The 43,586-nt window shown below is 57.7% G+C and carries 41 protein-coding genes and 1 tRNA gene; 21 read left to right on the plus strand and 21 right to left on the minus strand.

The window, feature by feature from the left end; genetic code table 11:
* The 4 genes from LUQ43_RS12065 to rpl12p all read left to right on the plus strand — a co-directional run.
* Positions 1 to 366 (plus strand): 50S ribosomal protein L11 (locus LUQ43_RS12065; protein ID WP_299968059.1); only part of this gene is annotated, 366 nt, incomplete at its 5' end.
* A 58-nt stretch (positions 367 to 424) separates the two neighbouring features.
* A complete protein-coding gene (locus LUQ43_RS12070; protein ID WP_299968062.1) occupies positions 425 to 1,069 on the plus strand; it encodes a 50S ribosomal protein L1 in 645 nt (214 codons plus the stop codon).
* Positions 1,069 to 1,917, plus strand: a complete 849-nt coding sequence (locus tag LUQ43_RS12075) for a 50S ribosomal protein L10 (protein ID WP_299968064.1) — start codon at positions 1,069 to 1,071, stop codon at positions 1,915 to 1,917. The genes LUQ43_RS12070 and LUQ43_RS12075 overlap by 1 nt, the downstream gene beginning before the upstream one ends.
* A gap of 30 nt (positions 1,918 to 1,947) precedes the next feature.
* Positions 1,948 to 2,256, plus strand: coding sequence for a 50S ribosomal protein P1 (gene rpl12p / locus LUQ43_RS12080; protein ID WP_299968067.1), 309 nt, complete (start codon positions 1,948 to 1,950; stop codon positions 2,254 to 2,256).
* 573 nt (positions 2,257 to 2,829) lie between these two features.
* Here the strand turns inward: rpl12p and LUQ43_RS12085 are convergent.
* The 5 genes from LUQ43_RS12085 to hypF all read right to left on the minus strand — a co-directional run bounded on the left by LUQ43_RS12085 (position 2,830) and on the right by hypF (position 10,215).
* Positions 2,830 to 5,472: an oligosaccharyl transferase, archaeosortase A system-associated gene (locus LUQ43_RS12085; protein WP_299968069.1), complete on the minus strand. Its 2,643-nt coding sequence runs from the start codon at positions 5,470 to 5,472 to the stop codon at positions 2,830 to 2,832.
* Positions 5,473 to 5,555: 83 nt separating this feature from the next.
* Positions 5,556 to 6,398 (minus strand): DUF2927 domain-containing protein, encoded by an 843-nt coding sequence (locus LUQ43_RS12090; protein WP_299968072.1) that lies wholly within the window; start codon positions 6,396 to 6,398, stop codon positions 5,556 to 5,558.
* 62 nt (positions 6,399 to 6,460) lie between these two features.
* A complete protein-coding gene (locus tag LUQ43_RS12095) occupies positions 6,461 to 7,459 on the minus strand; it encodes a radical SAM protein (protein ID WP_299968075.1) in 999 nt (332 codons plus the stop codon).
* A 24-nt stretch (positions 7,460 to 7,483) separates the two neighbouring features.
* Positions 7,484 to 7,906, minus strand: a complete 423-nt coding sequence (locus tag LUQ43_RS12100) for a hypothetical protein (protein ID WP_299968078.1) — start codon at positions 7,904 to 7,906, stop codon at positions 7,484 to 7,486.
* 80 nt (positions 7,907 to 7,986) lie between these two features.
* Positions 7,987 to 10,215 carry a carbamoyltransferase HypF gene (gene hypF, locus LUQ43_RS12105; RefSeq protein WP_299968081.1) on the minus strand — a complete coding sequence of 743 codons (2,229 nt, stop codon included), beginning with the start codon at positions 10,213 to 10,215 and terminating at the stop codon, positions 7,987 to 7,989.
* 39 nt (positions 10,216 to 10,254) lie between these two features.
* Here hypF and LUQ43_RS12110 point away from each other — a divergent pair, with 39 nt between their 5' ends.
* The 4 genes from LUQ43_RS12110 (at position 10,255) to LUQ43_RS12125 (ending at position 13,982) form a co-directional block, all read left to right on the plus strand.
* Complete coding sequence (locus LUQ43_RS12110; RefSeq protein ID WP_299968084.1) at positions 10,255 to 10,785, plus strand: ArsR family transcriptional regulator; 531 nt, start codon at positions 10,255 to 10,257, stop codon at positions 10,783 to 10,785.
* A complete protein-coding gene (locus tag LUQ43_RS12115; RefSeq protein WP_299968087.1) occupies positions 10,769 to 11,578 on the plus strand; it encodes a MarR family transcriptional regulator in 810 nt (269 codons plus the stop codon). The genes LUQ43_RS12110 and LUQ43_RS12115 overlap by 17 nt, the downstream gene beginning before the upstream one ends.
* 7 nt (positions 11,579 to 11,585) lie before the next feature.
* The gene (locus LUQ43_RS12120) at positions 11,586 to 13,670 is read left to right on the plus strand and encodes a DEAD/DEAH box helicase (protein ID WP_299968089.1); all 2,085 of its coding nucleotides are present in this window, start codon (positions 11,586 to 11,588) and stop codon (positions 13,668 to 13,670) included.
* 105 nt (positions 13,671 to 13,775) lie between these two features.
* Complete coding sequence (locus tag LUQ43_RS12125; RefSeq protein ID WP_299968092.1) at positions 13,776 to 13,982, plus strand: hypothetical protein; 207 nt, start codon at positions 13,776 to 13,778, stop codon at positions 13,980 to 13,982.
* A gap of 62 nt (positions 13,983 to 14,044) precedes the next feature.
* On the opposite strand, the gene LUQ43_RS12130 is transcribed toward LUQ43_RS12125, so the two are convergent.
* From LUQ43_RS12130 to LUQ43_RS12180, 11 genes are all read right to left on the minus strand, one after another.
* Positions 14,045 to 14,881, minus strand: coding sequence for a hypothetical protein (locus tag LUQ43_RS12130; protein ID WP_299968095.1), 837 nt, complete (start codon positions 14,879 to 14,881; stop codon positions 14,045 to 14,047).
* Positions 14,878 to 15,732: a polymer-forming cytoskeletal protein gene (locus LUQ43_RS12135; RefSeq protein WP_299968097.1), complete on the minus strand. Its 855-nt coding sequence runs from the start codon at positions 15,730 to 15,732 to the stop codon at positions 14,878 to 14,880. The genes LUQ43_RS12130 and LUQ43_RS12135 overlap by 4 nt, the downstream gene beginning before the upstream one ends.
* A gap of 20 nt (positions 15,733 to 15,752) precedes the next feature.
* Positions 15,753 to 16,988, minus strand: coding sequence for a 2,3-bisphosphoglycerate-independent phosphoglycerate mutase (locus LUQ43_RS12140; RefSeq protein WP_299968101.1), 1,236 nt, complete (start codon positions 16,986 to 16,988; stop codon positions 15,753 to 15,755).
* A gap of 67 nt (positions 16,989 to 17,055) precedes the next feature.
* Positions 17,056 to 17,184, minus strand: a complete 129-nt coding sequence (locus LUQ43_RS12145; RefSeq protein WP_299968104.1) for a hypothetical protein — start codon at positions 17,182 to 17,184, stop codon at positions 17,056 to 17,058.
* Positions 17,185 to 17,706: 522 nt separating this feature from the next.
* The gene (locus LUQ43_RS12150; RefSeq protein ID WP_299968106.1) at positions 17,707 to 19,128 is read right to left on the minus strand and encodes an MFS transporter; all 1,422 of its coding nucleotides are present in this window, start codon (positions 19,126 to 19,128) and stop codon (positions 17,707 to 17,709) included.
* 87 nt (positions 19,129 to 19,215) lie between these two features.
* Positions 19,216 to 19,821 (minus strand): 30S ribosomal protein S3ae, encoded by a 606-nt coding sequence (locus LUQ43_RS12155; protein ID WP_299968109.1) that lies wholly within the window; start codon positions 19,819 to 19,821, stop codon positions 19,216 to 19,218.
* A 4-nt stretch (positions 19,822 to 19,825) separates the two neighbouring features.
* A complete protein-coding gene (locus LUQ43_RS12160; protein ID WP_299968112.1) occupies positions 19,826 to 20,059 on the minus strand; it encodes a KEOPS complex subunit Pcc1 in 234 nt (77 codons plus the stop codon).
* Complete coding sequence (locus tag LUQ43_RS12165) at positions 20,056 to 21,291, minus strand: DHHA1 domain-containing protein (protein ID WP_299968115.1); 1,236 nt, start codon at positions 21,289 to 21,291, stop codon at positions 20,056 to 20,058. Before LUQ43_RS12165 ends, LUQ43_RS12160 begins: the two co-directional genes overlap by 4 nt.
* A gap of 21 nt (positions 21,292 to 21,312) precedes the next feature.
* Entirely contained in the window at positions 21,313 to 21,771 is a 459-nt protein-coding gene (locus tag LUQ43_RS12170; protein ID WP_299968118.1) for a 30S ribosomal protein S15, read from the minus strand.
* 210 nt (positions 21,772 to 21,981) lie between these two features.
* Positions 21,982 to 23,226: a multidrug effflux MFS transporter gene (locus tag LUQ43_RS12175; RefSeq protein ID WP_299968120.1), complete on the minus strand. Its 1,245-nt coding sequence runs from the start codon at positions 23,224 to 23,226 to the stop codon at positions 21,982 to 21,984.
* Positions 23,227 to 23,331: 105 nt separating this feature from the next.
* Positions 23,332 to 25,800, minus strand: coding sequence for a CHASE4 domain-containing protein (locus tag LUQ43_RS12180; protein WP_299968122.1), 2,469 nt, complete (start codon positions 25,798 to 25,800; stop codon positions 23,332 to 23,334).
* 211 nt (positions 25,801 to 26,011) lie between these two features.
* Between LUQ43_RS12180 and LUQ43_RS12185 the strand changes: the two genes are divergently transcribed.
* Together LUQ43_RS12185 and LUQ43_RS12190 are read left to right on the plus strand one after the other, a co-directional pair.
* A complete protein-coding gene (locus LUQ43_RS12185) occupies positions 26,012 to 26,608 on the plus strand; it encodes a transglutaminase family protein (RefSeq protein ID WP_299968124.1) in 597 nt (198 codons plus the stop codon).
* Positions 26,609 to 26,667: 59 nt separating this feature from the next.
* Positions 26,668 to 27,405, plus strand: a complete 738-nt coding sequence (locus tag LUQ43_RS12190) for a hypothetical protein (RefSeq protein WP_299968127.1) — start codon at positions 26,668 to 26,670, stop codon at positions 27,403 to 27,405.
* 166 nt (positions 27,406 to 27,571) lie between these two features.
* On the opposite strand, the gene LUQ43_RS12195 is transcribed toward LUQ43_RS12190, so the two are convergent.
* Positions 27,572 to 27,973 carry a Zn-ribbon domain-containing protein gene (locus tag LUQ43_RS12195; RefSeq protein ID WP_299968130.1) on the minus strand — a complete coding sequence of 134 codons (402 nt, stop codon included), beginning with the start codon at positions 27,971 to 27,973 and terminating at the stop codon, positions 27,572 to 27,574.
* A gap of 6 nt (positions 27,974 to 27,979) precedes the next feature.
* Positions 27,980 to 28,627 (minus strand): Era-like GTP-binding protein, encoded by a 648-nt coding sequence (locus tag LUQ43_RS12200; RefSeq protein WP_299968171.1) that lies wholly within the window; start codon positions 28,625 to 28,627, stop codon positions 27,980 to 27,982.
* Positions 28,628 to 28,895: 268 nt separating this feature from the next.
* On the opposite strand from LUQ43_RS12200, the gene LUQ43_RS12205 reads away from it, so the two are divergent.
* The 5 genes from LUQ43_RS12205 (at position 28,896) to LUQ43_RS12225 (ending at position 32,865) form a co-directional block, all read left to right on the plus strand.
* The gene (locus LUQ43_RS12205; RefSeq protein ID WP_299968133.1) at positions 28,896 to 29,462 is read left to right on the plus strand and encodes a CBS domain-containing protein; all 567 of its coding nucleotides are present in this window, start codon (positions 28,896 to 28,898) and stop codon (positions 29,460 to 29,462) included.
* The gene (locus LUQ43_RS12210) at positions 29,459 to 30,208 is read left to right on the plus strand and encodes a CBS domain-containing protein (protein WP_299968136.1); all 750 of its coding nucleotides are present in this window, start codon (positions 29,459 to 29,461) and stop codon (positions 30,206 to 30,208) included. The genes LUQ43_RS12205 and LUQ43_RS12210 overlap by 4 nt, the downstream gene beginning before the upstream one ends.
* A 97-nt stretch (positions 30,209 to 30,305) precedes the next feature.
* Positions 30,306 to 31,247, plus strand: a complete 942-nt coding sequence (locus tag LUQ43_RS12215) for a CBS domain-containing protein (RefSeq protein WP_299968139.1) — start codon at positions 30,306 to 30,308, stop codon at positions 31,245 to 31,247.
* Positions 31,248 to 31,252: 5 nt separating this feature from the next.
* On the plus strand, positions 31,253 to 32,092 hold the full coding sequence (locus LUQ43_RS12220; RefSeq protein ID WP_299968142.1) for a CBS domain-containing protein: 840 nt from the start codon (positions 31,253 to 31,255) through the stop codon (positions 32,090 to 32,092).
* Positions 32,089 to 32,865: a CBS domain-containing protein gene (locus LUQ43_RS12225; protein ID WP_299968145.1), complete on the plus strand. Its 777-nt coding sequence runs from the start codon at positions 32,089 to 32,091 to the stop codon at positions 32,863 to 32,865. Before LUQ43_RS12220 ends, LUQ43_RS12225 begins: the two co-directional genes overlap by 4 nt.
* A 132-nt stretch (positions 32,866 to 32,997) precedes the next feature.
* Here the strand turns inward: LUQ43_RS12225 and LUQ43_RS12230 are convergent, their stop codons facing one another.
* Positions 32,998 to 34,668, minus strand: a complete 1,671-nt coding sequence (locus LUQ43_RS12230) for a hypothetical protein (protein WP_299968148.1) — start codon at positions 34,666 to 34,668, stop codon at positions 32,998 to 33,000.
* Positions 34,669 to 34,855: 187 nt separating this feature from the next.
* Between LUQ43_RS12230 and LUQ43_RS12235 the strand changes: the two genes are divergently transcribed.
* The 5 genes from LUQ43_RS12235 (at position 34,856) to LUQ43_RS12255 (ending at position 42,469) form a co-directional block, all read left to right on the plus strand.
* The gene (locus LUQ43_RS12235) at positions 34,856 to 35,704 is read left to right on the plus strand and encodes a GNAT family N-acetyltransferase (protein WP_299968151.1); all 849 of its coding nucleotides are present in this window, start codon (positions 34,856 to 34,858) and stop codon (positions 35,702 to 35,704) included.
* A 226-nt stretch (positions 35,705 to 35,930) separates the two neighbouring features.
* Positions 35,931 to 37,970, plus strand: coding sequence for a CHASE4 domain-containing protein (locus LUQ43_RS12240; RefSeq protein ID WP_299968154.1), 2,040 nt, complete (start codon positions 35,931 to 35,933; stop codon positions 37,968 to 37,970).
* 112 nt (positions 37,971 to 38,082) lie between these two features.
* Positions 38,083 to 41,463 carry a PAS domain S-box protein gene (locus tag LUQ43_RS12245; protein ID WP_299968157.1) on the plus strand — a complete coding sequence of 1,127 codons (3,381 nt, stop codon included), beginning with the start codon at positions 38,083 to 38,085 and terminating at the stop codon, positions 41,461 to 41,463.
* A 389-nt stretch (positions 41,464 to 41,852) separates the two neighbouring features.
* Positions 41,853 to 42,080 (plus strand): antitoxin VapB family protein, encoded by a 228-nt coding sequence (locus LUQ43_RS12250; RefSeq protein ID WP_299968160.1) that lies wholly within the window; start codon positions 41,853 to 41,855, stop codon positions 42,078 to 42,080.
* Positions 42,080 to 42,469 (plus strand): type II toxin-antitoxin system VapC family toxin, encoded by a 390-nt coding sequence (locus LUQ43_RS12255; protein WP_299968163.1) that lies wholly within the window; start codon positions 42,080 to 42,082, stop codon positions 42,467 to 42,469. Before LUQ43_RS12250 ends, LUQ43_RS12255 begins: the two co-directional genes overlap by 1 nt.
* 185 nt (positions 42,470 to 42,654) lie before the next feature.
* Here LUQ43_RS12255 and LUQ43_RS12260 read toward each other — a convergent pair whose 3' ends face one another.
* Both LUQ43_RS12260 and LUQ43_RS12265 read right to left on the minus strand, forming a co-directional pair.
* Positions 42,655 to 42,903 (minus strand): type II toxin-antitoxin system RelE/ParE family toxin, encoded by a 249-nt coding sequence (locus LUQ43_RS12260; protein ID WP_299968166.1) that lies wholly within the window; start codon positions 42,901 to 42,903, stop codon positions 42,655 to 42,657.
* Positions 42,897 to 43,163: an AbrB/MazE/SpoVT family DNA-binding domain-containing protein gene (locus LUQ43_RS12265; RefSeq protein WP_299968168.1), complete on the minus strand. Its 267-nt coding sequence runs from the start codon at positions 43,161 to 43,163 to the stop codon at positions 42,897 to 42,899. The genes LUQ43_RS12260 and LUQ43_RS12265 overlap by 7 nt, the downstream gene beginning before the upstream one ends.
* 317 nt (positions 43,164 to 43,480) lie before the next feature.
* Here LUQ43_RS12265 and LUQ43_RS12270 point away from each other — a divergent pair.
* A tRNA-Ser gene (locus LUQ43_RS12270) sits at positions 43,481 to 43,564 on the plus strand.
* The last annotated feature ends 22 nt before the right edge of the window (positions 43,565 to 43,586 follow it).

Consider the following 43,586-nt stretch of genomic DNA (forward strand, 5'->3'; position numbering starts at 1 on the left):
ATCAACAAGAAGACCGGCACATTCAACGGAATGCAGGTCCCGGTCAAGGTCGTTGTCGACGACAAGAAGCAGTTCACGGTGTCGGTGGGTGTACCGCCCACGTCGGCTCTCATCAAGAAAGAGGCCGGTATCGAGAAAGGATCCGGAGAGCCCAACGTCAAGGTGGCAGGAAACCTGCCATTCGAGGCCGCTGTCAGAATTGCCAACATGAAACTCGAAGGCATGCTCTCCTACGAGCTGAAGACCGCAGTACGCGAAGTCATCGGCACGTGTGTCAGCATGGGAGTTACCGTTGACGGCAAGAAAGCCAAAGAGGTTTTCGCCCTCATCGATGCAGGCAAGTACGACAGCGTTCTCGTGAAATAACATGAGAAAACCATAGGAGATCGGCTATCCGCCGGTCGCAGAACTATGGAGGAATCTGATGGTAGACAGGGCAAAGATTTTAGAAGCCGTGAAAACGGCGATTGAGAAAGCGCCTAAACGTAAATTCTCTGAGAGCATCGATATTACCATCAATCTCAAGAATATCGATATGGCGCAGCCGAAGAATCGTATCGACGAGACGATTCTCCTGCCCCACGGGTCCGGCGAGAATGTCGGCATCTGTGTCATCGGGAAGGGAGATATCGTTACCCAGGCCAAAGAGGCCAAAGTCGACCTTATCATCGGCCCTGAAGAAGTTGAACGGCTCGGCGGTGCACCCCGCGAAGCACGGAAAGTTGCCAGTTCATACCGGTACTTCCTTGCGGAGACGGCGGTCATGCCCGGTGTCGGTCGTTATCTGGGTCCCCGGCTCGGTCCGCGGGGCAGGATGCCGATGCCGATTCCGGCACAACAGGACATCCGCCCGATCGTAGAGCGTCTCCGCAACTCGGTGAAGATCAGGACCAAGGACAAGAAACTCTTCTCCACCAAGGTCGGTTCAACCGCGATGACGCCCGAGCAGGTAGCCGAGAACATCGAGGCTATCATGAAGCGTATCGAAGCTGTTCTCGAACAGGGTCCGCTGAACGTCCGCTCCGTCTTTGTGAAGACAACGATGGGCCCCTCCGTGAGGTTGGAATAATGGCGTTATACACCCACCACCTTCCGGCGTGGAAGAAGGACAAGGTCGCCGACATCAAGAAGAACGCGAAAGCGTACAAGCTCATCGGGCTTGTCGACATGTACGGTATCCCCGCACAGCAGGTGCAGCAGATCCGCAGGAACCTCCGCGGCAAGGCTGTCATCCAGGTGACGAGGAACACCCTCATCGAGCACGCGTTGAACGAGATCGGAGGGGACACCAAGAACCTCTCGAAGTTCATCTCCGGTCACTCGGCGCTCATCTTCACGAACGACAACCCCTTCAGGCTCTTCAAGCAGCTCGAGAAGACCAAGACCAAGATGGCGGCAAAGCCCGGTGAGAAAGCACCGGAGGATATCGTCATCCCGGCCGGTCCGACCAGCTTCAAACCGGGCCCGATTGTCGGTGAACTGCAGCAGGCAGGTATCCCGGCAGCAATTGAAGGCGGCAAGGTCAAGATCAGAGAGACCAAGACGGTTGTCAAGAAGGGCGGAGTCATCTCGGCAAAACTCGCCGCGGTGCTCGTCAAGCTCGACATCAAGCCCATGGACGTGGGGCTTGCCCTCCAGGCAGCCTTCCACGAGGGCAGCATCTATGAGCCGTCCGTGCTCTCAGTCGATGAGACCGTCATCCTCGGACAGATCCAGCTCGCAAGCCGGCAGGCACTCGCCCTGTCGCTCGAAGCAGCTATCCCGACGAAGGACTCGATGGAGCCTCTCCTGACGAAAGCTGTCAGGGATGCCCGCGGTCTTGCGATCGAGGCAGCGATCTACGAGAAAGACGTTGTCGATGCGATTATCGGTAAAGCCGAAAGAGAAAGCCAGGTCCTCAAGACCCTGGTAAAATAATATTTGAGATTAAATCACAGGTGATTAACGATGGAGTATATCTACGCAGCACTTCTCCTCCACAAGGCAGGCAAGAAGGTCGATGAGAACGGCGTCAAGGCAGTCCTTACCGCCGCAGGTGTAGCAGCAAACGAATCAAGGATCAAGGCACTCGTTGCAGCACTCGAGGGCGTCAACATTGAGGACGCAATCAAGGCAGCAGCAGCAGCCCCGGTCGCCGTTGCAGCAGCAGCACCCGCAGCAGCACATGCAGCACCCGCCAAGGCAGAGCACAAGGAAGAAGACAAGAAGGCAGAAGAAGAGAGCGGCATGGCAGGGCTCGGTGCCCTGTTCGGCTAATCCTTTCTTCTTTTCTCTTCTCTAATCAGTGTGTGCGATTCCGTTTTGGTATTCCGGGACGATCTTTTCTGATGGTAATTTCCCCCTTGGAGACCGGGCAGGTTTTTTTGTACTGGGTTGAACAATCCCGGTATTACGCCCGAGCCGGACATCTACCCTCCCGTTGCCTCAAAATAGCAGGAACTATCCGGGCTTGCGGCACGGTACGGCGCATCGCAGATCCGCCTTTTTGGACCGGTTGCCCGTCATCCTGCGGATGAAATGAGCGAAATCGATCTCCTTGTTGAACCTGGACGCACACTCTTTGATCCCGGTGGCCGTTCTTATGACCGTGAGCAGCGTTCTGGGAACCACGTGGATGTCTGTACGGCGAACCTTCTCTGCGATCAGGTAAAAATCAGGTTCTTTCGGAGACGATTTCTCTGTGAGGGACGACCCGCTGCGCTTTTGCGATCTGGCAGGTTGTGGAGGTCGATCCTCTCCGCTGAAGAACGAGATCGAGAGGAGTCTTAAAAAAAAGTGTTATGGCGGTTCTTACTGCTTGAACAGCACACTTATTCGTGCAAGTGCTGTCTATCCCACAACCTTGTTACCATTCAGCACGTTCGCTTCGGTCACGGTGATGTATTTCGTCGTACCAACAATATGGTAGGGCCCGGTTGCCCGGACATCTGACGTGCTCCCTTCTGTTGCATACGGGACGACAAATTCGCCCCCGGTGCTCTCCTGCCGGTACACAAAGTTCCGGCCGGTGTTCGTGACAAGAGTGAGTTCAATGGTGCCCTCACCGGGAATATGGGCGCCGTTGACGTATTCAAAGACCTTCACGAGCCGGATATCCGGAAGGGCGCTGCCTTGTGCGGTCCCGTACAACTGCATGGAAATGTTGGTCGGTGATTCGTGGACGAGCCGGTAGTGGGTCAGTGCCGGCACTTTCTTCACCGGCTGGTAGGGCACGCTGGAATAGAGGTCAGCATACGTTGCTCCGGCCGATAGGGTGGCTCCTTCGGGAGATACAGCGATGGTCTCCTGCGAGACATTCACGGTCTGCGTTCCGGTGATCACCCGTGCCAGCCCGCCAACCCCTGCGGTTGTACCAGTGTCCGGGATACTTCGTATGGTGTATCGGGTGTACTGTGCGGTGTCGGGAAGGACGAACGACCCGTCAAACACCTGGAGCCGGACGATCATGCTCTGGAAATAGTCATCACCAAGCAGGTGGGTTTTTGTCATCCCCGACGAACCCGGGTCCTCAACGAAGAACCACCGGAGGTAGGGAGAAATCTCATCGGTGTTTGTCACCCAGGGGATAAGCGATGGAAAGGTGTCGGTGGCCGTGCCAAGATCGGTGGCAACGTACCGTCCCCCGAGATTCGTGAGGATGGCATTTGCTGCGGACTCGTTCTCGTTCAGGTAGAATGCTGCTGCGCCCTGTGTTCCTGAAAGGTGATCCTGGAACGGGTTGGTGATGGGGAGGCGTTTGGCAAAGAACGTGATCCGGTGTCCCTCCTCCCATGGGGCCAGGATCCCGTACGATCCGTTGGGATAGGTGAACGTCTCTCGGTCATATGTCCCGAAGTAATCAACGTCGGGTAACGCGGTTGAGTTCTCCATCCAGCCCAACGTTTCCGTCCAGTCTCCGGGAATTTCGTTGGCCGGTGTATTTGCCACATAAGCATAATCCTGCACGGCTGATATGGCAAAGACAAGGAGCGCAAGGATGATGATACCTGCAAACGTGATTCCTTTGAGTGCAGTTCCCGGCCGGACTCCTTCTGATGCCCGGGCACTCTTCTTAGTTTTCCGGTCCTTTTTTCCGGTATCTCTCTTTCCGTCATCCTGTGCAGGGTTGCCGGACAAACAAGAGAGCCATGGTGAGAGCGACGCTTCCACGGCATCCCACGACCATTTCAGGGATTCTGTTACACCAATCGCTGTCAGGAGTGCGACGGGGACGGTCAGGTAGAGAAGGAACCGCTGGTGCGGGATGGTCACCAACAGCATCACAACAAACCACGTGAGGAGGAAGATGTGTTCACCCTGACGCCGTTTCACTGCATACCATGCCAGGATGATCAGACCACCTGCCATGAGAATGAGGGCGAGATTGAAGGTCTCGTATGCCCCGGTAAAAGACCAAGGCTGGGTCTCCCTTACCGCTACAGAGAATGCAGATGAGCCAAAGACGAGGGAGAATGCCTGGTCCCGGATGGTCTGGAGAATCGGGAGAAACTGGAGCAGCGCAGCCCCGCCAATGACGATTCCGGCGAGAGAGAGACCATAATGCATCTTGTTATTCCGGCATGCCCGGGCAAGACCATACAAGAGTACCGTCTCGGCCAGGAGACCGAGCATCACGTACAGGTGACCTGCTGAATAGGTGGTTAGGGAAAGGCCGTCTGCAGGGAACCCGAACAGGGCCACCAGGATCGCAATACCTGCGAACAATACGCCATTGGTCAGGAGGAGGTATTCGGATTGCTGACTGGCAACGTAATCAACGATGTACTGGATGAACATATAGATGCCGATGACCAGCAGGGCAAGCATGACTGTGGGGGACGTGAGGTACCCGAGGAAATACAGGATCGCGGCAAGGCAGGAAAGCAGAACGGGGATGTACAGGGATTTCGCGTGTTCACGATCAACCGGAGTCGTCCGGGCAGATGCCAGCGCAGAGATATAGGCTAGGAAGAAGAGCGCGACGAAAAATGTCTCGGCACTGTTGTGATCCATCCAGCCATAGGAAGAGAAGTAAAAATACGTGTATGAGATCACGGAGACAAAGCCGGCCGCCACCAGCCCGGCCTTCCAGTCCCGGATCTGTTTGCCTAGATGGTAGGTTACAGGCACCATCAGGGCGGCAAGAAGCGGGGCAACCCATCCGGCAATATTGACGATATCTGCACGGGACGACGCGCCGAACACTGTACAAAGGACCACGGCAAGGAAGGGGAAGAGGGGTCCCCAGTCAATGGTCTTCCCGGCGGGATACGCGGTCATTGGATCGAACCAGTTGTACTGGGGGAAATGTGCCACCATCACCTCGACCTGACGCAGGGTGTACCAGATATCAGACCCGCTGCTGTACAGGAATCCCTGGTTCGGTATGAATAGCGCCGGGATCATCCTCAATACGAGCGCCAGTGCTGAAAAGAAAAGGAGCGCGGAAACGATGAGGAGGGTCTGGTGTTTCCTGTTCGTGAGAAGATCCATTGTCACTGTCCTGTCTGTTTTATCTGATATCCGGAGATATCACGGGAAAATATTATGAATATTGCGAAACCCGCGGAGGCCGGTCATGATCGCAGGTACACCGCACTCTTCACGTCGTTTAAGGTCATTCCTGGGGTGAGGCTGCCGGCATACATGATCTCGATCGCTTTCTGGTCGGCATAGGTAAGGTTGGTGTTCGTGGTCTGCCCTGAGGAGAAAACGCTGTCTTGGTACATGTCCGAGTCACCGACAAATCCCAGCTCGTAGAAGAGAGTACGCATGAGTGTATAATTGCGCACATCGCCTTTCAGGTTCGCGTCAATGTAGATCGTTCCCTTTGAGATCTTTGCCACTGCCGTGTCGTTTATATTGAACTCCCGGGTAGTCCTGTCTTCTGAAGTATTGATGGCGATTCCGCTCATCCCGCTCTCCGGAATGAACTTGATGGTGATATCCCCGGTGGATCCCTGTTTGATCTGTTCGGAGATCTGGTTGGTCTTCGACATGTTGTTGAACACCCGGGCCGCGTTCTCTAGGAGCAGGGCATCGGAATCGTGGTTTCCGTTAACGGAAATAACGATGCGGCCGTTGTTCTTTGTGGGATCCCATCGTGAGAGATATGCATTGCCTGCACCGAAAGCCAGGTCCAGGAAATGCAGCCGGAGATCATCTGAAGAAATTTCCAGGGTCCTCTCTGCTACTGGGGTAATGGTTACTGCTCCGGATGGTGCCGGCCCGGCGCCGGTCGGGGCTGTACCTGTCGGGCTGTTGTTCTGGATTGCCGGCGGGGTTGATCCAGGGGACTCAGAGCCCATGGGGTTGCCGCCCGGGATCATGTCAGATGCCGGCCAACCGAGAATGATCCAGGCAAAACCAATGGCTATGATGATGATCCCGACGAGAATAAGCGCCCAGCCCGATTTCATATACTATAAAATCATCGCCACGGATGTTAAGCCTTGTTTTTTCCCCGGGTTCACTCCCTGTATCAGATCGGCATGCCGGTGTAGATATTATGCTTGGTGGATATGATCTTCACGCGGATCTGCCCTGCAGTCTTCGGGCAGTTGTATACCGATACCACCCGGTTATTGGCAACACCGAGCATCTCGCCATGGATCCAGCCCGGTGCCCGGATCTCAACAGTCACCTTCTCGCCTTTTGCAAGGGTGAGCGGGACGAACTGGCGCCGCACCGTGCCAAAGTCCCGTTCCGCATCCAGCCGGAGGACGAGGCCGGACTCTTTCTCCCACTCCTTGATGCTCCGGTTGAAGAACTGCCACCAGCTCTGCGCCTTCACGCCTTTTGGCGACCTGCCGTACCGGTAACGCTCGAATTTCTGGATGCCGAGCGGGGGAAAGCGTTTACCCGCCCCGATCTCCTGCGCGAACCGGATCAATTTTAGAATTTCGGCGTCATTGATCCCCGGTATATAGACCGGGGCAATGAGGAGATCGATCCGGCTCTCTGCCACCGCGCGTGCCGCATCAGTCACCTGTCCGATATCAAACCAGTCTACGCCGGACAGTGTACGGGCAATAGCCGGATCCATGGCGTGGATCGAGAGGTTGATCCGGTCAAGCCCGGCGGATTCGAGCGCCGCGATCTTTGCGGCATCGAGCAGGGTGCCGTTGGTCTGGAGTGAGATGGTGCTCACGCAATCGATCCCGCGGATGGCTGCTACCAGTTCCGGGAGCCGGTGGTACATGAGGGGCTCGCCCGGTGAATCAATGTGGCATTCGACACCCTCTCCCTTGAACCGGGCGATCTCATCCACCGCGGAAAGGAGGTATTCCATTTCCACCTCGTAACTGGTGGCCCGGGTCGTGGACTTTGGCCCGGCATCCACGGAGCAGAACGGGCAGTTGATGTTACATCCGCAGCTTGGGCGCACCTGCAGGATGTTCGTGCCCCGGTCAATGATGCCAAAATAGAGGGAACCGAGAAGGGGTATCTGCGACTCTTCGGTGATCTGGATGTGGGTCATGAAAGAATGTGGCCACCCATCCCCTCAGGGGCTCTCGCTACGGAGCCGGTATCCAATCCACTCGCCCCGGTCGGGGACCGGTGCCGGGCTCTCGATGTGTAAAAAGACAAACTCGAACGCTTCCTGGTCCACGACACTCCTGCCGCTCTCCTGGCAGTACTGTACGAATGCATCGTACATCGCCGGGAACGGCACATGCGCCCCTGGGTCTGCGATGAGGATATCTTCGTGGAACCGCCAGATGCCCTCGAACTCAATGTCATCGTCCAGGAGGGGTTTTGCCAGGATCTGGTCCACGGCCTCTGCCGCGTCCTGTTTTTTGGATACCCGCTGGAGTTCCCGGTAATAATCGGCAACAAGGGTGAGTCCCTGGCGCAGGTCGTTTAGGTTCTGCTCAAGGTTTTTTATCTTCTTCTCTGTAGGGTTGACTGGGTCTGCCGGCGCCATTACTCGTGCATCACTCTTTCTTTTAGGGTATTATAAGGTCTGCGATAAAAGAACGGGGGATTTTGGATGAGTCTCCGCGATCAGATCCGACGGGACCGCAGCATCCCTGCGTACACGCACTGGCCATATGAGACGCAGCCGTCGCCAAGCGGGTAATCCCGGTTCGTGATGCACGTCAGGCCCTGCGCGATAACTTCCCTCTCGATGGTGGTGCGGATCACGTGATTGTACGCGACCCCGCCGCTGATCGCAATGATCTCCCTGGCGTCCCTGCGGGCGGCACGGATTGCCATCTGTGCAATTCCCCGAGCAAGGTTGTACTGGAACGATGCGGCAATATCCCGGATTGCCTGGTGGTTCCCGGGTGCAGCGCTCATCTTCAGCAGTGCGGTCTCTATGAGCGCCCGGCTGGAGAGGGTCTCGCAGCCGTCCCGTGCGGTGAAGGTGAGATCCCAGGTTTCCGCTGTTCCTGCGGCCGCCGCGGATTCGAGTTTCATTGCCGGTTCGCCGTCGTATGTCCGCTCCCGGCAGATGCCGAGCAGGGCCGCGGCAGCGTCGAGCACCCGGCCGGTGCTCGTTGTCTGCGTCACATTGAAACCTGTCGCGAGCTGTTTCTCCAGCACGCCCAGTTCCACGTCCGACCAGCCACGGGAGGCAAGGAGCGAGCGGACGCGGTCATCCGGAAGGATGCCGTACAGCATCCGCTCCGGAAATTTTGTTGCAAGATCTCCCCCGGGCATTGCCACCGGTTCGAGACGGGCGACCCGTTTGAGGTCAGGTACCTGCCCGGAGAAGATCTCGCTGCCCCAGACCGTGCCGTCGTCCCCATATCCCACCCCGTCGATGGCGATACCGATGCAGGGCCCCGTAGTGGCTGCGGCGATGTGGGCCCGGTGGTGCTGGACGGGAATCAGTTCAAGGCCGTGCTCTGATGCGATCTCCTTTGCAAAGCGCGTGGAGAGGAACTGCGGGTGGAGGTCGTGGGCGATCACATCGAACTTTGCCCCGAGGATCCGCTGGAGGTTCCGGACGGTCTCTTCGAGATATTCAAGCGTTGCGGGATTCCTCACGTTTCCCACGTGGGGCGAGGTGACCGCAAAACCGTTCCGGTAGATGGTCGCGTTCGCGTTCAGTTCCGGGCCCACGCCGAGGATGCAGTGTTCCCCGAGATCGATGGCAGTCCGCTTCGGTGCGATCCCGCGGGAGAGCCGGATGATGTACCCGTCCCGCATCACCGAATCGTCGCACCGGTTGACGATCTTCCGGTTGTGCGTTAAGAAGAAGTCGGCATCGCGGTTCAGCTTTGCCATCGCAACGTCGATAGCCGTGATCATCGGGTAGCCGGGCATGTTCGCGCTCGTCATGATCAGGAGCGGGTGCTTAAGGTGTGAGAAGAGGAGGTGGTGGAGGCCGGTGTAGGGGAGCATGCAGCCGATGGTGTGCAGGTTGCTGATCGTTGCATGGGCAGTAGGGTCGCGTTTGTTGAGCACTGCGATAGGGTGGACGGGACCTTCGAGAACCTGCCGATCTTCCGGTGAGACAACGGCCATCCGGCCGAGCTGGTCCGGCCTCACCATGATCGCGAAGGGCTGCTCGATCCGGCCGAGCCGGTGCTTGAGTTTGTCTGCTGATTCCTCTATGCACGCGAGGTGGAACCCGCCGATCCCCCGCATTGCAAGGATGAACCCGTCATCGAGAAGCCTTGCCGCCTCCTCAACGGGGTCGGCGCATTCGACGGCATGCCCGAGATTATCGAAGAGGGAGAGTTCCGGCCCGCAGGAGGCGCAGGCAATCGTCTGTGCATGGTGGCGCCGGGAGTGCGGGTCGGCATATTCCGCTGCGCAGGCAGGACACATCGGGAACTCCGCCATTGTGGTCCGCTCGCGGTCATAGGGAATTTTGCCAATGATGCTGTACCGCGGCCCGCAGTTGACGCAGGAGGTGGCCCAGTAATTCTTGTACCTGCCGCCTTTTGTGGAGAGATCCCGGATGCACTCATCGCAGATCGCAATGTCGGGCGGGATCATGCCGGAGAACGAACCGGTGCCGCTCGCGAGGATTGTAAACCCGTCCGGGATCTCCGCATCGGTATCTGAACATTCCACGGAGTCGATACGGGCAAGGGGCGGCCCGCGGGAGACGGCGGCAAGGAATTCATTAAAACGCGCACCGCGTGCAAAGATCTCCACTTCACTGCCGAGATTTTTCACCGTGCCGGCGATTCCGAAACCGGCTGCCTGCGCATACACGAACGGGCGGAACCCGACACCCTGGACAATTCCCCGGACCGTAATTCTGCCTTTCTGCATGATGCTGTCGCAAAAATTTATTGATGCTCGCGGGGATATATGTATAGGGTTTTCACCGTGCCGGGCCATATTCGCATCGTCAATGATCCAGTAGAGCTGGTCCCTCTCCTGATGACATTCAACGACCCTACTTTCAAGAAGGTCTATGAACTCCTGAACAAATCCTGGCTGACCGAGGCCGAGATCCGGGCCAACATCACCGAGGATACCGTGCCGCTCTGCCTCCAGGTGCTCAAGAAGGGCAACCTTGTCGAGGAGCAGTGGCGGATGCCGAAGCCCGGCTCAAAGCCCGAGAAGGAATTCCGGGCAACCTATAATAAGTTCCGGGCAAACTTCCAGTGCAACCTGTCAGACCTTTCCGATATCCTGTACATCTCGCTCTCGAATGACGAGAATCTCAGGAACGTGGTAGAGCAGATCGAGGGCGAACTGATGAAGGGCAACAGTTCCATCAACGATCTCTCCCGGAAATTCAACGTCAGTCCAATCTTCATCAAAGGCCTCGCCAAACGGATCACCCATCTGGATGTGAAGGGACAGGGGCTGGTGCTGCTTGACGCAGGGCACTAAAGATCCCCTCTATTCTATTCTTCGCAGCAAGCGCGAGGTCTCGCGCCTCCAGATCCTGGTCGAGATAGCCGAACACCAGCCGGCGGTCAGGCAACAGGAGATCGCCGAGAAACTGGGCGTGACCCCGCAGGCTATCTCCGAGTATATCCGCGAGCTCGTGGACGAGGGCATGGTCTCCGCGAGCGGGCGGGGCAACTACGAGGTGACGAAGTCCGGCATCGAATGGGTGCTGGCAAACGCCGAGTCGCTCGAATCCTATGCACGGCATATCCGGCGCGATATCATCCAGCAGGTCTCGGTCTGGGCAGCAATCGCCGCCGAGAATCTCAAGGCCGGTGATGAGGTCGGCGTATACATGAAGGACGGGTTTCTCTACGCGGCAAAGAACCCGACCGCGGCAACCGGTACGGCGGTTGCGGATGCAAAGAAGGACGAGGACATCGGGATAGCGCGCCTGAACGGGATCATCGAGCACCACGAAGGCACCATTCATGTCTGCAAGGTCCCCCGCATCCAGCACGGCGGCTCGCGCAAGGTGCGGCAAAGAGACCTGCTGGAGGTCACAAAAAAGGCCGGTTTTGTTGCGGCGGTCGGCCTTGAGGCCTTCATTGCCCTGAAAGCAGCGGGGAGGAAGCCCGATATGTTCTTTGGCGCCCGGGAGGGCGTGATCGAGGCGGCCTTCCACGGGATCGACTGTGCGATTGTGGTCGTGGACGAGGAGTTTACGGATTTCTTGAAAAGGCTCGAAGGCGTGGGGCTCTCGTATGTGATCCACGACCTGATCGCTCCCTGAAGGCACCATGAAGATCATTGTCCAGCCCCAGAAAGGTGACAGTTACAAGCTGCTCTTTTACGATGGCAGGAACGTGCGGGGAGCCGGTTTTGTCGAGCTCCAGGACACCCCCCGGGGTCCCCGGCCCACGAAGTACCGGGTGAAGTGGGGGGCAAAGAAGGATTACCGGCATACTCCCTCAAAGGACCTGATCGCGAACTTCCGCGAGGCGGATGTGCGGCTGACAAAGCGGGATCACCGGTTCGAGACGTTCCTCGAGGCTTTCCAGGTAAAGACGGGGACGGTCGATGCCTGCCGCATGTGCCTGCTCGACGAGAAGTTCACCCCGCTTGACGGCACCAACACGGTGCAGTTCGGCAAGAACGAGAAGATCTGCCTTGACTGCGCCCGGCGCGAGCTGCGGCGGGAAGTCTCGCATCTTGGCCGTCTCGGTCGGGATGGGATCTCCCATCTCGAACAGCTGCTCCTTGAGTTCCGGAACCTTGACCGGGTGCTTGCAACCCTCAATCCTGAGAAGATGACGATCGGGGCGGCCCTCTTCGACAAGCTCGAAGCCCACCCGGTGATGACAACCGCCCCCCTGGAGGAACTGCCCCTGCCGCGGCAGTTCATTGATGCCTGTGGGGTGAAGCAGCTGATGCCTGCCCAGCAGCTGGCTGTTGAGGCAGGGCTGCTGTACGGGAAAGATCTGCTCGTGGTTGCGGCAACCGCGAGCGGCAAGACCTTCATCGGCGAGATGGCCGGGATGAAGAACTATCTCGAAGGCCGGGGCAGGACGCTCTTCCTGGTTCCGCTGGTTGCACTCGCAAACCAGAAGTACGAGCGGTTCACGGAACGGTACGGGAAGTTTGCCCGGACCGGCCTGCTGACCGGTGTGAGCCGGCTGAACCTGCCCGAGACCCGGAAGGTCGGGGACCGGAACCCGCAGGCGCCGATCATTGTCGGTACCTATGAAGGGGTGGACAACATGATCCGGTGCGGGCAGAGGATGGCCAATATCGCCACGGTCGTGATCGATGAGGTGCAGATGCTGGAGGATCCGGAGCGGGGCCACCGGCTCGACGGGATGATCGCCCGGCTGAAGTACCTGGCCCCGCAGGCCCAGTATCTCTACCTCTCGGCTACCATCGGGTCGCCGAAGGTGCTCGCGAAGAAACTGAACTGCACGCTCGTCCAGTACGCGGACCGGCCGGTCGGCCTTGAACGCTACCTCCTTTTCGTGGAGCGCAAGCAGAAGATCCCGACGATCAAGCAGATGACGACCGAGGAGTACAAGCGGACCTCCTCGAAGGGCTTCCGGGGCCAGACGATCATCTTCACCAATGCCCGGGTCCGGTGCCATACGATCGCCGATGCACTCGGTATGCGGGCTGCCGCTTACCATGCGGGCCTGAGCTCGGTGGAGCGCCGTGACGTGGAGACACGGTTCTCGCAGGGGAAGCTGATGGCCGTTGTCACCACCGCGGCGCTCGGGGCCGGGGTTGACTTCCCGGCATCGCAGGTGATCTTCGATGCCCTGGCCATGGGCCGGGACTGGCTCTCGGTGCAGGAGTTCAACCAGATGGCGGGCCGGGCCGGCCGGCCGGACTACCATGACCTTGGCCGGGTCGTGATCCTCGCCGAGCCCGGCGGCAGTTACTCCCGCGAGAACCCGGGGACCGAAGAGGAGATCGCGATCCGTCTCCTCAAGGGTGAGATGGAGGAGGTGGCGCCGGAGCACAACTTCGAGCAGAGCTCGGAGGAGTACGTGGCCAATGCGGTTGCCTGCGGTGGCGAGGAGGCGGACCTCAACCGGATCAATACCACGATGGTCGGGAGCATGGAGCCGGTGCTGCCGGATCTCGTTGCGAACAAGCTTGTGGAGAAGCACGGTACAAGACTCGTGATGACGCCGCTGGCCCGGGTCATGGCAGAGCACTTCATCGGCATGGAGCGGCTGCTGGAGATCGTCCGGCTCACCAGGAAGATGGAAGACCCGGTGGAGATCATCGCGGAACTGGAGAGCTGGGATCTCGAGAAAGAGACCAAGCCGGACCCGGTAAAGCCAAAGGAGCCCAAACCCGGGAAACCATCCGCTCGCAGGCACCGGTAATGCGGGATTCAAGGCCTGTTTTAACACTTGTTTTTACTATCTGGCGTTGTTAATCGTGATTCAGTAATCCAATAATTTATTATTGAGTACGCTCCATGGATGACTATGGAGACCCCGGAGGAGCAGGAGATCCAGATAACGGAGGATATCAGGTACCTTACCCGTACCCTGACGCCTGACAACATCGATGCGGAGGTCATGTTTGCGAAGAACCGGGGGATCCGGTCCTGTACGCCCCCCTTTGATTCCTCTCATATCAATGATACAAAAGTCAGCGAACGGCTGAAACGGGTACAGCCGCCGGAAGAGTGAACCGGGTGGCAATTTCCCCCATCATTTTTGAAAAAAAAAATTGTTGAACTACCGGTGAATCTTTATTTTCCTAGAGACCGGCATACCCAGAGATCATAGATCGGGTCGGCCGGATTTTCGGTGACTTCAACCTGTCTTCCGAGTTCCTCGCCCCAGCTTTTGATGAGCAGGGCCTCGGGTTCTGTGCCTACCGTGATGAGTGTCTCACGCGATACCGCAAAGAGCTGGCTGATGATCTGCTGCCACATATCCTGCGAGAACGAGTTGATCTCGCCCATCATGATCCCGATCCCCTTCGGGACTGGCTCGATATACGCAGATGTCTTCATGGCATCGATCCACATCGTCTCCTCCGGGAGGAGTCGGCCGGTGGAGAGTCCGAGGGAGAGGAGTGCGTCATCGTTGTCATACGAGAGCGGGGTAAACCCGAGGTCCCGGAGGACGAGCGAACCGACACCGGACCCGCAGCAGGCATCGATGCACGTCTCACCGGAGCCTGCGTCCCAGAATCCGCTGATCAGGTTTGTGAGGATGCCCCGGCGCCTGGGATTGAGATCCTCAATAGCCGGTGGGACTTCCGCTTTGAGGGCAAGGCTGTAGTATTCCCGAACTGCTGCTGCCCAGACCGCCCGGTCTTCCTGGTAGATCTCTCCGTTCAGGTTCTCGAACTTCTCGATGAGGAGCGCAGTAGGGTTCCGGGAGAGGAACGATCCGGTGATCCAGCAGTCGCCGTTCCTGAACGCAAGGGCCAGGGGGTCTTCCTTCTCGTCCAGCAGGAGCCGGCCCTCATCCCCGCCAGCAAGGGTCAGGGTATCGTTATACCGGGGGTCGGGGAGCACCGAGAACTGCGGCTCCACGAAGACCACCTCGTCGACGCCAAGGATCTCTGCGACCTTCATGCGCCGGCACCCCCCCGCTCGATCCGGAGACCGTGCGGCGCCTCGATCGTCCCGTCGACTTTTGCATCCTCGTGGAGCACGATCGACTTCGCTTTTACGTCGCCGAGGATATGTGCCCCTCTCTTCACGTAAACGGTTGAACCGCTCTCCACGTTGCCGTGGACCGTGACGCCGTCGACCACGGTGATCTGGTTCCTGGCCCGGAGGCTCCCGAAGATCACGGTGTTCTGCTGGACATCGATGGAACCCGCCCGGATGTTCCCGTGCAGCCGGCAGCCCTTGCCGATCTTCATCGAGGAGGGGACCGAGAAGAGCTTCATGTTCAGCTTCGAACGGGCGGGGATCATGAGCGGGATCTCCCGCTTCTCCTCGTCTTCCGAGAAGAGGTCGTCGAGGATACGGTCGAGTTCCTTCTCGTTCTCGATGTGCATGAGGGTCATTAGGTAGATGATGATGAACATGAAGACCGGCATCGGGTTCCGTATCGCGATCTCCCCTTTTGCCTCGAACCCGTCGCGGATCTCGACCTTCTCACCGATGTCGAGCGCTCCTGCAACCGAGAGCTTGCCGTTGATCTTCACCCCCTCGCCAATATAGGCATCCTGTTTTGCGATCACGTCACTGCCGATCTCGCACCAGTTCCCGATCCGCGTGTCGCCGTTCGCCCAGACATACTCGCGGATCTTCGAGGATTCGCCTACGAATACGTCGTTGCCCCGGAGTCCGTAATCGATCTGGCAGAACTCACCGACCACGATGTCATGCGAGGTCTTGATGCTGTGCTCCTGCAACTCAGTCCCGTCGGGAAGCAGGCAGTGCTTGTGCCAGTCTTGTACGGATCGTTCTTTCATGCATCACCAGGGAGCCGTATTCAGGCACCGAACTTATGGGATTTGTTGATAAGGTCGAGAGCAATCGGGAGAAGATCGACTCCCCGGATCCGGCAGAGCCCGCCTTGTGCGCAACTGAATTCATCGTAGCGGACCACATCGTCCACCCGGACCCCCTCGCCCCGGATCAGGACGGGGACCGGGTCGGCGGAATGGTCCTTGATGCAGACCGGTGTCGAGTGGTCGCCGGTGATGATGATGATCGTGTCCTTTAAGCCCAGCAGGGGTTCGAGGAGCGGGTCGATCTTCTCGATGAATGATTTCTTCTGCTCGGCCAGACCGTCATGGCCTGACTCGTCGGCGCCCTTGATGTTCATGAGCACGAAGTCTTTTGTCCTGAGCTCGTTCACTGCTGCCGCGACCTTGCCGGCGATATTGCTGTTCTGGGAGCCGGTGATACCCGGTACCTCGACGTGCGGGAGACCGACTGCTTTACCGATCCCGGTGATGAGGCTTGCCGCCGAGATGACCGATCCCGACATCTCGTATTTCTTCTGGAAGGGCTCGAAGTCCCCCATCTCCCCGGCGCCCCGCATCAGGACAATGTTGGCCGGGTTCTGCCCCTGCTTCACACGATCCTTGTTGATGGCGTGCTCGAAGAGGATCTTTGTGGACTGCTTCACGAACTCGTTGCAGACCGTGGCGGTCTTATCCTCCCTCTCTCCCTTCCGTATTGCAGTGATGGTGAGGGGAGCAACACCCTCCTTCTTCGGGTCGTTCGATGAGACGCAGTGGCTCAGGCCATCCCCGCTGAGGGCAAGGGCAGCCCGGTGGCCGGCACCGGAGCGGAAGATGAACTCAACGCCGAATTTCGAGAGGTCGACGCCGTCCTGTATCGCCTGCGAGAGGGCTGCCGTGTCGTGGATCCGGCCTGCCCGTCGGTCAGTGACCAGGCCCTGCGGGGAGAGGGTCGCGTAGTTACAGCGGAACCCGATCATTCCCGCTTTCATGTCGATGCCGGAACCAACGCATTCGAGCGGGCCCCGGCCGGTATAATACTTGTACGGGTCATAGCCGAGCAGGGCGAGGTGGGCGGTATCGGAACCCGGGCGGATGCCGGGGGCGATGGTGTCCATGATCCCGCAGATCCCTTCGGCAGCGAGTTTGTCAAGGACGGGTTTTCTTGCCGCGGAGAGCGGCGTTCCCCCCCGGAGCGCCGGGCAGGGGCGGTCGGAGATCCCGTCAAGAACAATGAAGAGGATTTTACGTGCGGTCATTCGTATGGAATGGTAGGGCGGGAGGGGTAATTAGACTCGCGGTTGGAATGCGGGGGGAAAAGGACGGTTATTGTGGTGGATTATCCGGAAAACCCCGGCCACTCCCGGTCACTACAGGCACTCCGGCATTGAGCGATACTTCGATGAACGGGAGATTGTCGATGTCCGGGATCGTGCAGGTGACCGGTACTGGCATGCACCATGTTTGTACACCGCCAGACCCCCGCTCCCCCGGAGCCAGAACAATCCCCCCAGTCATCCCGTAAAACTGCATGAATCCGGCTCGAAAATGGGAGGGGCTTGGGGGGGTAGGGCGGTGTACTTTGATATTTTACCGCCCGTGACCAACAGGTCCGGGAGAAAATTTCCGACAGTCTTAACCTGAATCACATTGGTTTGTTCACACGGGAAGTACACCGCCCGACACTCGCTGCACGGGTGCAACATAAGCCCGGGAGCGTTGGTATATCGAAATGTTTTCTACCGAGTAAAAAAAATTCAACCACCCCTTCGACCCCTGCTCGCATTTTTTCAGGCAGGGTTTGGTTGATCGCCTGCCGCATTCACGTCGAAGATTGAAAAATATTGTAGGTTGTACAACCGATTGTAGGTTAATTATCCTACAATCGCCTCACGAACTTACACCCTTTGATCGCGATCAAAAATTTCAGACAGGGTCCGGCCTGTCCCGCACCAGGTACACCAAGTACTACACCGCTCACGCAGTCTTCTTCTCATCCGGCACGATTGCCGAGAGCACGACCGTTACGAGGGAAAGCACAATGCCTGCTACCATCGTGATGTGGAACCCGTCCAGAAACGTTGCGGGATCGAGATCCGTGAACGCGACAACTGCACCGGTATCCATGGTTGCGAAGGTGAAGAGTGCTGCATAGATCGCTGTCCCGAGCACGCCGCCGAAATAGATGGCAGTCACCATCAGCGAGGATCCGGTGCCTTCCTCGCCCCTGGGTGCGCTCTCGATGATCCTGCTCGCAGCCGGCCCGGCTGCGATCCCGAATGCCACCCCCATCACGATGAGCCCGGCAAGCAGGGGAACGATCCCGGATCCCGGCGAGATGAACGCGAATATGGCACTGTAGAGAACAACAAACCCGCAGGCTGCCACTGCAAATGCCCGCCGTCCGTATCGGTCTGACCACTTACCAAACGGGATACTGAGGATGGCAATCACCGCGGGCGGGATCAGGAGGCACAGACCGCTTGTCATAAGATCGAAGTGCATCTCCATCGTGAGATAGAATGGGAGGAGGTACAGGACTCCCATGAAGATGACATTCACCAGCAGGTATGCAGTCGTCACCGATGTGAACTGCCATCCTGAAAAGATCCTTATGTTCACAAAAGGTTCCGGGATCGCCAGTTCCCGGGCAACAAACAGCCCCGAGCAGAGCAGGCATACTATCCCGCAGATGAGGATCAGCGGATCCGATACACCGCGGGCTGCCCCTTCTTCCAATACAAAGGTACAGAAGACCATGGCGCCAAAGAGCAGGACAGCCCCCGGGTAGTCGAAGGATGACGTGCGGTCTCCCATGCCCGGCTCATCTGCCGGGATCACCCGGGCTGCAAAGAGGATCCCGATGATGCCGATCGGTATGTTGACCAGGAAAATCCAGTGCCACGAGAGGTGCTGGGTGAGGATTCCCCCTATTGCCGGCCCGGCGGCGAACCCGATGGAAGCGGTTGCAGCGATAACGCCAAGGGCAGTACCGAGCATCTCTTTCGGAAGGTACCGGATACAGAGCAGCGGGGCAACGGCGGCGATCATCGCCGCCCCGATACCCTGTACGATCCGTGCAGCGAGCAGGGTGTCGAGCGACGGGGCGATCCCGCAGGCAGCAGAACTGATGGTGAAGATGATGAACCCGAGGAGGAACAGTCTCTTGGCAAGCCCCCGGTCTGCGAGTTTCCCGAAGACAAGGAGGAGCCCGGCCATCATCAGCAGGTAGGTGATGATCACCCACGCGATCGTCCCGGTGTCCGTACTGAAGTACGTGGCCATGGTCGGGAGCGCCACGTTCACGATGGATCCATCGATGCCGTCCATCACTACGCCGAGCGCTACTGCTCCGAGCAGGAGTTTCTGGCGCAGGGGATCCATGATGACGGTGGACATGAGCTACAGTATAGAGCGGGAGATTTCATTAACGTTCGGAATACCGGATCCGTACGGGGCCTGATGGCAGGCTCTTAAAAAAAGGGATTAGGTCGTGTCGACCGGTGCTGCTACCGGTTCGACCTTGGACTTGGTGATCTCGACCCTGCGGGTCGGGTAGATCGTCTTGACTGCCTTGAAGAGATCGCGCGAGATCTCGCCAGAAACGATCCCGTTCAGGAGCGTGGTTAAGTCCCATGCGCCTGACTGTGCTGCAACGGCCTGGATAATTGCGTTCCGGATCGCGTGCTCCTGAGAGATGTTGGCACGGGCGAACGTGTACGTGCAGATCGTCAGACGGACTTTCTTGCCATCCTTGGTGACGACGAGGACGATGGTGTCGATGCGGGAGCTCCGGCGCTTCACGAGCGAGCGGAGATAGTCGCGGGTCACTTCGTGGCCAACGAACTCGGTATATGCCGAATCACCGGTCACGTTCTCGATCTTAAAGCTCATCTTCATGTACTGCTTGGCGTAATCGTTGGTGATCTCGCCGAGCGTTGCGTGCATGATGCGGCCCACAACGCTCTCAGCATCGTTTGCAATGGTATCGCCGATGTACACCTTGCCGAGGGTGTCGGGGGTGTGCACCTTGTACCAGCTCTTGGCCTTCCAGCCTTCAACTCTTCTTCCTACCTGTTTCTTCTTTGCCATAGTATCACCTGTTGGATTTCCCGTGCAGAGAACATGCGTCCTCCGCCACTGCCAGGTTCATCAGATAATCGTCCACGGATTCGATGACCGATCGGAGCTGTGTACCCGCGATGGTCGTGACCACCCGGTCGCCCTCTGCCCGCGTCTCCATGCTGCGGAGGTTGTCGGGCGAGAGTGCCGGGGCAACGCAGGCAGCATCCTGGTGCAGGGTCGTGATAGTGCCTTCGATCTGCATCATGCTGCAAGCGCCTCCTGCCAGCCTTTCGCGAATGCGCCGATCTGGTCGCAGGGAATGGTTGCCCCTGCCCGGAGGTTGTGCCCCCCACCGCTTCCCCCGCAGGCTGCCGCGATCTCCCGGACCTTTGGCCCGAGTTCAACGGTGCTGCTCAAGGGAGAGCGGACCGAGATCCGGCACATGCTGCCGCTCTTTGCGTACACGAGTACCGGGCCTTCTGCCGGGATGTCCCGGGAGAGGATGTCGGCAACGTCGCTTGCAACGGTTGCGTCCTGCACCTCGTATACCCCGGGTACTCCCTCATGCGGGCGGGCGGATTTGACTGCGCCTATCACCCGGACGCGGTGCTGCCGTGCGATCTCCCATGCACGATCGATGTCGTGCGATGAGCGCAGGCAGAGCGTTGCGCCGATGTCGCCGTTGCCGGTCTTGCCGCAGGCGTCGATGACCGCGGCGAGGGCATGGGCATCTTCTATCACCTCGCGCTGGAGGTGGAAGGTGTCGCCGTAGATGCCTTCAAGACCGGCAAGGGTTGCTTTCGGTGCCGCTTCGAGTACAATGCGGGAGACCAGGGTATCGAGCCGGAGCGGCTCCTCGCCCTTGGTCTGGTCCCGGGAACTGTCGATGAAATCAGCAACGAGCTGTTCCTCGCCGCTGATTCCATCGAGGTACGGGTGGGTCGCGGTATACCAGCGCTCGATCATGTCCCGGCCCGGGAGTTTTAAGCCACGGTCCGGTACAATGATCCCGTTCGTGATCGCATCGTTGAAGATCTCGAGATTTTTCCCGACAATCTCCTGCCCGTCCCCGATAATGCCGGGTATGACAAGGCCGGCAAGATCGCGGTTGTCGCCCAGTTTCTGGGCCACGTAGTACGCGGTACCTGCCCCGGAGAGCTCGCGATCGCCGTCGATACCGGCAAGGCGCGGGTTTGCGTGGAATTCTCCTGTAAAGAGCGGGAGGTGGTGGTCTACCACCATCGTCGTCTTCGGGAGGTCGGCAATCCCTGCACCGATATCGCAGAGGAGGTATGCACTCTCACCGGTAAGATCCGATGCGCTGACGTCCTGTCGCACCCGGAGCCTGAACCGTATGCCTGCACGGAGCATCGCGTGGCAGAGGATGGCAGCGGCTGCAATGCCGTCTGCGTCGTGGTGCGCTAACACCTCGACAAATTCCTGCCTGCGGATCTGTGCCGCAACGGTCTCAGCTGCGGATTCAAGCGACGGGGACATGATGGACGATTTCCTGACGATTTACCTGGAGAGGAGGATCTCGGCATTCTCCGGCTTGTAGACCCAGCCGGCGGGCAGTTTTCTGCTCGACGTGTAGTATCTCACGAGACGGCGGATCTTGGATTCGACCAGCTGAAGCTGGCGCTTGTTGTGCAGATCCCTCTTGTTCTCGGAGAGGTGCTTCCTGAGGCCAAGGGCCTTGCTCATCAGGTCGCGGAGGTCCTCAGGGATCTCGGTCGCAACCTTGTTCTCGCGAAGAATGGTCCCGATGCGCTTGCCGGTGACAAGCTTAACGTCGGGTACTCCGTGTCGGTCTCTCAGGACCAGTCCAATCTTTGCGCTCGATGCGCCTTCCTTACGGAGATCCAGGATGATCTTGGTGATCGCCTGCGGGTCGGTGTTCGACCACGCGGGAGCCTGTTTCCGGTAGGGGCGGATTGAGCATGACTTGCCCCTTCTGCGGGCGTGCATTCGTGCCATGGTATAGCCTCCTAAATCGACGAACGTAAGTCCAGAAAAGTGCAGTTGCGTTTTGCAGCTACTGACTCTCTGTAATCCCAAAGCCATGTTCAGGCAGTGCGGTGTCGCACGTCGGACTTACATCTGTCAGCACAAGTAAAAGTGCTGGTATACTGTTGGAGGGGAGGGGTAATAAAGGGAACGGGAGAAAATTCCCCCATAATCCCGCCTTCACCGGTCCCCGGTTTCCCTGTCCGGCACCTCTCTTGCCAGGCTCAGCCTGCCAATCAGCAGCCAGCCGAGAAGGCATACCAGCCCGGTCGAGACGTAGATCGCCCCGAGGATAAGGATGAGGTTGTCTGCGTCCAGGGATGCAAGGAGTATTCCGGCACTGCCAAACACGAGGCCGAAACAGTTGATCAGGGCGGACGCGGAACCGGTGTCCTCCCTCTGCTGTTCGAGCATGAGGAATGCGCCGGGAGATCGCACGCAGCTGCCCATCAGCGACGCCGGGAACAGGGTAAGGGTAAAGATCAGGGGTCCTTTGCCGCCAAAGAGGCAGATCAGTGCCCCTCCGGCAAGCATAACGATAAAACAGGAAAGAATGATCGACCTGCGGCCGAATGACCGGGAGAGCCGGAGGTACAGGAGGGGTCCTGAGATCATCGCGATGGCATTGATGGCAAAGTAGTAACTGAACCACTGCTCGGAGAGCCCGAATACGTCTTCGTAGATGTACGAGGAGTCGGCGATGAATGCCAGCGATGCCACGCTCACGAGCGAGAAGACGATCAAAAGCGAGGTGAACCCGGGATTCTTCAGCACGGTACCGAGCCGGCGGACGGACTGTATCATGGTGCCGGTATACCGCGAGGGAATCGTCTCGGTCAGCAGGATACTGCCGATCATGGAGACAACTCCGATGAGGGCAAGCATCCAGAAGAGGCCCCGCCACGAGGTAAAGGGAAGCATGAACGCCCCGATGACCGGGGCAACGGCGGGCGAGATGACAACCATGGACTGGACGATCGCGAGCACCGATTCGCGTCTCCTCCCGTCATACAGGTCCTTGACCATCGCGGTTGCTACTGCGGATGCGGCACTCCCGCCAACGGCCTGGAGGATACGGAAGAGAATCAGGTGCCAGATGTCCCATGACAGGGTACACGCTGCGCTTGCCGCAATGTAGAGGGCGAGGCCGGCAAGCAGGATCGGCCGGCGGCCGTACTTGTCGGAGAGCGGCCCCCAGAAGAGCATCCCGAGACTGAAAAAGACAAAGAAGAGGATGAGGGTCAGGTTCGTGATATCAGCAGAGACACCAAAAAAATCACTCATCCCGGGGAGGGCGGGAAGGTAGAGATCCGTCGACAGCGGGACAAACGCGGAGAGCACCGCGATCAGGAGGATAAGTCCCCGGTTGCCAAGATACTTCTGGGGAACTCTTGGGATCGGGTCATCGTCAGGAACAGTGGTCATCTCCAGGTCTTAACCTGCATCGCAGGCTGATGCAGGGAACTACTTTATCGTTGTCCTGAAACCGATATAGGGTTTCCTTGGATGGGGGGCATGGGTTACCCACGCTTACCCGGTGTGATTCCGTCCTGTAAACCGGTACATCCCTTTCGGCACCGTGATCTCGAACCGTGCACCGAACCCGAACGTTCCGGTCTCGGCAATGGTAATGCCCGTGATCCCGAGGATCTCCTGCGAGAGGAAGAGCCCAAGACCGGTGTTGTGGCCAAATCCCTGCTGGAAGATCTGTGTCTTAATCTCCGGCGGGACGCCCGGCCCGTCATCCTCGCAGGAGATCACGAGCCCATCCCCGGTCTCGCGAGCAGAGAACCTGATCTCCGACAGGTGCTCCCCGCCATACCTGATCGCATTGTCGAGCAGGTTGAAGAAGACCTTTTCAAGGAGCGGGTCGGCAAAGATCTCGAGATCGGAAAATCCGGTATTCACATTCACCTTGCCTGCGATGAGCGAACGCGTAATGCCGGTAATGGTGGCATTCACGTTGTGCCAGACCGGGGTCTGAACGCCCAGTTCCTGGTAATCCCGGGTGAAATTGATCTCCCGGTTGATAATCGCGGCTATCTGCTGTTCCTTGGTGATAAAATCCTTCAGGGTATCGTTGTCTGCATAATCGAGGGAGAGATCGAGATACGTTGCAAGAGCGGTGAGCTGGTTGAGGATGTCGTGCCGGGTGATGGTCGAGAGCAGGTTGAGTTTCTTGTTCACATTGAAGAGGGCATCCTCCGCTTTCTTGCGATCGGTGATATCCGTCGCGATCTCAAGGCGTACGAGCCTGCCGTCGGTCCACCGGATCGCCCGATCCCGGCACTCGTACCATCGTGAGGTTACCCGGTTCTGGTACTCCCAGACCAGCACGTCTGTTGGATTCCCGGTGTCATCCACAAGTTTGTTGTTGGTACAGAAGGAGCATGGCCCGGTCTGCCCGTCCTGGATGGTTTTCCAGCACTCTTTTCCGATAATGTCTCCCCAGACGTGCCGTCCGCGCTGGTTCAGGAAGAGGACCTCGCAGCTCTGCATGTCGGCAACATAGACCAGCGCATCAAGGCTGTCCATGACGGTCCGGAAGCGCACATTCGATGCCTGCACCGCTTCTTCTGCCCGTTTGCGCTTCGTGATGTCCCGAGAGATCCCCATGACGCCGGTGATGGTGTTGTTCCGGTCCCGGATCGGGACAAGGAGGGTGTCCTGCCAGTTCTCACCGGTGGGAAGCGGGAGGCTGCTCTCGATCTTGAGCGGCAGGCCGGTTGAAAGGACGCGTCGGATACTCTCCCTTTGGTGCTCCCCCGTGTCACCTGAGAACAGGGTGGAACGCGGCGTCCCTACGAGTTCTGCCCGGGAATGCCCGACCGAGTCTGCCGCAAACGTGTTGACGTACACGATCCTGTCGTCCCTGTCGATAATGAAGATGAAGTCCCGGGCCGACTCGGCCAGTGTGCGGTACCGCTCTTCGCTCTCAGAAAGCCGCTCCCGGGACTCCGCGAGCTGGGCAAAGACCGGGTCAATTGCCATGGCGAGCTGTGAGATCTCATCCTCCCCGTTTTGTGCTGACGGTACCGTACTATCCCCGGCACTCTTCCTGGCCCTCACCGTCCTGATGATGCTGTTGAGCCGCGAGAGGATGATCCGGTCCACAAAGAGCAGGATACATAGAATGATGAAGACACCGGCCACTGCAAGGCTTGAGAGGAAGGTGACGATACCGGCCATGCCGGTGTTGTAAATATTACGGGGTTCTGACACCCGGAGGTAATACCTGTTGGGAGTGTTTGTGTCATCGAGCGGGACATATCCAGAGATATTCCCGTTGTTATCGGCCCGTATCTCGCCCGGGCGGCCGGATGAGAACCGGGATACAGCACCGGCAAAGGGTGTGCTGTCCTGAAGATCCTCTGAAGGAACGATGGTGATGGTATAGCCTTCCCTCTCGGAGAGGCCTGCAAGGTACCGGTTGTCCAGCCTGCGGACGAGGTGGAGGCTTCCTGTGGCCGGGCCTTCAAAATCATCGGTAAGGATGGGATGGGAAGCCATGAAGACCGGCCCGTTCGTTGTATCGGTGATCGCGACCGTCCCGTTCTCTGCTCCGGTGAAGTTGGTTACCCTGACGATATCCGTGATATCAGCGATAAGTGCATCTGGTACCGGTGAGAGTTCATTCGCCGTGGCATTGTACTGGACGGTGTAGATGAGGTGGCCTGATTTGTCGTAAATGAAGACATAGTCCATCGAGAACCGCGAGAAGAAGTCCGTTCCCATGTTCTGGCCGACCCAGCCCGGATTCTCTCCCTGCGCAAACCGGTAGGTTTCAGTCCAGGCAGAGTAGTCCCGTGCTGTGGAATAGGCGGTTCTCATGTCGATCTCCATTGCTTTCAGCGTGGATCCGACTGCGTGTCCCACCTCATAATTTTCCAGGTGTTGGTAACTGGACTCCATGGAGATGGCAGAAAAGATGGCGACCAGTGCAAATGCTATAGTGAGGGTGATCCCGATACCAAGCAGCAGTTTAGTCCTGAGATCCATTGGCTGGCCTTACCTGAACCGGACAAGTATGAATAGTGTAAATTTAAATATTGGTATTTATATCTGGCGGGGAATTGCATGTCCTGGTGTCCGGCCATGGTTTAAAACCAATGAAAGGAATGATCCTGCTATGAGCCTGCCGCTTGGCACGAGGAATACCTGTATCTCCTGGCGATGCCAAAACGGATGCAGCACATGTGGAGCTGTCACTATGGACAGGAACTATCTTGCACGCTATCTGGAACCCTCGCCAGTCATCGATTACCCTCATCCTGATGTTGCAAAAAAAGCCCGGGATCTTGCCGCAGGCTGCACTTCGGACCGGGAGATCGCGGAATGCTGTTTCCTCTTTGTCCGCGACGAGATCCTCCACAGCTGGGATCACAGGAAGAACCCGGTGACCCTGAAGGCGTCAGACGTGCTCCGGTACCGGACCGGCTTCTGTTATGCCAAGAGTCACCTTCTTGCAGCGCTCCTCCGGGCAAACGGCATTCCCGCAGGGCTCTGTTACCAGCGCCTCGTGTCGGGAGAGTTCGGCCAGCCGTTCTTCCTGCACGGGCTCAACGCGATCTGGCTTGAAGGGTATGGCTGGTACCGGGCCGATGCCCGTGGCCTCAAGCCCGGGCACGATGCGGCGTTCACCCCTCCGGTGGAAGTCCTGCCCTATGTGGCACGGGTGGAAGGCGAGGCGGAACTCCCCGAGATCTGGGCAGAGCCCCTGCCGATCATTGTTGACGGGCTCACCCGGTATTCTGATATCGAAGCGGTGCGCAGACACCTGCCGGACATCGAGGTTGCGAAGATCTGAACCGCGGAGATCAGCATCCCCCACCCTTTTTACCCTCGCAGGAAAAATGCATGGTACCTATGGACAAGATCCCCCTTGAGATGGAGGGCGAGGAATCGGCGATCCGGTTCCGGGACTGCTTCTCGGTCCGTTACCTCCAGTCTGCCGCGGTACTCTGCCGGCTCGGGTACGCTATCGAAGAGGCCGGCCGGGGGAACGGTAGACAATCCCCTGACCTCCTCATCCGTCACGAGGCCTTCATCCTCAACTCGGTCCTGTCAACTGTCGCGTTCCTTGAGTCCACCATCAACGAACTCTATGCCGATGCTGCCGACGATGCCTATTTCTTTGCTGACGAGGAGCACGAGGCGCTGCTCAGGACAATAGGGGAGAAGTGGCGAAACGAGAAGAACTTCGACCGGGCCCCGATGATCAGCAAGTACCAGAAGATCCTCACCATTGCGGGAAGATCACCCTTCGATGAAGGAGATCAGGCGTTTGCAAATGTAAAGACCCTGATCGAGATCCGCAACCACCTCATGCATTACAAGCGGGAGTGGGTGGTGATCCGTGAAGGCGCTGCGGCGGGAGAAGGCGAAGAAACCATGGTGGAAAAGATCGAGAAACTTCTCAGGAAGAAATTTGCTGCCAACCCGTTCGCTGCAAAGAACCAGCCGTTCTTCCCGGATAAGTGCCTTGGGCATGGCTGTGCGGAATGGGCGATCATCAACAGTGTCATCGTGACCGATGAGTTCTACCGGCGCCTTGACCTGCCGGCGCCGTATGAAGGGATCCGGGACGAGCTGGCAACGCGATAGGTTTTCATGTTCCGGCACGATGAACGGAACCTCTCAACAATCCCGCCCCCCTCTTGTGCCAGAACAGGAAATACCGTACTTCGCAAACCGGGGATCTCCCCCTTCTGTGAGAACTTTCCAGAGCGTCTGATCGCTGGAATACTATTAAAAAAGGGGATGGGATCTCTCACTTCTTCCGGCTTTTCTTCGTCTTCTTCTTTGACTCTTCATCTGACATCGACATCAGGTCGATGATATAGGAGCCTTCCTTGCCCACGCTGACAATCCGCTCGTCGGTCTGGGCCATCTTCTCGAGGTTCAGCTCATATGAGCCGGGCGCAACGATCCGGATCGTCTCGACCCGGTCGTACATCTCCACCTGCTTCTTCGCCGGGCCGCCAAGCTCAAGGACTTCCTGCTGGCTCTCCTCTGCTATCTCGTCGATCGTCTTCTCTTCGAGAACGTCCTTGTTGATCTCTGCTTCCTTGACGTAGAGGAACTTCTTGCCGCCGCAGCTCTCGCACCCTTTCAGGATCTCGGTTGACCCGTCCTTGTATTCCCGCCCGCATTTCGTGCACTTGTGCGGCATCGCCCTTCACCCGAAGTACTCGAGCATCGTCTCGTAGAGGTCTTCAACATTCCGGCCTTCGAGCCCCGAGATCGCGACAACGGGGTGCTGGGGAAAGGCGCTGCGGATCCGTGCCGGCGCCGCGTCCGGCAGGTCGATCTTGTTGGCGACAATGATCACCGGCAGGTTCCGGGCCTCGATGATCCCGATCATCATGATATTGACCTGCATGAACGGATCGGTTGTCGAGTCCAGCATGTAGATAACGCCGTCGATATCCTCGCGGAGCCAGTGCATAGCCTCGGCGACACCTTCCGTTGCCTCGCGGGCCCGGATGATCGCCTCATCCTTCTCCATCCCGAACTCCAGGAACTCGTGGTAATCGATCTTGGTCGTGACACCGGGAGTATCGACGATATCCATGACAACGGTGTTCCCGTTCGCACCGGAGATGACGATATCCTCCTTCTTTCGTGCCCTCCGGGTCTCGTGTGGGATCTCACTCACCGGGCCGACCGCGTCACCGGTCCAGTCGCGGGCAATGCGGTTGGCGAGTGTTGTCTTCCCCGCATTCGGGGGACCGTAAATACCGATCCGGGTCCGCTTCTTCTTAAAAAACCGGTTAAGGAAATTGGAAAATTTCTTCTTTACCCTGCCAAAGGTCTGATAAAATATCTTCACTATTCACCTCGATGGGAATGCAATGTGGCCCGGATAATCCCGGCTCAATCGATTCACCATACTGCCTTAGTAATGTATTGAATACGCAGTTTATTATGTTTCTTATCCCTGAAGGTACACTCCCACGCCGGTAAGGGAACGTCGGGCTGCCTGAATATTACTGTCCCGCATGGATTGCCGGCACGGCCACATTGTATTTATACAAGGGGAGGGGAGTATGCTAATTGTAATCATCAGCACAAGCACTTCAAGGAGGTGACTCATGAAAAAGACAAACAACGCAATCCGGGTTGAGACCCATGTCCCCCTCAGGGAAGTGATGAAGAAAGACCCGATCATGATCGGCATTGATGCCACTGCAGCAAAAGCCGCAAAGGCGATGTGCACCGGAGAGGTCGGGAGCGTCATCATCCTCAAAAACATGAAGCCCATCGGCATCGTGACCGAGGAAGACCTTACCTGCAAGGTGGTGGCAAAAGATCTCAAACCGAGCACTGTACCGGTAATCGATATCATGAGCACGCCACTCATTACGGTGAGTGCGGAGAAGACTGTAGTGGACGCTGCCAAGATGATGGTGAAGCATAGGGTAAGGAGGCTTCCGGTCGTCGATACCAATAAGAAAGTTATCGGCATCGTGACCGTGCGGGATCTCCTTACCGTCTCCAACGAGCTCAACGAGCTCCTCACGGATGTTATCGAGATCAACCGCGAGGAGATCGTCGAGCAGGGCGTATGCGACCGCTGCAGCCAGATGTCTGATGACCTTAAGCGGGTGGACAGCGTTTTGCTCTGTCCCCAGTGCCGCGAGGAGGACAATATCAGATGAAGACAGCACAGGATTTCATCGTAGAGATCCCTGTGCTGAAACCAAGTGACCAGATAACCAAGGCACGGCAGATTCTACGAGATGACCGGTTCCGGGAAGTCTATGTCGTGGACGCAAAGAAGAAGCTCCTCGGCTATATCGATATCACGGATGGCCTGCGGGTGACCGCAACCAAATCGAACGTGACTGTGGAGGGATTTGTCCGGGAAGCGCCCGTGGCACATCCCCCCGATGCGATCGAGCAGGTGGCAGGAACGATACGACAGTTCCATACGGACAGCGTGGCAGTAGTCGACGACAGATCGCACGTGGTCGGCGGGGTCCTCATAGCTGACCTCTTCCCGGTGATCATATCGCGGAACGAGCTGCACGGCCCCGTATCCCGGTTCATGTCCCGCAAGATTGTCTCAGCAACACCGGACGATGATATCCAGAAGGTGTACACGATGATCATGGAGAGCGGCTTTGCAGCCTTCCCGGTTGTCGGGAAGAAGCGCCTCGCAGGGATCATCTCCCGGCGCGACCTCATCAGCAGCAGGCGGGTGAGATCGGCACTTGCGCAGCACACCCATACCCCTGTCGGGGACGTGATGACCACGGATGTTGTCACGATCGCCCCGGATGAGCCGATCAGCGCTGCGGCAGAACTGATCGTCCGCCATGATGTCAGCATCCTGCCGGTGGTGGACGGGGAACACCTTGTCGGTGTTGTCAACCGCCACGATGTCCTTACAGCACTCGCATGAAGGCATTACACAGGAAGACACGAGGAAAAACCAGGAATATGCCGGGGCGAAGATGTCCCGGGAACCAAAAGGAAAACACCAGAAACGGAGGGCATTAATGCACCAGAACGGCCGGATTGCCAAACAGGGCGACCGGCTCTTAAAAATGCCAGGGACCCTCGACCGGGGCCCGGTGGAGTTCAAGTCCCATATAGCAGAACAGGCCGGGGAGATCATGGCGATTGCTACCCGCGACGTCGTATCGGCACCGCCGACGCAGAGTATCCTGGCGGCCGTGGAGCAGATGACGAAGTGCGGGTTCCGCCGGCTTCCTATCACCGATGCCGGCACCGGCACGCTGCGGGGGATCATCACCTCGGGGGATATCATCAATTTCATGGGGGGCGGGGACAAGTACAAGCTTGTCGAGGTCAGGCACAACGGCAACCTGATCGCCGCGGTCAATGAACCTGTCCGATCGATCATGACGCAGCAGGTAGAGACGCTTCATACTGACGCCCGCATCCGTGATGCCATTGACGTGATCGTCAGTAAAAAGATCGGCGGGTTGCCGGTGGTTGACAAGGACGGGATCCTTGCCGGGATCGTTACGGAACGCGACGTCCTGGGGGTGCTCGCCGCAGAGCACAGTGCGCTGCGGGTCGAGGACGCGATGAGTTCGGATCTCCGGGTCACCGCCCCGGACTTCCCGATTGCCTCGGTCACCCGCGACCTGACCCGGCACCATTTCCGGCGCTTACCGGTGGTGAGCGATGACGTCCTGTACGGGATTGTCACGGCAACGGATATCATGCGGTATCTCGGGAGCCGCGAAGCCTTCTCCCGCATGACGACCGGCAATGTCGCGGAAGTGACCGGCCTTCCGGTCCGGACGCTTGTGGCAGGCGAGCTCTTCACGACGACCCCCGAGAAGACCATCAACGAGGCGGCCCGGGAGATGCTCACCCGGAACATCGGGGCCCTGCCGGTGATCGAGGATTCGCGCCTGATCGGACTTGTCACCGAGTTCGATCTCGTGCGGGAGTTTGCAGGAGGGTAAGAGCAATGTATGCCCGCGATGTGATGACCGCAACTGTCTTTGTCGTGGATCCGAATGCTACGGTTGCGCATGCCCGGAACCTGATGGTCCGGCACCATATCTCCCGTCTCCCGGTCATGGAAGACGGGAAGCTTGCCGGTATCATCACCAAAAAGGACATCGCCTACCGGATGCGGCAGGCAGAGCCGGCCTGGCGCCGCCGCCCCCTGGACCGGATCCCGGTGGGGGCGCTCATGACGGAGATCCCTCTCGTGGTCGCACCTGACACCAGTGTGCGGGAGATTGCACGGATGTTCGTTGACAAGAACATTAGCAGTGTCCCCGTTGTGGATGAAGGTGTAGTGAGGGGTATCGTGACCAAGACCGATCTGATGAAATCCGCCCTTGTCCGGGCATTGACCTGCCCGGCCGGGGACGTGATGGAGGATGTAGCAACGGTCAGCCGCTACCACTCGCTCGACCACGTGGTCGGCGTGATGCGCGAACGCAATGACAAGGTGCTGGTGACGGACGATGACGGTACCCCTGCCGGTATCATCACCGAGACGAACCTGGCATTCTACGAAGACGAACCAAAGATATCGGGTGTGGTTGAAAAAGACATAGCCATACGAAGACGCGAAACGGCGGACGGGCCGGGCGGGCAGAACCTGATGGTGATCCCCCCGGTAGCCGCAGAAGACCTGATGACGAGTCCCGTGATCACGGTCCACGCGGAGACACTGCTTCCGGACGCCATTGCACTGATGGAGAGACACCATGTCAACAGCCTTGTTGTCATGGACGAGAGCACGATAGTGGGGATACTAAAACGCGACGATATCATAAAGGAAGTGGCGAAATGACAAAAGAAGTTTTTATCAAAGACGTAATGGCAAAGCCCGCAACCATAGCAAAATCAGCCAAGATAACCGAAGCGCTTGATAAGATGCTCGAGTTCGGCCTCGATCCCCTGATCGCCGTCAATAACAACGCGGTGGTCGGCACGGTCTCACGGCAGGCAATCGCAGAGAAGCTGGGGAGCAAGCAGAACTCCAGCCTTGCCCCGACTGCCATCCATGTGGCAAGCGTGGTCGAGGAGGACTTCACCAGTGTCTATCCGGACCAGAACACGAACGTCCTGATACCCCTTCTCCAGAAGTACAAGCTCGTCGTGGTCTACGATGCCGATCACAAGCTCATCGGGCAGGTCTCGGCCGGGGACCTGCTGAAGAAATACCAGCCCGAGGACGGGATGGAGAGCGCGATCGAGAAGGTGCTGACTATCGAGGCAGACGAGCGCGTTGTCCACCTCCGGCGCCGGATGCTGGACGACAACATCAACCGGTTCGTGGTGACGGAGCACGAGAAATACACGGGCATCGTGACCGAGACCGACGTGGCAATCGCCATGCGCGAGTTCCGCAAACAGGTGGACGACAACCACCAGGACCACCGGATCCGGAACCTGCTGGTCAAGGATATCATGAGCTCCCCGCTCATCAGCGTGGAACGGACGGCAAAGGTGGCCGATACCGTTGCCCTGATGCTGAAGAAGAATATCAGTTCTCTCCCGGTGATGGACAAGGGCAAGCTGGCAGGCGTTGTCACCCGGCGCTCGCTTGTCAACGCACTCTGATCCGGGACCCGATCCAATCTCCCTTTTTTATAGTGTTCCGACACCGGAAAATTCCCGGTTCTGGTTGTATGGGCCTATTCCCCCAGTTTAAAAAAGATAATGATTCATCTGGACGCTGTACAGTCCGCCAGGTTATTCCGGTGTGAGCGTTCCCCCGTTCGTCAGGGTATACGTCTTCCCCCCCAGTGCACGGTTGGCCGCAAGGCTTGCATCATAGGTTACCGTGTGGCCATTACCGTTGATGTTGGTGATGCTGGTGCCCGAGATCCCGTCGGTATCGGAAAGACTGGCCAGCTCCGAATCGGCGGTGACGCTCCACGAGCTGGTTGCATCGAGGGTCAGTGCTGCCGAATTGATGGCACCGGTCAGCGATGCGCCGTTCTTCAGGGTTGCGTCAATCGAGCTGATACTGTCGGTGACGAGCGAGCCGGTCAGGGCGGTGTTTTCAGCAGTAAAGGTAACCGTACCGCCGTTGCTCCCGGAGGTGCCCCAGCGGGTTGTTCCCGCTGCGTTGATGAGGGTATCCGAATTGCTGGTGACCTTCACGCTGTCCAGCGTGATCCTGGCATTCGTGTTCGTGACGAAGAATGCCGGGCCGGCTGTTGACGTGTAGGAACCGCCATCCATCGTGAACGTTCCCGTTCCGGCATCGGCATCGCCGGACATGCTCTGGTAGATCATGGTGCCGCCGGTCTTCGCCACCCCGCCGGTCAGCGTGGTGTTCTCAAGGATGATGGAGTTGAAGCCCTCGATGACCGCGGCTTCCGAACCGGTTGCGGTAGCCGTAGCATCCGTAACCGTGATCACACCCGTCGAATATATTGCCGGCGAGTCAGTACCGGAACAGATGATTGTTCCCCGGGTTGCCGTTACGGTGCCGCTGCCGCGGTCCGTTGCAAGGGGTGCACTGTTGGCCCCTGTGGTGTCGATATCGACATCGGTGAGGACCAGGGTGCCGCCGTTCGTTGCCATGACGCCATGGCCCCCGCCACCGGTTGCCTTGATGCTGACCCTGTTCAGGACGATGGTCGACCCGGTACCGGTCGGGAATGCGCCGTTGGCGCCGCTGCCGCTCGTGGTGATACTGCCGCCGTTGATCGTCACTTTTCCCCCGTCAGATGCGAGAACCGCTGCATTGAGGCCGTAGAAACTGCTTGCATCGCTCGACGAGGTCTCGCCGGTTGTTATGATGGTCGGGTTTATCAGGGTGAGGTCGCCGTTGCCGGTGACATAGACCGCTGAGATATCGTTGGTAGACGATGAGTAGGTCTTGCCGGTCTCGCTCGCGGTCCCGCCATCCAGGGTGTAGGTACCGCTGAACGTGTACGATGACGAGCCGGAACTGCTGCCCCCAGGTACCCCGCTGCCCGTCTGGCCTGATCCTTCGGGACCTCCCTGTCCCCTACCACCCGGCGTTGCCCCGCCGGTTCCCATGCCCCCGGAAGACGAGTTGCTCCCGGGCATCATACCCCCCGGGCCCCCCATGCCGTTTGAGGAACTGATGTTTCCTCCCCTGGTTCCCGGTGGAGCCGCACCGGCTCCCCAGTCCCCGAAAGACGAGTTGCTCCCGGGCATCATACCCCCCGGGCCCCCCATGCCGTTTGAGGAGCTGGAGTTACTGCCGGGAGGCATGCCCCCGGGGGGACTGCTGCCGGATGTTGTGCTGGCAGCCACGGCAGCATGGTCCGCAGCAGCGGCATTTCCGGAGGATGCGGTAGTTGACGAGGTGCCGGTGCACCCGGCAAAGGCTGCAACAGCCAGGATCAGAAGTCCTGATACAATGAACCATCTGTTGACTTTCATACGGAAATCATACCTTTTTCATCACCCTGACATCCCGCCGATCTCTTATATTCGTCACATGGGTGACGGTCAAATAATGCATAGATGACGGGATGTATTGAACATATACGTATCATGAATGAATCCCGTCCATCGATCCGTCACGCGTATGTAGTTCTCCCGCCAATATCCCCCTGAGGAGATACCCGTGAGAGACGATGTACTGTTCAGGACCATGACCCGGGAGGAAGCTGGTATGGCGATCGCATGGGCCGCACGTGAGGGATGGAATCCCGGTCGTGCAGATGCTGAATGTTTCTATGCCACTGACCCGGATGGTTTCTTCTGCGCTGAAACGGACGGGAAGATCGTCGGGATGGTCTCGGTGGTCAACTACGATGACCGTATCTCGTTTTACGGTCTCTTCATTGTGGACCCTGCATACCGGGCACAGGGAATCGGGATGCAACTCTACCGATATGCGATGCGCCATGCCGGTTCACGCATTGTGGGTTGCGACGGTGTTGTTGCAATGGTGGAGAAGTACCAGAAGGATGGCGGGCTCTTCCTGCACTACAACAATGCACGGTACGAGGGGACCGGCGGCGGGACGATGCCAGCCGGGCTCGTACCGGCACGGGACGTGGACTTCCGGCTGCTTGCGGACTATGATGCAGCACACTTCCCGGCCCGGCGGGAGCGTTTCCTCCGGTGCTGGGTGCAGCACCCGGGCCATCACGGGCTTGCACTGCTGGATAATGAGGGGAAGATCCTCGGGTACGGCGTACGGCGACCCTGCCAGGCCGGTCACAAGATCGGGCCGCTCTTTGCCCGCAACCGGGCAACCGCAGAACTCATCCTCGACGGGCTCGTGGCAGGTATCCCCGGCGAGCAGTTCTATCTCGATATCCCGGTCCCGAATACGGGTGCTGCCGCTCTCGTGAAGGACCGCTCCATGAACCCGGTCTTCTTCACCGCCCGGCTCTATACCACGCCGGAACCCGTCCCGCTCCCGCTGGATGAGATCTTCGGGGTCACCACGTTCGAGCTCGGTTAAGCCAGGGCAGTATCGGTGGCGGCGTAAGAGGACGTGAATGAACTGTCCGGTACGACAGGCTGGTGCAGTCCGATCATACCCTGCATGAAAACATACTATCGAACAAATAATACCTGACCGGATCCTTTTTTTATTGTCAGCGTAGAGTATTGCATGTCCAAGACGCCGGTACTTCAGGACATCTGTTCTGTCGGGCAGGAACGTGCCTGGTCAGCAGGGATGCCGCATGAAACTCAGGAACCGCACGCTCCTTATCCTCGGTCTGGTCTTCCTCTTTCTTTTCGCTGTGATAGCGGTAGTCTCGTTCAGCATAACCATGGACGGCCTTGACCGGCTTGAATACACCGACATGAACAAGGCTTTCGGCCAGGTGAGATCCGGTATGAACGGGGAGTCCTCACTGCTCCTGAGTACGTCGCAGGACTGGGGATGGTGGGATGAGACCGCCTCCTTTGTCGCCACCAATGACAACGGATATGTCCAGCGGAACCTGAATCCCGAGAGCCTTAAGACGATCAACGTCCCCCTATTTCTGGTCCTTGATCCTGAAGGAAATCTTGTCTATGGCCGGATCAGGTCACCGGATTTCCAGCAGGATCAGATCCTTTCTGAAGAGATCCTTCAGGATATCCGGAACACATCCGCGTTGGTTCACCATACAACGGATGATCCGGGGACGGCCGGTGTGCTGCTTTTACCCGAAGGGCCCATGTTCATCGCATCAACCCCCATCCGTTTTTCTGACAAGAGCGGACCCCCGATGGGAACGCTCATCATGGGGAGGTACGTGGAAAACGGCCCCCTCCAGAGAATCGAAGCCTCTACCGGGTATGTGGTTCTCCTCTCCCGGGAACGGCCGGGTGCAGGGAATGAACAGTTCAGGGCACGGGAATACCAGCTGGATGGCGTACAGACCGTGCTTGTTCCGGATAATGAGAGCACGATAACGGGATACCGCAGCATCGGGGATCTCGCGGGCAGACCCCTTGTCCTCGGGGTCACCATGCAGCGTGATATCTACCGTGCAGGTCTTGCCAATACCTCTACCGACCTCCTTCTCCTTTGTCTCTGGGCGGGTATCACGGCCCTTATTGTGGTCTTCATTATGGATCATATGATTCTCCGGCGCATCGACGCCCTCTCAAACCGTGTCAGAACCCCCGTGGAAAATCCTGATAATGGTGTTCCTGTCCTCGCGGGCAATGACGAACTGGCGGCACTCGAACGCACGATCCTTGCATCCCGGGCGGATCTCCAGATGAGTGAGCGCCAGCTCCGGATATTCATCAATGCCCTGCCGGACCCGGCCGGCCTGTATTCCCGTGATGGAACCATTCTCTTCGCCAACACGGCGCTTGCGGCATTCCTGAACACGCCGGTAGACGAACTACCAGGAACGCATGTCAGCGATCATCAGCCCCGGGACAAACTGGGGAAATACGTTGCACAGGCAGAAGAGGCGATCAGGAAGAAGGCATCTGTCCAGTGCGAGGTTGAGTCCGGTGGGAAGACCCTTCTCATCACCCACTACCCGGTCTTCGACTCCAACGGGGAGGTTATCCAGATCGGGCTCCTGACGTTCGATATCAGCGAACAGAAACGGCTGGAGAATGCCCTCCAGAAAGTCACCAAGAAGGTTGCGCTCCTCAATACGGTGATCTTCAATGATATCCAGAACAAGGTCTTTGTCCAGCGGGGATATCGCGATCTCCTGCGAAAGGAACTCACCGATCCCAGGCATCTTGATCTCTTAAAGAAGCAGGAAGATGCCGGGGCGGGGATCGAGTCCTCGCTTGCGTTTGCCCGGGAGTACAGCGATCTGGGGGTCAATCCCCCCCGGTGGCAACGCGTAACCGAAGTGATGGCGTTTGCGATATCCCACCTTGATTACAGGGCTCTGCAGCGGGACTTCCATCTGGCGGGACTGGAGATCTATGCGGATCCACTGCTGGAGCGGGTCTTCTTCACCCTGGTGGAGAACACGCTCCGGCATAGTCGGCATGCCACGGTCCTGCGGGCAGAGTATACGATCACCGGCAACGGGGCAGTTATCGTTATCGGGGACGATGGTTGCGGTATCCGGGCGGAAAACAAGGAGCGGATATTTGAGAAGGGCACGGGTACAGGAGGAGCAGTCGGGCTCTTCCTCTCGCGCGAGATCCTTTCCATCACCGGGATTACAATACGGGAGACCGGGGAGCCTGGCAAAGGGGCACGGTTCGAGCTGCTGGTGCCGGAGGGGTCGTACCGGGTGAACAGAACCTGAAGCGGATGTGGCAGCGATGCCGGATATCTCCAGTGCGGGGCAGGATACAGGATCTACCGGAATCATCTTTAACCAGAACTGAACAGGATACATATAGTTCATCCCGGTTACTATGAGCACGATTACCGCCCTGTATGTGGATGACGAACCGGATCTCCTGGAGATTGCACGGATATTCCTGGAAAAAACCGGGGATCTGACGATCGATACCTGCTCGTCACCCCTTGATGCCATGGAGAAACTGCGATCCGTACGGTATGATGCCATCATCTCGGATTACCAGATGCCGGAAATGGACGGCATCACCTTTTTAAAAACCGTCCGATCCAATGTGGGCCCGATCCCGTTCATCCTCTTCACCGGCCGGGGCCGCGAGGAGGTTGTCATCCAGGCCATCAACCATGGTGCGGATTTCTATCTCCAGAAGGGTGGTGACCCCAAGGCGCAGTTTGCCGAGCTGGCGCATAAGATCCGCCAGGCAGTCCAGCAGAAACGGGCAGAAGCGAGCATCCACGACCACGAGCGGCGGGAATCGGATATCATCAATTTCCTGCCCGATGCAACGTTTGCCATTGATATGAGCGGGCATATTATCGCGTGGAACCGGGCAATGGAACGGATGACCGGGGTGAATGCCCCTGCCGTGATGGGGAAAGGCGATTATGAATATGCGATCCCGTTTTACCATGAACGTCGCCCGATTCTTATCGATCTTGTCCTCCGGAACGACCCGGCTGATCCACACTACCCGTTTATCAAGCGGGATGGCAAGACCCTCTTCTCCGAGATCACGATCCCCCATTTCAATAACGGCACGGGTGCGGCCCTCTGGTTCACGGCATCCCCGCTCTACGATATGCAAGGCACGGTGGTCGGGGCCATTGAATCGATCCGGGACATCACGGACCAGAAACGGATCGAGGAGGCACTCCGGGAGAGCAAGGAAAAGTTCCGTGAGATGGCAGATCTCCTCCCCCAGATCGTGTACGAGGCGGACTGCCACGGCCTTCTCACCTATGCCAACGCCATTGCGTTCCAGCTGTTCGGGTACACCCGGGAGGATTTTTCCCGGGGGCTTCATATCCCGGACATGATTGTTCCCGAAGAACGGGAGCGGGGAGTACGTGCCATGAGGGATATTCTGGCCGGAAAACCGCTCCCGGCCGGCGGCCAGGAATACCAGGCCCTCCGCAAGGACGGCAGCACGTTCCCTGTCACGATCTATACGGTTCCCATCGTCAGGAATGATCGCATAACCGGGCTCCGTGGAATCATCGTCGATATCTCCAGCAGGCAGCAGGTGGAAGAGCAGCTCAGGGAGAGGGAGCGGTTCCTTACCACCCTCATGAGCCACCTGCCCGGTTTTGTTTACCGGTGCAGGAACGACCGTGACTGGACGATGACCTATATCAGCGAGGGATGCCGGGACCTGACCGGGTATGCACCCGCGGATTTCCTCGTTGACCGGACCATCACCTTCAATGCTCTCATCCACCCGGATCACCGCGAACGGATCTGGCAGAAGTGGCAGACCCTGCTGGGCCGGCTCGAGGTGTTTGAAGATGAGTATCCCATCATCACGAAGAGCGGGGAGACCCGCTGGGTCCAGGAGCGGGGCCAGGGCATCTTTTCCGAGGACCACCGTCTGTTGTTCCTGGAAGGTTTTATCGCGGATGTGACCCGGCGCAGGAGCGTTGAGGAGGCACTGGAGAAGAAGAGCCGGTACTACGAGCTGCTGCTCCACACATCAACGGATGCCATCCATGTCATGGACAAGGACGGGAGACTGCGGGAATGGAACGATGCCTTCCTGTCCCATCTCGGCTATTCTGCGCAGGAAGCGGCGCATCTGACGATAGCGGACTGGGATGTCTCCAGGAAGATCGATCAGTTCGCTCTGTGGATTGCAGGATTGATCCGGGAAGGAGGGATCATTGAGGCCATCCACCGCAGGAAAGACGGCACGCTCAGGGACATGGAGATTACCACGACCGCTGTCACAATTGATGGGGAGAAACTGCTCTATGCCTCGGCACGGGATATCACCGAGCGGAAACGGGTGAACAGAGCTCTTTTCGAGAGTGAAGCCCGGTATCGCAATATTGTTGAATCGTTCGAGGACCTGTATTATGAAACGGATGCGAAGGGGATCATCCGTTTCCTCTCGCCCTCCTGTTATCCCCTCACCGGGTGGACGGTTGCGGAACTGACCGGTAAACCGGTGACGACGGTTTACTCTGATGAGAAATACAGAAACGATCTGACTGTTGCAATACAGGAGACCGGCTACGTGCGGGATTTCGAGATCGTGCTGAATAAACGTGACGGTACTCCTACGCCGGTATCCCTGTCCGCCCACATAATCAGAAATCCCGGCGGCTATCTGGCGGGTATCGCGGGGTCGCTCCGGGACATTACGGACCGGAAACGGGCAGAGGTGGAGATCCAGAGGAGCAGGGAGCAGCTGGCCCTCGTGATCGCGGGGTCCGGTGCCGGGTTCTGGGACTGGAACATTCCGGAAGGCCGTCTCATCATCAACGAACGATGGGCAGAAATTATCGGGCATTCGCTTGCCGATCTGGAGCCGATCTCCGTAAAGACCTGGGAAAAATACTGTCACCCGGATGACCTGAGACGTTCCGAGATCCTGCAGCAGCAGCACTTCACTGGTGAAAACCCGGTGTACGAGTCCGAAGCCCGGATGCTTCACGCTGACGGGCACTGGGTCTGGGTGCTCGACCGGGGAAAAGTCGTTGAATGGGATCACGAACACCGCCCGGTGAGGATGACCGGGACGCATATTGACATTACCCGGATCAAACAGATGGAGAGCGCCCTCCGGCAGGCAAATACGAAACTCAATCTCCTCAACAGCATCACGCGCCACGATATCGTGAACCAGCTGACGTCGCTCAAAGGGTTCCTCGAACTGTCCCGGATGAATCCTGCCGACACCGCTTCCGTGGCGGGGTTCATCGACAAGGAAGAGAGTATTGCCAAAACGATCGAGCGGCAGATCGCCTTTACCCGGTATTACCAGGATATGGGGGTGAAAGATCCTGCGTGGCAGAATGTGGAGGCGAGTGCCCTCGGAGCGGCAGCAGCCCTGCCGATGCGGGGAATCTCCCTGTGCATCGAGCGCTCCGATCTTGAGGTGTACGCGGATCCGCTCTTTGACAAGGTCTTTTATAACCTGATTGACAATGCCCTCCGGTACGGCGGGGACCGGATGACTGCCGTGCGAATCTCCTGCCAGGAGATTGCTGACGGGCTTGTTCTTGTCTGTGAGGATGACGGGGCTGGTATCAGCGATGAGAACAGGAAGCGCCTGTTCGAGCGCGGGTTTGGTAAAAATACCGGTCTCGGGCTGTTCCTTGTCCGTGAGATCCTCAGTATCACCGGTATTACCATCCGGGAGACCGGCACGCCCGGTATCGGGGCCCGGTTCGAGCTGCTGGTGCCCAGAGGATCGTACCGGTTCGCCCGGTTGTGAGCGGGACGTGGTCCGGATTTTTCAGGAACCTGACCGACCGCGAGGGCTCGTACACTTTTACCCCCTCCGACCCCCTCCAGCCCAACGATCCTCATGGATATGCAATTTTACTTCGTAAAACTGGCATTTTTTTCAGGTAAACCTGTAGGGTGGTTGTAGGGGGTCGGACCACTTTTTTGTACAGACAGGGAGCTTTGGGAGTGTGAAAACTTTGAAATTTTACTGTGAGGAATTTCCTGGAAGACCGTTGTTATGCGGATCTGAAATAATGTGCCCGACCCCCTACCTGTCTCATACAGGTTTCATTCTGTCCGTTCATTTGTTGAGGGTTTGGCTGGATAACCTCCTGTACACCTATGATTAAATACACATACATACACAGTATGATTATGGCCACGAAGACTATCAGCATCACCGAAGATGCTTACGAGCGGTTGCGTGCGCTCAAGAAAGACGAGAGAACGAGTTTCTCTGAAGTGATTGTGAAATATTATCCGGTAAAGCGCAGGTTGTCTGATGTACTTGCCGAACTCGGGGATTGTACCGAACTTGCGGACTCGGTGGAAAAAGTCTCCCGGGAGATGCGGACAGCAACGCTGCGTGAGGTAAAGTTCTGATGCCTGTTGCAGATACTTCGTTCCTCATCGACATGATGAGACGGGATCCTGCAGCACTGCGGCGGTATGACGAGTATGAGCGCCAGGATATCGCGCTTTCCACCACTGCGATTACTGCCATGGAACTGTACAAAGGAGCATATGTGTCAGGGAACCGCAGGAACGTGGAGAAAGCAGATACGATCCTGGAATTATTCAACCTGCTTCCGCTCGATGAAACGGTATACCCGGTATTTGGCAGGATCGCTGCGGGGCTCTGCCGTGACGGTAATCCCATCGGGGATTTTGATGAAGCGATTGCAGCTATAACACTGTGTAACGACGGGGAGATCATCACCCGCGACCGGCATTTCGAAAAGATACCGGAACTGAAGGTTATAGCCTACTGACTTCTGTCTCATTGCTATGGGACCAATACCATTTCACTGTATATGTGCTGGACCGGGTGGGCAGTTTTCACGTCGACAGGGCACCCACGGTATTTAGCTGCATTTGGACGCTGAAACGGGGTCCGGGCCAGAATTCAGAAGGTGGTTAACCGGAGGTCACTTTTTGATCCGGAGTTCCGGGACGACTATTGTTCATCCTTGTGATAGAGAGCGAGGAAGACCAGAGTATCCTTGCGCTTATCATACCAGTACGATAACCGGAATGGCGGGATGTAAACTTCCCGGGTCTGTTTGCGGCAATAGCGCATCGGTTTTCCGAGACCCGGGTTCCCAATAATTTTTTTGATCTGGTGCTTCACATGCTCCTTGAGCCGGGCATCGCTGATCTTACGGATTGTCTTTTCAAAGTGCGGGTCGTAAGCAACGATTACCATGAATCCATCTCTTCGATGAAGTCACCTGCGTCTTTCTTAGTGAAGGTACCTTTGGAATATTCTACGAATGCGGCTTCGGTTTTTTCCGCAAACAGGATGTCCTCCCGCAAGGCCGGTTCGATGTCGGTCAGCGGTTTAAGAATGATCCGTTCTCCGTCCCTGATGATCAGGATCTTTTCACCTTCGGGAAGATCGGTTCGCATCGAGGCAGGAATAACAACCTGGCCTTTGGAACTCATACGGGTAATTGCAACATCCATGGCCAATCAGTAAGATATGTCTTACATCATTCCATATGAGTTTTTGTATAATCATACCGGACCCGAAACGGTTGTTGCCTTCATCAGTTCCGGGAGAATCATATACAAAGCTGCACATACTTAGATACAAGGTTCGGTAACGAGTACGCATCGGACTTCATGAGTACCGTGCGATGCGTGAACCTGACGAGATCCCTCCTGCCTCTGGTAGGAAATCTACGCAACGCTTATTACCCCACCCTTACCATATAATAAAGCACCATTCATGGAGCAGCGACTATCCGTTGCGAGTGTCTGAGAAGATGCGAGATTCCTCTGTTGAGGTAGCCAAGCCTGGTATGGCGCAGGTTTGCTAAACCTGTGTCCGAAAGGACTCGGGAGTTCAAATCTCCCCCTCAGCGCTAAAAAGAGACAGTCTCACAA

Origin of the sequence: Methanoregula sp. (genome assembly GCF_028679125.1) — an archaeon.
Taxonomy (GTDB): Archaea; Halobacteriota; Methanomicrobia; order Methanomicrobiales; family Methanospirillaceae; genus Methanoregula.

What these genes read in the sequence shown, in the direction of transcription:
- LUQ43_RS12125 (WP_299968092.1), top strand. Translation starts at nt 13,776, where the DNA reads ATGGAGACCCCGGAGGAGCAGGAGATCCAGATAACGGAGGATATCAGG.
- LUQ43_RS12155 (WP_299968109.1), bottom strand. Translation starts at nt 19,821, where the DNA reads ATGGCAAAGAAGAAACAGGTAGGAAGAAGAGTTGAAGGCTGGAAGGCC.
- LUQ43_RS12075 (WP_299968064.1), top strand. Translation starts at nt 1,069, where the DNA reads ATGGCGTTATACACCCACCACCTTCCGGCGTGGAAGAAGGACAAGGTC.
- LUQ43_RS12220 (WP_299968142.1), top strand. Translation starts at nt 31,253, where the DNA reads ATGTATGCCCGCGATGTGATGACCGCAACTGTCTTTGTCGTGGATCCG.
- LUQ43_RS12165 (WP_299968115.1), bottom strand. Translation starts at nt 21,291, where the DNA reads ATGTCCCCGTCGCTTGAATCCGCAGCTGAGACCGTTGCGGCACAGATC.
- LUQ43_RS12185 (WP_299968124.1), top strand. Translation starts at nt 26,012, where the DNA reads ATGGACAGGAACTATCTTGCACGCTATCTGGAACCCTCGCCAGTCATC.
- LUQ43_RS12140 (WP_299968101.1), bottom strand. Translation starts at nt 16,988, where the DNA reads ATGACCGCACGTAAAATCCTCTTCATTGTTCTTGACGGGATCTCCGAC.
- LUQ43_RS12195 (WP_299968130.1), bottom strand. Translation starts at nt 27,973, where the DNA reads ATGCCGCACAAGTGCACGAAATGCGGGCGGGAATACAAGGACGGGTCA.
- LUQ43_RS12110 (WP_299968084.1), top strand. Translation starts at nt 10,255, where the DNA reads ATGTATAGGGTTTTCACCGTGCCGGGCCATATTCGCATCGTCAATGAT.
- LUQ43_RS12210 (WP_299968136.1), top strand. Translation starts at nt 29,459, where the DNA reads ATGAAGACAGCACAGGATTTCATCGTAGAGATCCCTGTGCTGAAACCA.
- LUQ43_RS12070 (WP_299968062.1), top strand. Translation starts at nt 425, where the DNA reads ATGGTAGACAGGGCAAAGATTTTAGAAGCCGTGAAAACGGCGATTGAG.
- LUQ43_RS12120 (WP_299968089.1), top strand. Translation starts at nt 11,586, where the DNA reads ATGAAGATCATTGTCCAGCCCCAGAAAGGTGACAGTTACAAGCTGCTC.
- LUQ43_RS12145 (WP_299968104.1), bottom strand. Translation starts at nt 17,184, where the DNA reads ATGCCAGTACCGGTCACCTGCACGATCCCGGACATCGACAATCTCCCG.
- LUQ43_RS12215 (WP_299968139.1), top strand. Translation starts at nt 30,306, where the DNA reads ATGCACCAGAACGGCCGGATTGCCAAACAGGGCGACCGGCTCTTAAAA.
- LUQ43_RS12180 (WP_299968122.1), bottom strand. Translation starts at nt 25,800, where the DNA reads ATGGATCTCAGGACTAAACTGCTGCTTGGTATCGGGATCACCCTCACT.
- LUQ43_RS12090 (WP_299968072.1), bottom strand. Translation starts at nt 6,398, where the DNA reads ATGAAATCGGGCTGGGCGCTTATTCTCGTCGGGATCATCATCATAGCC.
- LUQ43_RS12085 (WP_299968069.1), bottom strand. Translation starts at nt 5,472, where the DNA reads ATGGATCTTCTCACGAACAGGAAACACCAGACCCTCCTCATCGTTTCC.
- LUQ43_RS12175 (WP_299968120.1), bottom strand. Translation starts at nt 23,226, where the DNA reads ATGACCACTGTTCCTGACGATGACCCGATCCCAAGAGTTCCCCAGAAG.
- LUQ43_RS12255 (WP_299968163.1), top strand. Translation starts at nt 42,080, where the DNA reads ATGCCTGTTGCAGATACTTCGTTCCTCATCGACATGATGAGACGGGAT.
- hypF (WP_299968081.1), bottom strand. Translation starts at nt 10,215, where the DNA reads ATGCAGAAAGGCAGAATTACGGTCCGGGGAATTGTCCAGGGTGTCGGG.
- LUQ43_RS12265 (WP_299968168.1), bottom strand. Translation starts at nt 43,163, where the DNA reads ATGGATGTTGCAATTACCCGTATGAGTTCCAAAGGCCAGGTTGTTATT.
- LUQ43_RS12225 (WP_299968145.1), top strand. Translation starts at nt 32,089, where the DNA reads ATGACAAAAGAAGTTTTTATCAAAGACGTAATGGCAAAGCCCGCAACC.
- LUQ43_RS12190 (WP_299968127.1), top strand. Translation starts at nt 26,668, where the DNA reads ATGGACAAGATCCCCCTTGAGATGGAGGGCGAGGAATCGGCGATCCGG.
- LUQ43_RS12260 (WP_299968166.1), bottom strand. Translation starts at nt 42,903, where the DNA reads ATGGTAATCGTTGCTTACGACCCGCACTTTGAAAAGACAATCCGTAAG.
- LUQ43_RS12245 (WP_299968157.1), top strand. Translation starts at nt 38,083, where the DNA reads ATGAGCACGATTACCGCCCTGTATGTGGATGACGAACCGGATCTCCTG.
- LUQ43_RS12100 (WP_299968078.1), bottom strand. Translation starts at nt 7,906, where the DNA reads ATGGCGCCGGCAGACCCAGTCAACCCTACAGAGAAGAAGATAAAAAAC.
- rpl12p (WP_299968067.1), top strand. Translation starts at nt 1,948, where the DNA reads ATGGAGTATATCTACGCAGCACTTCTCCTCCACAAGGCAGGCAAGAAG.
- LUQ43_RS12095 (WP_299968075.1), bottom strand. Translation starts at nt 7,459, where the DNA reads ATGACCCACATCCAGATCACCGAAGAGTCGCAGATACCCCTTCTCGGT.
- LUQ43_RS12250 (WP_299968160.1), top strand. Translation starts at nt 41,853, where the DNA reads ATGGCCACGAAGACTATCAGCATCACCGAAGATGCTTACGAGCGGTTG.
- LUQ43_RS12205 (WP_299968133.1), top strand. Translation starts at nt 28,896, where the DNA reads ATGAAAAAGACAAACAACGCAATCCGGGTTGAGACCCATGTCCCCCTC.
- LUQ43_RS12240 (WP_299968154.1), top strand. Translation starts at nt 35,931, where the DNA reads ATGAAACTCAGGAACCGCACGCTCCTTATCCTCGGTCTGGTCTTCCTC.
- LUQ43_RS12170 (WP_299968118.1), bottom strand. Translation starts at nt 21,771, where the DNA reads ATGGCACGAATGCACGCCCGCAGAAGGGGCAAGTCATGCTCAATCCGC.
- LUQ43_RS12160 (WP_299968112.1), bottom strand. Translation starts at nt 20,059, where the DNA reads ATGATGCAGATCGAAGGCACTATCACGACCCTGCACCAGGATGCTGCC.
- LUQ43_RS12230 (WP_299968148.1), bottom strand. Translation starts at nt 34,668, where the DNA reads ATGAAAGTCAACAGATGGTTCATTGTATCAGGACTTCTGATCCTGGCT.
- LUQ43_RS12150 (WP_299968106.1), bottom strand. Translation starts at nt 19,128, where the DNA reads ATGTCCACCGTCATCATGGATCCCCTGCGCCAGAAACTCCTGCTCGGA.
- LUQ43_RS12135 (WP_299968097.1), bottom strand. Translation starts at nt 15,732, where the DNA reads ATGAAAGAACGATCCGTACAAGACTGGCACAAGCACTGCCTGCTTCCC.
- LUQ43_RS12130 (WP_299968095.1), bottom strand. Translation starts at nt 14,881, where the DNA reads ATGAAGGTCGCAGAGATCCTTGGCGTCGACGAGGTGGTCTTCGTGGAG.